The sequence below is a fragment of the Porphyromonas bobii genome (assembly GCF_943169685.1).
Lineage (GTDB): Bacteria > Bacteroidota > Bacteroidia > Bacteroidales > Porphyromonadaceae > Porphyromonas > Porphyromonas pasteri.
On the sequence record NZ_CALPBU010000009.1, the window covers coordinates 1 to 57,671 of the forward strand.

Genomic DNA, 57,671 nt, shown 5'->3' on the forward strand with positions numbered 1-57,671 from the left:
GCATACACAGAATATCTTGGAGGCTATGGCATACAATCTGAAGCGTATGCCTAGGCTTCTTGTGCTCCAGAGCACCAAATAGCCCAGAAAAGCCCCCTCTCGGGAGGATGATCCTCCCGGGAAGGGGGCAAGGGGGAGGTGCAGGTATCCCACTTCTCAGCCTAAAGATCCCAATTTTCGAGGCAAGAAGGTGCAAGCTGTGAAGAGATGGCCTTGCGCAATGGTCTCCATATATTTGCCCCGTAATAGTATTGTTAATTCCACGTTAGCGATGCGATACCGAAACACCTACTCAAGCCCACTTGGTAGCTCATGCTATGTACTGAGTCTACTGGTCTCCCTCTGGAAGGGGGGAGTGGGGTTACTCGGCCTTATCGGCCTCAGCCTTACCCTCGGGGCACAGAGCTCCATCAAGATCCGAGGGGTCGTCCACTCAGGCAAGGAGCCACTCCCTAGAGTCTCTATCACCCTCCTCTCCGTGACAGATAGTACCATCCTTAGCTACGCCCATACGGATGCTGGAGGGCAGTTTGAGCTCACTGCAAGCGGCCAGCTCACTCAGGCTATTGTGTCGGCTCGCTGCCTCGGCTACAAGACCTATACCCAGCGTCTCACACTCCCCACGGCGCACGAGCTAGATATTGATCTCAAGGAGGATACCTATCTCCTCAAGGAAGTCTCCGTGCAAGCTCCACGGGTCTGGGGAAACCAAGATACCATCAACTATAATGTCGCTCGTCTAGCGAAGGCCACTGACCGCAGTATCGGGGATGTCATCCGCCGTATCCCAGGTATGCGTATGGAGGGAGGCCTGCTCAAGTACCAAGGCAAGCCCCTAAAGCAAATCAATATCGAGGGGATCGATCTGACCCAGGGGGGCTATGAGCTGATCACGAGCAATATAGACGCGAGCGACATCTCCACCATACAGGTGCTGGATAACTACCAGGGCATCAAGGCGCTGGTAGGCAAACGCTCCTCGGATGATGTCATCCTCAACCTCAAGCTCTCGCCCAAGAAGCGTGGGATCTGGGGTGTTTCGCTTGACTTGGGTCTTGGCTATGGTGATGGGCTTGAGACCAATAGCCGGATCAGGAGTAACTACCTTGCCCGGAGAGCGCAGTTCCTCGGCGTGGCGTATGTCGATAACTCAGGCAGGCAGTACTACGAGAGCTCCTTTGGCGTGCAGAGGGGTGGCTCGAGGGAGGAGCACATCTTTGCCCGCATAGATAAGCCCGCTACCCCCAACCTCCCCCCATCATACTATACAGACAATGTGTCGCTGATGGCCAGTGGCAATAGTGCCTTTGTCCTCTCGGATAGTAGCCAGCTCAAGCTGCAGGGGAGCTATCGGTATGATAAGATTCGCTCCGAGGGCTCTTCGCAGGCTCGGTATGGACGCCCCTCCTCCCCGCTCCTCCTAGATGAGCGCATCGAGCATCTACTACGGCAGGGGAGCGCCTCGACCAGCCTTAGCTATGAGAAGAACTTGCAGGGCTACTACCTCAAGGATCAGCTTCGTGCGAGCGCCTCGCAGAGTAGGGCCTCGGGGACAATCGCCCTCAATGGACTAGCAACCCCTCAGCGTCAAGGGCTAGATGCCCTGCACCTGAACAATCAGATGCACTTCATCAATGGCCGTACACGTCTCCCGATAGAGTTTATCCTCACCCAGCGGCTTACGACCTCAGACGAAGACTTTGAGACAGCCAATAACCAGCAACTGCAGCAGGTGCTCCCCACACTACACAGTATGATCGGGCAGCGGGGATGGTTCACAAGTCTCTATACGGACAATCGCCTTAGGATCCTCAACCTCCCCCTTGTGCGCTACTGGACGTATAGCCCTCAGGTCTTTGCCTCGTACCAGTGGCAGAGCCTATCGAGTAGCCTACTGGAGCGCACGGGCAGTAGCTATGATCGTATCCTGCGTGTAGGTGTGGAGCAGACCCTAAGCTATCTACGTCAGAAGTATTCCATAGATCTAGCTCTCCCCGTCATCTACCAGCTCCGACGGACAAGCTCGGATCGTCTAGCAGGCCTCCTCATCGAGCCTCATCTCAAGGTCAAGCTAAGCTTAGGACAGCACTGGGGTCTCCAGTTGGCAGGTAGCTATGCACATACGGAGCCGAGGATCCGTGATTGGTATCCCGACCCCGTCCTAGAGAGCTATCGTAGTCTGACGGTCGGGACACCTAGGCTATTCAGGGAGCAAACAGCCACCATAGAGGGGCGGGTAGACTACCGAGACATCTTTTCGTTCCTGTCGTCCTCTCTGAGGGCGAGGCAGAGCATGCACTACAAGCCCTTTATCCAGATGCTACTCCTCGGTGAGGACGGAGGACGCTATGAGCTCCTAGCGCACAAGCACCATACACAGACCTTCTCGGGGGTGTGGTCGCTGAGCAAGGGATTTACCTGGACAGGCCTAGGGATCGACCTCGACCTAGGCTATACACACCATCTAGGGCAGGTAGCCTATCAGGGGACGATCACGCCCTATAAAGTACATACCCAGAGCGTGCGACTAGCCCTGAAGGCCAATCCCATCAAGGAAATCCTCCTGGACTACAATGTCTACTATGGGCGTAACTATACCTCCCGATTCGCCTCTCGCACCGAGATCGATAACCTCCTCTCCGAGACCGCACAGATAGGAGTAGCCTTTGGGAAAAACATATTCTGGGATATCATCCTAGAGCATAATCATGTCAGCTCCTCCAGCGAAAAGACCGATGTCCTACTCCTGGACAGCCAGCTCAAGTGGAGCGGCTCTCGAGTAGAGGTGGGCTGCGAACTGAATAATCTGCTGGGCATGCAGGCCTATCACAGCATCCAGCGCCTATCCTACGCTACCATCCAGCACAGCTATCGTCTACGTCCTCGTGCGGTGCTCGTGAAGGTCTCATTCAAGCTCTAACTACTAACTATAGATATAATATGAAAGCCATTAAACTCATACTCCTAGGAGTATCCCTATTCAGCATCCTCCCCCTCGGGGCACAGGTCTTCGACAAGCCTCGCTCGCTCGCTGAGGCTGATAGTCTGGATCGGGTGCAGTATCGTGTGCTCTACCAGCTAGACTTCATCTCTGATCCTACTGATCGGGAATATGTCACTCAGGATCAAGTGCGCTTAGACATAGGGACACAGATCAGTAAGGTGTATAGTCTGAAACACTACCAAGCAGACTCTGCCGCCACGCCCTTGATCGATACTGGTCAGTTTCCTCGGAAGATCGTGACAGATGTTGTCCCGCCGATGATCCTCTACCGGGGCTATCCGAAGACGCAGGATATTACCACTGACTACCGCCTGCCTGCTGGAGCCCCTGTGATGAGCTATGTAGAGCCTAAGCCTACCCTACAATGGCAGGTGAAGCCCGAGAAGCGGGAGATCCTCGGACATAGCTGTCAGAGGGCAGAGGTCTCCTTTGGGGGGAGGCAGTGGATCGCTTGGTTTACATCAGAGATCCCACTCTCTGAGGGGCCGTACAAGTTTGGGGGACTACCCGGGCTGATTCTAGAGGTCGCTGACAGCGAGGGGGACTATCGGTATACCTGCATAGGGATCGCCAACCTCTCCGCTGGGGAGAATATCGTCCGCTGGAAGTGGAACCAGCGCCCCACGACGAGGAAGGAGCTAGAGAAGATCATCGTCCAGCTCTATGCCAATCCCGAACAAGCTATCAAGGCCCTCGGAGGACGAATGGGCTTCAAGGGTGATCCTATGCTCAACCTCCCATACAACCCCATAGAGAAGTAAAGCCATGAGCACTCGGCAGGTCTTATACATCGCACTCCTCGGTCTCGGCCTCTAGGGCTGCAGGACGCCCCGAGGGATGCTTCAGGCGAAGGAAGGGCAAGCCCCGATCACTCCTCGCCCGCTGTCTGAGATCCAAGTGATAGATCATATCGCAGTCAGGGATCGAGATGGGATGGCTAGTTGGGAAGAGGATGGGCATACCTATGAAGCTGATATGGGGTGGGTAACACGACTCAGCATCACCGATCACCTTCCAACACTGTCGGGAGTAGAGACCCTCCGGTATCTGGATGGGGCATGGGCGAGTTACCTCAATGAGCGACTGAGCCGAGTAGGTATACGGATCGAGAAGGTTATCCTCAGCGTCTCGAATCACCTCATCGTCTTTCGTGGCTATGAGGCTCCGAGCCGTAGACGTATCGTGGACTGTCTGATAGCCCCTCATTCTCAAATCCGTCGTGTAGGAGTCGGTATGTAAGAGAGGCCGATACATTGAGGTTACTTCAGTATTTTTGGTACTCTGAGTTTGATGTATTCTAAACACCCCCTATTCCTTGATCAGATGCTTGAGCTTAGTATCGCTCTTGATTCACTCCATCTCGCATGCGACAAGGCTTAGGATCTCTTGCTTCATGCACTTATAGCCCGCTTCGATGGTCTCGCTGAGACTATCGGAGAAGTCTTCTTTTCAAGGGTCTCTGCAATGACGGGGGGGCTTGGGCTCGGTAGCTAAGCGACCTTGGTCATACAGAAACTTTATCATACACGGACGCTTAGCGTTTATCGCTTCTGATAATCTAAGGTTAGCTCAATAGCCTGTTGCTCTAGGATGATCATTTGCTGAGGGTATTGCTCTGATTTTTGAAGTATGATCTGTGCCGTCTTGATTGATTGATAGCTGTTGATAGCCTTCACTGTTTGGTTGTAGAGGATGCCGATCTTCTGAATCAGTGCTGTGATGTTGGAGAGTTTTCGGTAGTATTCGACGGTGGATTTATCTTCGGTGATGATCTTAAAGCTCTTGTCTAGGAGTCGATCGCGTACAAAGTCTGATTTCGTTTTGGCTCCTGATTTATGAAAGAGGGCGATAACTGTCTCTTGCTCTTTGGTGCTGGGCAGTCGGGTATCCCATCGGTCCCAGCGATCTATCCTTTTGCACATAACTCTTGGTGTAGTAATTACGACTTCGGAGTGATTCTCTCCCCTCTTGGGGCAAGGGTCTTTGTCGGCAAAACAATAGTTTGTCGGACAAAGACACACCTTGCCAGTATCAAGAATGGATGCTTCATAGCTTCGCTCTATCCCTCTGTCTCTCGATTAATTAATTTCTCGAGACCTCGAGATCTCGAGATGTAATCCTCGCGATAGCTTAAGTGATATCCCGTTTACTATCTCGCTCGTGATAGGAGCTGATTCATCACTCACACTCTCGATATGCATAGCGCTTGGGTTAAGGACATCCGCCTCCGAGTCAAGTGTATTGAGCTTTCTCTTTCTCTTCAACACTCATCATCCCCACAGGACACGTGCTCCATTCCCCGAGTTTATGCGGTAATGGGAGGAGGAGCTATCTCCTTTTCCTTTCATCGAAGGTGTGGTATTTACGTTCTGCTTATCCATAGTGACATTTTTTTTATGCGTCCAACGATCGGAGTATGCTGATTCCTTTTTCGAGCAAGGCAGAGGTAGCGGGGCGATGGCGGACACAAGGTTTGGGGGGGGGAATACAACCTGGAGCCCCTGGGGCGGAAGTGTGGAGATTTTCCCTGCCAACCGCAGGCACCGACCTTGGGGTAGCCCAAGCCCCGTCCTACCTTTGCGAGGGAAAAGAAACAGCATCCGTCGCTTACGCATCAAGTGGAGCGGCTGGATGAGAAGCAGAAGTGCAAAGCCTATAAGTAGAAAGTAAAAAGGTGGCTAGCTCCTAAGAGCCAGCCACCCGTCTAGAGTATGAGGAATCATCCTTGCTAAAGGATGCAGATCAGGATCGCCACGAAAATGGCTAGCCAGAAGAGGAAGCCGAGGATGGTGAAGGTAACTTGTAGGATGGTTCGTACTACGAAGCGTAGCAGGAGGAAGCCCGCTATGACACCTACAATCGTTACGACCTGTGGAGTGACGACTCTTGAGATGAGGTAGACGGCAGCTACAACAAGTGTCAGTAGAAGTGCCAGCTCAATGATACGTCGCCAGTCAACGAAACGGGAAGGAGATACCTGCCCCTTCGTCTGCTTGTCGGGAGAGGCCTTACCCCTGATGAAGAGGGGGCTGTGTGGATCGTAATTCATTGCTTGAGTATTCATATCTGGGGGCATTCTTGAGTTTCAAGAGCAGGGACAAGATGCTTCGCGACACAAAGGGCAAGGGTGCTTGCCCCTTGACGTGTGGAGCGGAGCGTATATCTTGGCTCTTGATACTCGAGTGTCCCCAGTGGAATCTTACTCTTGAACGTATATCTCAGCCTTGTCTACGATGGGCAAGTGATTCTCCTCAATGAGCAGGACGATGGTACCTGTCAGCTCGGTGTAGAGTAGCTCATACTCACGACTTCCGTCAAAATCATCGCGGAGATCATACTTTGAAAAGACCGCTTGAATGGACTTGTTGCCCAGGAGGATGGGGGCGAGCTTACGGGGGAGGGGCTCGGGAAGCTCTTCGGAGAACTCCTGCTCAAGGATGGAGACGAGGGTGTCATACTTGGAGAAGTGGAGTCCCTGATAGAGGATCTCGCTGGCCATTGCCTCCGCTTCGAGGTGCGAGAAGCCCTGGGCTACGCTATCGCAGTAGGTGGAGAGGGCTAGGTCTGCACGAGCACTGATGAAGGTGCTGTCGGCCATTAGCTCGGGGTGATGATCTCTGAGGTAGCCTTCCAGCTTGAGTCGGAAGTAGGAAAGCTCTTTCTTAGTCTGATTCATAATGGGGCTTTTGTTAAGGGGGAGAGGATAGGCTTAGAGGCCCATGGCTTCGTTGAACTTATCGAGCTTGCCCGCTAGCTGCTCCATATCGTGCTCGATCTTCTTGCTGGTGATACGGGCATAGATCTGCGTGGTCTTGATGTTGGTATGCCCCAGCATCTTTGAGACGCTCTCCATCGGTACACCTTTGCTGAGCGACATCGTCGCAAAGGTATGGCGGGCCAGATGGAAGGTGAGCCGCTTCTGCAACCCGCATACGTCAGCGATTTCCTTGAGGTAGGCATTCATCTTCTGGTTGGAGAGAATGGGGAAAAGCTTACCGTCTTTGGAAGTCGTACTAGGGCTATACTTCTCGATGATGGCCTTGGGTATGTCCAGGAGGAGGATGTTACTCTCTACTCTTGTCTTCTTTCTCCGCGTCATGATCCATGTCTTTCCATTCATAGTAACGAGGTGTTCTCTTCTGAGGTTTGCGACATCAATATAGGCAAGTCCAGTGAAGCAGGAGAAGAGAAAGAGGTCACGGACGAGCTCAAGGCGAGGGATGGTCAGCTCCTTGTTGGCTATCTTCAGGATCTCCTCATCGGTGAGGAAGCCTCTGTCTACAGGGGTGAGGTGGAAGTGGTGATCACGAAAAGGATCTTGGAGGAGATAGCCCCGCTTTAGGGCATAGATAGTGACGGTCTTCAAGGTCTTCATCTTCTTGACAGCGGTATTGTAGGCACATGAGGCCACTGTCGTGAGGTATAGCTCGAAGTCTTGGATGATGGCAGGCGTGAATTCCATCAGTCCGATGTCCTTACGCTTATACCTGTGTATTAGGAACTCGAAGAAGTGTTTACGTAAGACGCTGTACTTCTGCAAGCTCTCCTTGCTGATGGTGTGCCCCACGCGCTGACGGATGTCATCGATAAACTTGTCAAAGACAGGGAGAAAGGTGCTGAACTCCTGGATTTGTCCGAGGTAGGCGGAGCGGAGCTTGTCAAGCGAGATCGTTTGGTCGTCTTGGTACTTGTGGTAGAGGGAGTGGAGGTTGGCTGAGATGGCATCTAGACTAGCATTGACAGCGAGGGCTTCTGAGGAGCGCCCCTTCTGCCGGCTGGTCCTGTTGTTCCATTGTGCCTTGTCTACGAAGATCTTCGTGGAGCCAAGATTGCTCATTGCTCCTCCGAGGAAGATGCGTAGCATGACGGGCGACTTGCCTTCTTTGTTCTCATAGTTAGAGCGTAGGTAGAAGGACACCTTGACCGATTGTCTCATAATGCATCATTCGTTAGTGTAGCACGTGCTACAAAGTTACTTACTTACACATTGAATGAGAGTACGTTGCTGCCTTCAATTAGCCCTTCATTTAGCCGTCACTGCTACACTAATTGCTACGTCTAATTTTGTGTAGCAGTTTCTGTAGCAGAATTTGACCGATTGATGACGATTAGACCCTAGGGGTAAGCCGTCAGGTCTATGGCCTGTATACAAAAAAATCGTTGTAAGACCGTGTCCTACAACGATTTCCTCTTGTTTTGAAGGCTTCTCTAACGACCATTTTGCAGTCACTTTGAAGCCTCTTTGCGGAGAGAGAGGGATTCGAACCCCCGGTACCTTGCGGTACAACGGATTTCGAGACCGCCACATTCGACCACTCTGCCATCTCTCCTATGATCGATTATAAGAAGAGGAGACTCGCTCCATCCTCCTAAGATCGCTGCAAAGATACGCATTCTTCTCGGTTCGCAGAAACGAACTTGAGGAGCTATGCGGATGTGACCCAGGAGGGACTCAAACCCTCGACCTTCAGAACCGGAATCTGACGCTCTATTCAACTAAGCTACTGAGCCATTTGGATGCCAGTGCCACCATCAAGAGTGCGTGAAATCCCGCTTGCATAGTGGCATTGCCAGCGCAAAGATACGAATTCTTTAGACTCCTTTGTGAGCTGCGAGAGGGATGATTTCGTAGCGTAATAAAGCAACTTCCCCCGACGGATCTACGGATCTACCGGGGGAAGTTGCTTTCGTTGAGAGGCAAAATGCTAAAATGGGGGGGCGAGAAGCCTTGCCATGGGGCTTATAGGAAGGTCTTCACTTCGCTCAGGCGCTGGATGACATAGTTTAAGGGAAGGCTTTCGGGTACTGGAGCTGCGTGGCTATTGTACCAGCAGCGGTCGATACCACTGCGAAGGGCACCCGTCATATCGGCCTGAAGGCTGTCTCCGATGAAGAGTACTTCATTGGGGGCTACACCACTTCGGCGCATGGCTTCCTCAAAGAAGGCTTCGGAAGGCTTCTCTGCTCCGATATCATCCGAGACAAAGAGGTCGGAGAAGTAGTGTAGGATCCCTGCGACCTGCAGGCGTGAGCGCTGCATGTCGAGCATACCATTGGAGGCTACATAGAGCTTATAGCGCTCACTGAGATAGCTGAGTGCTTCAGCGGCTTCTGGCTCCAGGATAGCTTCTTCGTGGAGCTGCTGATGGAAGAACTTCCCGAAGGCATCGGCATCAGCGTCGATGGCGAGTGCGGCTAAGAGACGGTGGAAGATCGTGTCGTGGATCTCCTGTACGGTGATCTGCTGGCGCTGCTGCTGCGTCCAGAGTACATCGCCGATCCAATAATAGACTTCGTAGTAACTGGGCTCGTATGTAATGCCCATAGCTTCGAAGGTCTTCCGAAAAGCTATCTCAGCTGAGGGACGGAAGGTCAGAAGCGTATTGTCAATATCGATGAAGAGCGCCTTGTACGGGCGCTCCATAGCAGTCTTATGCATGTGAGTAAAGGTATATAATATAGGCTGGGGACTTCGTGGGGCTACTTACTTTCGCTTGTCGTCACGGCGTGAGAGTACGAGGAGCTTCACGTAGTAGATGACGCGTATGACGATAGCTGCCATCCCGAGGCTCTGGAAGAGTAGGGGATAGGTGCTACGACAGGCAAAGAAAGCAACGATAGAGCCGATGGCCAGTACGAAGAACCACAGCTGGAGGATGAAGTCAATGCGGTCACCCTTCTTAGGGCGGGAGGAGCTTGTATTCATATATTATATAAACCTGATGTAACTCGTGCGGTTCACTCCCATACATTATATATAGGAGGAGAATAAGAGTGCAGGCCCTCCCGCCTCCTTCATCGGGGCGGGAGGGCCTGCAGTCTCTAAGAGAGGATGGAGGGCTTCTTAGAAGCGCAGACCGACACCGAAATAGAAGGAAGCGTTCTTGAGGCTCGCTTCACTGGCCTTCTGCTTGTAGATGTTCGTCAGACCGATGTCCGAACCCAGTCGGAAGTACAGGCTGCTGAGGTGAACAGCGACCGAAGCATTGACGCCCGTTTCGAAGCGCTTGAGGCCACCATTCTGGAAGTCGAGGAGGACATCCTTAGCGGTAGAGCTGGAGGAGACACCGTAGGAGAACGATGGTCCCCCTTCGAGCGATACAGCTAAGCCACCGAGGCCCAGACGCAGACCGAGGTTGACGGGTACGCTCAGATAGTTCAGCGTCGTCGTCTGGTCGCCCAGCTTACTCCCGTTCTGCTGGAAGGCGATACCAGGAGCGATATAGAGCGGACCAAGGAGACCGACTTCGACAGCCCCAGCGACGCGGAAGCCTGGACGAGTCTTGTAGTCCTTGACAGAGTAGCCACTAGCGTCCTTTACGATATTCGTGGAGAAGTTCCCCGCGACTTCGAGACGGGGATGGACTCCCTGAGCTTGCACTGCGAAGGTGCTGGCGAGCAGCGCAACGGCTGCGATGATCATCTTCTTCATAATTCGTTCGTATGTATTAAATATACAGCGGTAGAAAGCCTATCTACCATGATGTATCTATAACGGAGGGAGGGACTATAGATGATATACACGCTTACCAGCGGTTCTTCTTCTTGCCTCCCTTTGAGCTCTTACCTCCCTTGTATTTGTCGAAGGCACCCTCGCTGCTCTTACTCCCCTTGCGGTAGGACTTGCGCTCGGGAGCAAAGTCTTGATTGCGACGACTGCGGCGTTCCTTCTTGCCATCACCACTCCCCATAGCATCAGCATAGTCGACTGCGATACGGCGGCCATCGACCTCGTAGCTACTCATTGAGCGGATGACCTCCTGAGCATCAGCTTCCTCGACTTCGAAGAAGGCAAAGCGTGGGAGTAGGTCGATCTTACCGATCTTCACGCGCCCAGGGACGCACTTATTGACCAGCTCAATGAGCTTGTTGGGGAACATACGGTCGAGCTTACCGAAGTTGATGAAGAGGCGCTTCATCCCCTCCTCAGCTACGGCATTGCGCTTGTCACGCTTCTTGCCTTCCTTGCCTTCGCCCGAGAGGCGGCCCTTGTCATCGGCCTCCTCGATCGCCTCTTCGCTCTCGTAGTAGTCGAGCAGGCGACGGTGCTCGAGGAGCATCAGTCGGCGTACAAGCTCCTCTCTGTCGATCCAGTCGAGCTTACGGACCAGCTCGGGGAGCACGGTGTCGAGCGTCGTATCCTCGGTGAGCTCGACACGCTCGATGCGGTCTGCCAGGTGGAAAAGCTGCTTTTCGCAGATAGCCTGACCCGTGGGGAGGTGCTTACGCTCGATGGTGGCATGTGAGATGCGCTCGATGTCACGCAGACGGCCACGCTCACGGCTGTGGCAGATAGCGATGGAGATACCCATCTTCCCTGCACGTGCTGTACGACCACTGCGGTGGGTGTAGCTCTCGATGTCATCGGGCAGGCCGTAGTGGATGACGTGCGTGAGGTCATTCACGTCCAGCCCGCGAGCCGCCACGTCAGTCGCGACGAGGAGCTGGAGATTGCGGATACGGAACTTCTGCATCACGTAGTCACGCTGAGCCTGCGAGAGCTCGCCGTGCAGGGCATCAGCATTGTAGCCATCACGGATAAGCTGATCGGCGATCTCCTGAGTCTCACGACGCGTGCGGCAGAAGATGATACCGTAGATATCGGGGTAGTAGTCGGCGATACGCTTCAGAGCAAGGTACTTGTGGCGTGCCGATACGACGTAGTAGTAGTGACGGATATTCTTATTCCCCTCGTTCTTTGTCCCGACGATGATCTCTTTGGGCTGGTGCATGTAGGAGGCAGCGATGGAGCTGATCTCACGGGGCATCGTAGCGGAGAAGAGTAGGAGGTGACGCTCCTTAGGTACTTCGGCGAGGATCGTCTGGAGGCTCTCGGAGAAGCCCATCGTCAGCATCTCGTCAGCTTCGTCCAGGACGACCGTCTCGATGCTGTCGAGGCTGGCTGCACCACGCTCCATGAGGTCGATGAGACGACCTGGGGTGGCAACGATGACCTCTACACCGCGGCGAAGTGTGCGTATCTGTGCTTCAATGGATGAGCCTCCATAGACGGGGAGGATACGTACTGAGGGGAGGTACTTGCTGTAGGCCGTGAGGTCATCAGCGATCTGCAGACAGAGCTCGCGGGTAGGGCAGAGGACGAGGGCGCGTGGTGTAGCGACGCCATCGTTGGGCTGAGCCTGAAGGCTTCGCTCTACGTTCTGCAGGAGGGGTAGGCCAAAGGCAGCCGTCTTCCCCGTCCCCGTCTGGGCCAGGGCGATGAGGTCAATGGGGGCACCTAAGAGGTAAGGGATCACTGCCTCTTGCACAGGCATAGGCTGTTCATAGCCAAGCTCACGAACGGCTTGGCAGATAGGGGCACTTACCCCTAATTCTTCGAATGTCATCTAATGTAACTGATAAGTAAGCATCCGTCCGCCCCGTGAGGGGTAGAGGGACAATGGACGTATGCTCTACGGTGAAGTCCATCAGCCTGACCTCGATGAGTGCATACATAAATCATAAAATAGAGTGTGGGTAACCCATCGGAATGCGTCCAGCTCTCCCGAGCTGTGCGTGGGCGCCCTGCGGTGGAGACTACTTCTTCTTCTCTATCTCGGGAGAGACGAGCTCGCGGCTCTTGTCCCCGAGGTAGCCACCATGGTGGCGCAGTGAGTAGTCGTGGTAGGTGAAGCCGATGCGTTGCATCACGCTCACTACCAGGAGGTCACCGAGCACCGTCATCACGGTTGTACTCGTCGTAGGCGTCAGCCCCAGAGGGCATACCTCTGCGGGATTGCCCGTGGAGAGGGTGACGTCGACGAGCTGAGAGAGCGGACTCTCGCTATTACCCGTGATGAGGATGAAGGGTAGGCGGGGATACATGCGCCGTGTGAGGGCGACAAGCTCCAGTACCTCGCGTGTCTTGCCTGAATTGCTGATCAAGAGCATCACATCACTCTCACAGACCATCCCCAAGTCGCCATGCTGTGCTTCGCTCGGATGGAGGAAGTAAGCGGGCGTCCCCGTAGAGCTGAAGGTCGTCGCGATGTTGTGAGCGATCTGTCCAGCCTTCCCCATACCCGAGGTGATGAGGCGACCACCACCCTGATGCACGTGCTCCAGGATCAGGCGGATAGCTGCTTCGTAGTCATTGTCTTGTGGGATGGTACGCAGTGCTTCGATCTCAGCGCTGAGGATCTCCGGGATAGTATATTGCTTAGACATGTCGCTCGTGGCAAAACTTTTTCTCTTCCACAAAGATACGTCTTTCCCCCGAGAGAGGAGCTGTCCTCCTACGGCTTTTAGATAGTGGGTATTCCACTTGATCTGTGTTACGCCGATGTGATTCGCTATACGAAGAGGTTATCTTACAGCGTTTTATAAGTGAATGTTGCACTGCAGTACTACTTAGTGGTGGTTTGTTTCTGCGAAGGAAAAGCTGGAGACAGCCGTGGAAAGCCCTCCTATGAGTACGAGTAAAAGTAGCGGACGAGTGGCTGATAAGCTTGGTCTACGTACGTGGTCCTTAGATCCACGTACGTGGATTTTAGGGTTTTTGTACCTGGTCTTTACGACTACGTGCATAGATAGAGAAATCCCACTACGGGAAGCTGCTTTTTCCTTCGCAAGAATGCCGCTTATTTTAAGGGTATTTAACGTGTGGTGTCTATAACTTAATAGTTACTGTCTATTGGAATGCGTTTTTGGATCATAGTATCTTTGTGCACGAATTGGATTTTTGTGCTTCTGAGCCTTTAGGCTCGGAAAGCTACTGTTACTCTACGCCCGTATGGGATTTACTAAATGTCGCTGGGCACGTAGTGAGCATCAAGCTTCACTCCCACAGCTCAGCACTATGCTATGTCTGAATTAAAATCAAATTTATCCTTGATTGTATGTTGAAAAAACTTCTCTTATTTGCTGGTCTCTTCGGCACCCTCCTCGCTTCTTGTCGTCAGGAAGATGGTGATCGACTGGCTCATAATTCTGCTACATCCGAAGGCCCGGGTGTAGAAGTCATGCTTGACTTTGGAGCCGAACAGTTCCGTGATACCTCCTCAGAGCAGGGGCAGAAGACCCAGTCAGGTCGTGCCTTTGACTACGTCGTCTACGATGAGACGAACGGGGGTACTACGACGACTTCCTCTCACCTTGACCTCTCCTCAGTCAAGGGGGATATTAAGGCTACCGTCATTCTTCGCTCGACGGATTCTTCTCAGCCTGTCACGGTCGGTGAGATCACGATGGAGCGTCGCACCTCTTATCCTGATGGCTCTGCTGTCCCCGCCGACCGTGTGTACCTCCACACAAAGCCTGGTGGCTCACCTGTGACTGCGACGGGAGGAACGGACTTCACTAAGGGGAGTTGGAGTGTAGCACTGGTCATAGGAGGTAAGCGCAATAATCGCACCCTGGCCTTCGACCCCAATAACCTGGAGTCGGTGAAGTACTCCAATGATGTACAGTCTGACCAGGGTATTGATCGCTTTAGTGCTCAGAATAAGTGGAACCTCAAGGGGATCACGAAGTCTACTAAGGGAGATAGCTATACAGACGAAGAGAAGGTGACGCTCGACGTCCCCTTCTTCTCACAGTGGATCACTCTGTCAGACGCAGACTTCGTTAATAAGGCCGGTGGCAACAATGCTATCATCTTTGGTAGCCGCTTCACCCTGCGCCCTCAGGGGACGCTCCTGCGACTTGAGATCCAGAATCGTGACTTTGCTCCTATCAAGCTGGCCGGGATACGTATTCTAACGAATATGCTTGCCTTCCGAGGTAGTTATGACCTCTCGGATGATAACATCCGTTCGTCAAAGGACCTCGCTTCCTCGTGGACTGGTCTCCGTCCTGATGGGAAGGCTATTATTGATTCAGCAGCCGCTAACTATGGCTGGCCGCTGGCTTTCCCCAACTACGCAGACTTCTGGTTCAAGGACAAGGAGGAGATCGCTACGGGGGCTAAGTCTGCTAAATACTACCTCATCTGGGCTATGCCACAGACAGTAGAGACTACTGGTGCCACTACCAATGTAGGGCGTACTAAGGAGCAGAGCCGTGGTGGTATCATGCACGTCCTCCTCTATGATGCTAACCGTACGGGAGCTGAATATAATCAAGAAACGAGTCTTGATCAGACAAGGGGAGAATCATGCCTACCCAAGGCTCTTATTCGTAAGCCACTCTTAACCCGCAATTTCCCTGCGGGAGCCTTCCGACTTTCTTCTTCTGAGCTCAGTGGTCAGACTCTACGCCTGGTGGGAGCTCAGACTAAGATTCACACCTTCCTTAGCTTTATGGAGAAGGAGGATACGGGTGATTATCATACATATGATGAGGTTGCTACGACAAGCCTCGGTGCGGATCAGGTATTGCCAGTCCTTCATAAGTGGGCTTCTATCTTCCCAGGGAAGCTCCCCGATAATCCCTATAAGGACTCAAGCTCTGGTAACTTTACTTATAGACACTACCTCTACTCGCGGGATAACAATAATACCGTCCCAAAGAGTTTCAACTCTAATAAGTATGGTCCTATTAAGCTCCCTCCAAGAGAATACGAAACCCAAGAGAGATTTCCATTGGTCTTGACAGGGGATATAGAGAAATATACTCCAGAGGCAGCTACGGGGCTCTCTACGGCCATATCAGGTAAGGCTCGAAATATCGCCCCAATTAGTATCCCTAAGGATATGCAGATCCCTTATATTGTTGGTGATGTAGAGAAGGCTCCTCTATACAAGACCGATGCTCCGAATGAAGGCTTGTACTTCTCGACTTATTACTTTACCAATAATCTAGTTCGAAATAATGCTGGCCCCCGAGATGCCTATATGCTCGTTGGGTGGGGGGAAGGACAGCAGTTCCTGACGGCAAATGCCTATAAGTTTGATATGGATAATCAGAAGCTGCATATCTATTCCCGCTACTTAGGTCCTGCTTATCACCGACCTTATTATGGTGGTTGGAGTACCCTCTACTCTTGGGACGTTTCATGGTATATCTGGAAGACCGATCGTCCTACTCGAAAGTTGCTATATATACCTGAGGTAGATGATACGCAGCGTGAGCTGACCCTTGGTGGATATAAGTACGATGGTGTCCGAGAAACGAATGTAAATTCGGACCATGGCTCAAGCAACTCTCTATTCTATTGGATTCATAGTGCGGGCTCTACACCAAGTTGGCTCTACTTCTATGGTGAGAGTATCTCTGGTAATCGTGGTCCGCAGGGCGTGGGAGCTGTCGCTAATGCGAAGGGTGAGGCTTACTCCACTGCAGACCAAAGCAAGCTGAAGGCTTATATCCGCCTCTTCTCTAAGAAGCCTATCGCTAATTAATCTCACATAGGATAAATATCATCTGCTGGCTCCCTCTCCTCTCATCGGAGGGGGAGTCAGCTTGCTTTAGGTCGGTAACGAGCTTGCGACGCATAGAGCAGGTAGTTTTCCGTATCTTTGCCCGAAACTATGGGACGAATACTCGCTATCGACTACGGACAGAAGCGCTGCGGTGTCGCAGTCACGGATCCCCTCCAGATTACCCCGGGGGGGCTCGGGACGCACCCGACACATCAGCTCCTTGCCTTCGTCACAGACTACGTACAGCGTGAGTCTGTGGAGCGTATCATCATCGGCTATCCCCGTCAGATGAATAATGAGGAGTCTGCCTCGATGAGGTATATCCGTCCCTTTGTAGAGAAGCTCCGTAAGGCCTTGCCCTCTGTCCCTATTGAGTATCAAGATGAGCGCTTCACCTCGACTCTGGCGCAGCGTGCTATACGTGAGGCTGGGATTGGCAAGAAGCGCCGTGAGCAGGATAAAGGGCTCGTCGACGAGGTCAGCGCTGTCATTATCCTGCAGAGCTACCTTGAGAGCCGTGATGGTCTTGGGGCAATTCATCTACCATTCAAATAATATCACCTAATCATCCCTACGATGAAGCTACCTATATATATATATGGACACCCCGTCCTGCGTGAGGTCGGGCAAGATATTACTGCCGACTACGAAGGCCTGAGTACCCTCATTGAAGATATGTGGGAGACCATGTATTTCTCTGATGGTATCGGCTTGGCTGCCCCTCAGATCGGGCGTGCCATCCGCCTCTTTGTCATCGATGCCGATCCTATGGCAGAGACGTTCCCCGAGTGCAAGGGGCTCAAGCAGACCTTCATCAATGCTCGCATCGTCGAGAGTAGTGAAGAGACCCTCGCAGAGAATGAGGGTTGCCTCAGTATCCCTGGTGTCAATGAGAAGGTCACGCGCCCAGCGACGATCACCATTGAGTATCTGGATGCAGACTTCCAGCCCCATCGTGAGACTTACACGGGCTTTGCCGCTCGTGTGATCCAGCACGAGTATGACCATATCGAGGGCGTCCTCTTCATCGATAAGATCGCGACGATCCGTAAGCAACTCATCAAGGGTAAGCTTGCTAATATGCAGAAGGGCAAGGTGTCGGCACACTATCGTGTCGTCACCGCTCCACAGAAGCGTAAGTAATCCTCAGGCTACTGGGCTCCTCGTGCCTCAGCCCTCACTCCTACACTACGAGATAGACGACGTATGAAGAAGTACACACTTGCGGCCCTTGCCCTCCTCCTATCTGCCTCTACGCTACGTGCGCAGATCGATGTCGAGCAGGCGCTTTCGATCGGACGCAATGCGATCTACTTCAATGACTATATCGTCTCGATGGGGTACTTCAATCAGATCATCGGCTTGCGCCCTTGGATGGCCGAGCCTTACTTCTATAGGGCTGTGGCGAAGATCAACCTTGATGACTACGCCGGTGCTGAGGCTGATGCCTCACTGGCTCTTGAGCGTAACCCGATCTTTCCTCGTGCCTACCTCCTGCGTGGCATCGCTCGCTTCTCGCAGAAGGAGTATACGCCCGCAGTCGAGGACTTCCGTCGCGGTCTTGAGCTTTCCCCACGAGATGTGGGCCTTCAGTACAATCTATCCATAGCCCTACTGCAGGATAAGCAGTATGCGGCGGCAGATAGTGCAGCCCAGCGCCTGCTGGAGATCGATCCGAAGAACAAGGATGCCTATCGCATCTTGGCACAGTCAGCTCTTGAGCGAAAAGATACAGTTAGTGCTACACGGCAGGTGGACTATCTGCTGGCGAAGGACTCAACCTACCTGCCAGCTCACCTCCTCCGTGCCCAGATAGCAGCCGAGCGCAAGGACTATAAGACGAGTATTCGTGCACTGGATCGGGTGTTGGCTCAAGATGCAGGTGATGCGAATCTCTATGTCAATAGAGCGATCATGCGCTATCACCTCAATGACCTGCGAGGGGCGATGAGCGACTACTCCGAGGGACTACGCCTCGAGCCGAATGACCGTGCAGCCCTCAACAATCGTGCGCTACTACGCACGCAGGTAGGGGAGTATAGCTTGGCTATTCAGGACTGGGATAAGCTCCTGCAGCTTGAGCCAGACCACTACATCGCGCGCTACAACCGTGCACTCCTACATCTTCGCTTGGGGAACCTTCGCTCTTCCTTAGAGGATCTCAATATCGTACTCAAGCGCTATCCCATCTTTGCCGAAGGCTTTATGGCTCGTGCTGAGGTGCGCCGTAAGATGGGTGATGTCAAGGGAGCTACACGCGATGAGCTTCATCTCTTTGACCTGCAGAATAGCAAGAGCTATCGCAATCGTGCCGCCTCTGCTTCTCGCCCCACTAAGGACGGTAAGGAGACGCGTAGCCGCGAAGATGAAGCGATCGAGAAGTACAATATGCTTGTTGAGACGGCTCCAGAGCCGGTTAAGGACAAGCCCAGATATACCAGCCAGATCCGTGGTCGTATCCAGGATCAGGAGACGCAGATGACGCCTCGTCGTGACCTGACGCTCTCTTACTTTGCTGAGATAGATAAGGATGGGAACCAGGGCCAGGTCTACTTCGCTTCACTATTAGATCGTCTCAATACGCAGCGCCTGCATCAGGATAAGCGTGCCCCTCGCCTTGTGCTCCGTGAGCAGGGGAGTAGCCTAAGTATGGCAGAGGTCGAAGAGGTACAGAAGCATCTCAGCCAGCTGAATGCTCAGACTGAGAAGACTGCGCAGCTCTCCTTCCTTAAGGGCATTGATCACCTCCTCCTGCAAGATCTTAGTGCAGCAATATCAACCCTTACCGAGGCTATAGAGCGTGACCCATCATTTACTTTAGCCTACTTTGCTCGCTCCATCGCGTCACTTCGTCGGAGTGAGGCTGAGCGTGGGCGCCCTGTTGAGCAGTCTACTCCTTCTACACCTCAAGTCCGAGCAGCTGCTACGGGGGGTAAGGGCACTACACCTACAGAGCTCCCCCTACCTACGTCTACCCCAACGAGAGTCGTCGAATACTCCCCCTTGGCTGATCTCAATCAGGTCATTGCTCAAGCTCCGACATTCGCCTTTGCCTATTATAATCGGGCGAACCTGTATGCTAAGACGGGGGATGTAGAGCGAGCAAAGCAAGATTATACCAGGGCGATTGAGCTCAACCCGCTCTTTGCCGAAAGCTATTTCAATCGAGGTCTTCTCTACTATTCCGAAGGGAAGGTGAAGGAGGGTACTCGCGACCTCAGTCGTGCCGGTGAATTGGGGCTCTACAAGGCCTACAGCCTCATCAAACGCATGAATAAATAGGCGTACCGTAGGGGAGTACATGGAAAGAGCTAACTTTGTGCATCAACGTATCAAAAGCATAAGCCAATGAAGATCGTCTACTGTATCTCTGCGATGTTTAAGTCCGGAGGGATCGAGCGAGTCATCGCCAATAAGGTGAACTACCTTGTGAACCATGGCTATGAAGCTTGTATCATCACTACGGATCAGGCTGGTCGTCCTGACTTCTTCCCTATCGATAAGCGTGTAGAGCGAGTTGATCTGGGGCTGAATTACGATCAGTTTGATGAACTCTCCCCGTGGAAGCGATATTGGAAGACGTATCAGTTACGCTCCCAGCACAAGATCCGCTTGGAGGCTGAGCTCAAGCGTCTGCATGCTGATATCACCGTATCTGTCTGGCGTCAGGAAGCCAGCTTTCTACCCGACTTAAAGGATGGAAGTCGAAAGATCCTCGAGTTACATTCTGCCAAGGCAACAGCAGAGCTTATGCATCCTGCGGAGAGCAAGTTGAGACGCTTCATTGGGCGTCTTCGGGTAGCCCAGCAGGAGCGGGTCGCTGCTCGCTATGATCGCTTCGTTATCCTTACTCATGAAGAAAAGCCTCTTTGGAAGGGCTTTTCTAACCTGAGTGTTATCCCCAATGCTCTGCCTTTCTCTCCCCAAAAGAGAGCCGATGTATCCACCAAGCATCTCATCGCTGTGGGACGTATGGAGTATCAAAAGAACTTTCCCGAGCTCCTTCAGATCTGGTCTCGTGTCGCACCTGACTTTCCCGAATGGCAGCTACACCTTTATGGTAGCGGCTGGATGCTTGATGGCTTGAAGCACCAGGCAAAAGAGTTGGGGATTGCCTCTCAAGTCTCCTTTGAGGGAGCTGTGAGTGATATGGAGACGGCTTATGCCTCCTCCTCGGTCTATCTAATGACCTCACATTATGAAGGACTCCCTATGGTGCTTCTCGAAGCTCAGTCGGTAGGCTTGCCCGCTGTCTCCTATATGTGTCCTAGTGGACCTCGAGATATAATCACGGATGGTAAGGATGGTTTCTTGGTTCCCCTCTATGATCAGGAGACTTTTGCAGAGCGTCTTCGAACGCTAATGCATGATGAAGAACTTCGTCGTCGTATGGGACAAGCCGCAGAGAAGGCTTCGCATCGCTATGACCTTGATGTCATTATGCCTCAGTGGCTCTCGCTATTTAATGAACTCGTAAAGTAACCCCTCTTATGAAAATTGCCTACGTTTTAAATAATACTTGGTACGCTGGAGGCCAGACTCGCGTGCTGATCAATAAGGTGAACTACTGGGTTAAGCAGGGTCACGAAGTATATATCTTAACGTCAGATCAGATTGGGAATTCTCCCTACTATGAAATGGATCCGAGGGTAAAGACGGTGGACTATGCCATTGGGTACATTGGAGCAGACCAGCTTAGCATGCTACAGAAGGCGATGAAGTTGCCTGGCTTCCTCATTCGTCATTATCTCCGGATGAAGCGAACTCTGATGGAGATTCGTCCTGATATAGTGGTCTCTATGTATGGTAAGGAGATCTTCTTCTTACCCTTCATCAAGGATGGAAGTGCTAAGGTCTTGGAGGCACATGGTGCCCGCTATACTTGGACCTTCTCCAGAAAGGGGCTCTTAGGTAAACTCCAAAACTGGGTTGATATTCAGCTGGTTCGTCGCTTTGATCAGTTTGTCGTCTTGACCCAGGAGGATATACCTAACTGGGATGTCCCCAATACGATCTGCATACCTAATGGGAATACATTCGCTCCAGTTGAGAGTGCCACTCTTGAAGTAAAGAAGGTGATTTCCTCTGGACGCCATGGTGTACAGAAGAATTTTGAAAACTTAGTTGAGGCTTGGGCAATCGTACATGCAGCTTGTCCCGACTGGCGCTTGAAGATCTGTGGCCAGGGACTGGAGAAGCTTGATCCTATCATTGATAAGCTCCAGCTGAGAGATAGTATCGACCGCTTAGAGTCTTCTGATATGCAGAAGGAGTATATGGACTCATCTATCTCGGTTGTGAGTTCTCGCCATGAGGGCTTTTCAATGGCTCTTGCAGAAGCGAATGCTTGTGGTGTGCCGAACGTCTCTTACGCTTGTCCTTGTGGGCCCCGTGATATCATTATCAATGGCGAAACTGGTATCCTTGTAGAGGAGCTTGAGGATTATCATAAGCTGGCGGAGGGGATCATCCGTCTGATTCAAGATGATGAGTTGCGCAAGAAGATGGGGAAAAGAGCGAAAGAACTCTCCGTACGCTTCTCGGAAGAGTCCGTCATGCAGCGCTGGACGAAGCTATTCACCGAGCTCATCGCTAAGAAGAAAAAAAATTAGCCTCCACGATGCCTAAGCTCATACTCGTACCGACTCCGATCGGAAACCTTGAGGATATCACCCTGCGGGCTCTCAATGTCCTAAAGAGAGTCTCGCTGATCTTGGCCGAAGACACTCGTATCTCAGGGCTACTCCTACAGCACTATGAGATCAAGTGCCCGATGCAGAGTTACCACAAGTATAATGAGCATCAGGCTCTCGAGCGCCTGTGTGAACGTATTGAGCAAGAGGGTGAGGTGGCTTTGATCACAGATGCTGGTACACCAGCTATCTCGGATCCTGGGTATCTCTTGGTGCACGCATGTATTGAGCGAGGAATCGAGGTGGAATGCCTTCCTGGCGCAACCGCCTTCGTCCCAGCCTTGGTTATCTCGGGGCTACCTTCTGATCGCTTCGTTTTTGAGGGGTTCCTCCCTGTGAAGAAGGGTAGGCAGACGAAACTGCAGGGCATAGCATCTTCAGACTATACAACTATACTGTACGAATCTCCACATAGAATCGTTAAGACATTAGAGCAACTCTCCGAACACATGGGAGCAGAGACAAAGGTCGCTGCAGTCCGAGAGATCTCTAAGCTCTATGAGGAAGTGGTTCGTGGAAGCCTCGCAGAGGTTATCCAACATTTCAAGGAGCAAGAGCCCCGAGGAGAGTTCGTTCTCATAGTGGGTAAAAGCACTGTAAGTGATAAGAAACAAGATACAATAGATCCCATCCACAGCTCGTCCGACGAAGAGGATCGACGCAAGATGAAGCGATCGAAGAAGTGGAATAAGTAAATCGAATAAACGTATGACAAAGAGACTTGTCTTGGGTGCAGCGATGCTGCTTACTCTCGCTTCCTGCGGGAAGAACTCTGGCGAATATCAGACGCTCAAGCAGCAGTATGATTCACTCGCCCTGATCAATCAGAACTATGAGGCTGAGCTCCATGAAACAGACTCCCTCGTGGCCAGTGTCCTGACGAACTTCCAGGAGATCTCCTCCGTCGAAGGGATGATCAATGTCAATCCTCGTAGTGGCGACCTCCAGCGCTCTGAGCGTGATCGTATCAAGGACAACATGCTCCTGATTAACGATAAGCTCCGTGCCAGCAGTGAAGCTCTTGACCAGCTGACTAAGAAGCTGGAGTCAAGTGGTAAGGAAAACAAGCGTCTGCACGGCACGATCGCTGCTCTGCGTAAGGAGCTCGAAAACCAGAAGCAGCGTGTCCTCGCTCTCTCCGAAGAGCTCGAGCGTAAGAACCTCGCTATCGGTGTGCTGGACTCTATGCTTACTCAGCGTAATGGGGACGTTGATCGTCTGAATGTCGCTGCGGCACAGCAGGCTGAAGCTTTGGCTGCTCAGGATAAGGAAATGAACACCGTCCGCTACTGCGTCGGTACCAGCTCTGACCTCAAGGAGATGAACCTCATCAAGAGCGGTCGTGTCGTCACGGAGAACGCTAACATGAGCTACTTCACGAAGACGGACCTCCGCGAACTCTCGCAGATCCCCCTCTTCAGCCGCAAGGCTCGCCTCTTGACGGTACATCCAGCTTCTTCTTATGAGCTCGTACCTGGCTCAGATAAGCAGCTTGTCCTCTACATCAAGAATGCTCAGGCCTTCTGGAGTAACTCAAAGATCCTCGTTGTCCAGGTTGACTAAGACAGTCCCTGAGGCATGAGAATCTAATCTCACTAACGAAGACGAGTCTATAGCCCGTGCCCACATCGTGGGGCGTCGCTATAGACTCGTCTTCTTCTTTATTCGTACTTCCTAAGTAGACTGCTGATGGGTTATACGACTACTCCAGCTCTTGTACTCCATCGTACTCGCTATAGTGACCGCTATAGCATCGTACACCTCTATAGTCGGGAGATAGGCTACGTCGGTACGCTTGTCCCTGAGACCTCCAGCCGAAAGAACGCTGTGCGGGAGCACCTGCGCCCTTTGTCAGAGGTGGAGATCACGCTGTCGCTTAGTCCTCAGCGTGATTTGGCACGTATTCAGGAGGTACATAGCTTGCACCCTCGCCACGCGGTCCATACAGACCCGGCTAAGGGGGCCCAGGCGATCTTCCTGAGTGAGTTCCTTTACCGCATCCTGTCGACGACGCAGACTCCCGATGGCGAGCTCTACGACTATATCTCCTCATCGCTTGTCCTGTGGGAAGGGCTTAGTCGCGGTGTTGCGAACTTTCACCTCTGCTTCCTACTGACACTCCTCCCTTACTTCGGTATCGCTCCAGATCTTCCTAATGAGGAGGCTCGAGGATGTGGATATTGCTTCAGCCTGCAAGAGCAGTGCTACCTGCCACAGCGAGAGGCTTATTGCCTGTCACCGGAGGAGACCCTGCATCTGCCACTTTTCCTTCGGATGAGCTATGACACAATGCACGGCTTTGCCTATAGCCGACAGCAGCGTGGGGTGATTCTTGACTACCTCCTTGCCTATTACCGCCTACACTTACACTCCTTCCCTCAGCTCAAGTGTCTCCCGATTCTTCGCCAACTTGGGCAGTCTGCAGAGAGAAACTAGGTAAATTGCCATGATCTGAGCACGATATGGCGACTAATCATGGGATATTTACTACATTTGTATCATAAGGTGTGCAATTAGTGGCGCACCGATCCATCCTTGTATGAAGAAACTGAATGAGCTGGATCTGAAGATCCTTAGACGACTGACTACGAATGCTCGCGTCCCCTTGCGTGACGTAGCTGAGGGAGAGAATAGCTCGCGCTCCTCCGTCAATCAGCGTCTTACACGTATGATTGAGAATGGGGTATTGACCTCGCTAAAGTATCATGTGAATCCCAAGAAGATAGGCTACAACACGTGCACCTACGTTGGGGTGCGCCTGGAGCGTGGTTCTCTCTACAAGGAGGTCGCTGAGCGAATGCGCGAGATCCCCGAGATCGTCGAGTGCCACTTCACTACGGGGCCCTATACGATGCTTATCAAGCTCTATGCGATTGATAATAACGACCTCATGCGCATCCTCAACGGGATTATTCAGAGCATCCCAGGGGTCGTCGCTACCGAGACCTTGATCTCGCTGGATGTAAGCTTCGAGCGTAGCATCCATATCCCAGATCATATCCCCCAATAGGCGGTCTCCGTGCAGCAGCAAGCTACGACTGTCCGTTCATTTAGTCTGACCGAGCTCTTGGGTTCGGTCAGACGCTGTTTAGAGCACTCCTTCCCCGATCGCTATTGGGTGCGGGCGGAGGTGAGCGACCTGCGTCGTGCCGGTGGCCAAGGTCATGGCTACTTGGAGCTCTTGGAGAAGGGTGAGGAAGGGGATGTCGTGGCGAAGGTGCGTGCTACGATCTGGTCATCGACCTATACGATGATTGAGCAACGCTTCGAGAGAAGTGGTGTGGGCAAGCTCACTTCGGGGATGAGTATCTTGGCTCTTGCCGGGATTGCCTTCCATCCGCAGTATGGGCTGAGCTTGAATATTATCGATATTGATCCCAATTACTCGCTCGGTGAGATCGCTCGCCTGCGCTTGGAGACCATACAGCGTCTCAAGCGCAATGGGCTCTTCACGATGAATAAGGAGCTTGAGCTCCCCTTCCCCCTGCAGCGTATCGCTATCATCTCGTCTCCCACGGCAGCAGGCTATGGGGACTTTATGCGTCAGCTCCATGAGAATCCCTATGGAGTAGTGCTCTATACGGCGCTCTTCACAGCGCAGATGCAGGGGAATGATACGACTGCATCCATACTCGCTGCACTGGGGCGTATCGCCGAGGTGGAGGAGCACTTTGATGCCGTGGTAATCATTCGTGGTGGGGGTGCCGTGAGTGAGCTAAGAGCTTTCGATGACTACACCTTGTGCGAAGCTGCCGCGCAGTTCCCCTTACCTATCATTGCGGGTATAGGCCACGAGCGTGATGTCTCGGTGCTTGATCTGATAGCCCATACTACGCTGAAGACCCCGACGGCAGTAGCTACCTTCTTAGTCGAGGGGCTGGCAAGAGAGCTGGCAGAGCTGCGGGAGCAGCTACGCCGACTCCCCTCTTTGCTACAAGCCCTATCTATGGGGCGAAGTAATTGGCTCCATACGCAGGTCTCGCGTCTACCGCTCTTAGTTCGTGGTCGCTTGGAGCAGGCTGAGCGCAAGCTACTTATGCAGCGCTCGCAGATCACCCTCTCAGCTCGTCATTATCTCCAGCAGTCTGAGCATCGTCTTGAGCTGGTACTCCGTCGTCTCCCTACAGCTGCATCCTATGCTTTGCGCCAGTATCGTCAGGTGCTTCGTGAGCGACTCTCTCCCCTGCCACTGTATGTATCGCACTTGAGAGAGCGTATGGAGGCCGATCTCCTGCGTCAGGAGCAAGCGATCCGCTTGGCGCATCCCGATCAGATCCTACGTCGAGGCTTTAGCTTGGTCTCTGTCGGCGGACGTATCGTCACACGCAGTAGCCAGATCCCTGCGGGAGCAGAGATCTCGGTGCGCTTTGCTGATGGCGAAGTGGAGGCTGTGACGAAGAAGGAAAAGCCTTAGGCCTTAGTTCCTCAGCTCGGGGAACTGAAAGATAGGTAGTCCAGCACGCACCCATAGGCGGGCGATCCCATCATAGAGTGGCGAGATGACCCACCGCCACACCAGCAGGCGAAGCTTATCAATGAGGATACTCCCCGCAAAGACCAGCAACATAAATCCCATCACTGATACGATGAAAAGTCCCGTCGGGTGCTGCTCACTCAGCTCCCGCACAAATCCCGTATATCGCCCGATGAGCCGTGCATTGCAGTGAATGAGGTAGACGGCGAGAGTCGATGAGCCTATCCAGTTTATTGCGGCACTCTGTACCTTGAACCGAGAGAAGGCGAGGAAGAGCAGTACGGCTGAGAGGATATTGATCGGGGAGACATAGCTCATGAACTTGTAGGCAAGCGGACTCGCTACGATTGACTGCCCCGTCCCGTAGGCAAAGAGGAAGAGTGCGAGAGATTGGGCAAAGGTGAGCCCAAAGTAGCCGAGGAGGAAGGTTCGTCCGCTCCAGCGCTCAAGGCGCTGAGGGTAGAGGCGTAGATAGCGCCCGATGAGGTAGATGCCCGAGAAGGCGAAGAGTGAATAGCCATCCTTGACTTCCAGCTGATCATTTATGAAGCCTAAGACGAACTCCACTAAGAAGAAGAGGAGAAGGTAGCGCCTTAGCTCCTGCTCACTCGTTCGCTGAGCGAGAGCATTGAGGAGTGGGGAGAAGATCATGAGGCTCAGATAGGTCGGGAGGAACCACTCAGACTTTCGATTTAGGGGCATGAGGCTCCCCACGAATTCCGATAGGTTGAATGGCTCAAGTCCGAGGAGTACGAGGGTGCTGTACACTCCGACGGTATAGAAGAAGGCTTGGAAGAGTAGGCTCACGATCCCCTTGACGCGTGCCTTGATCCCGAAGTATCCCGAGATGAGTATGAAGACATTGACTCCGACGATGGCAAGTGCTTCGCTCCATACTTGGCCCAGAGATGTGAGTGGCTGCGAATGGATCGCTTCATTGGTTGGGAAGCGGAAAGCGAGGAAGTTGGCATGCAGCACAAGGATGAGCAGCATAGCTAAGATGCGGAGTAGCTCGAAGTTGGAGGCTCGAGCCGTGCCAGAGGTTGGGGTACTCACGGGGATAAGAGCTATAGGGATGAAAGAAAGCTATCCCTCCGTCGTTGCGAAGGGATAGCTTGAGGGTGTGAGTAGGGGAGTGGTGCTCCCCACGTAGCATTAGTAGGTGAGCTCAACGAGCAATTCTTCACCAGATTCATCAAAGAGGAGCTTCCCTTCCTTCGCGAGCCAACCGATGGCTGCAAAGAGCTCCTTGTCAGAGCGGAGCTTGGTTGCTTTACGAAGAGCCTTAATGTCCATCTTGCCCAGGCTGTTAAGGGCATTCCATACGAGGCCAGCATTGGTGCCGATACGTTCGATCATGTGCGTTCGAATAGATTAATTGTTAGACCCATAGTGCCACCAGCTCTGCAATAGCACTGGCTTTGCGGTAAAATTACCAACTCTTTTCTGATAAAGCAAACGGCCTACACGAGAGTAGACCGCTGAAGTGGATAGCCCGAGTATATAGGCTCCTTGTACCGTAATGTATGGGGGGCTCATAATAGGTATATGAGTACGTGGGTAGAGCTATATAGGATGGCGAAGAAAGCTATATAGCTTTGGGCTGATTCCTATATAGCTTTCGGTGCGAAGCTATATAGCTTTGTGAAGTAACCTCCATTAGATTGTTGCTCCGTGTAGGGATAAAAGTTGCGGACGAGTGGTAGATAAGTTTGGACTACGTACGTGGCTCTAATATCTACGTACGTGGATATTTGGACTGACGTGCCTGGTCTTTAAGACTACGTGCATAGATAGAGAAAAACCACTACGTGAAGGCGCTTTTTTCTTCACGAGAACGATGCTTTTCCCTTCGCTGGATGAGAGGAATATGAGCGATAAGGTGAAGGGCTTGCGTGTCTCTTCGGAGAGGTGTATCGGGGAGCTGGGCGTGCGATGCCTTAGCACTCTAAATAGAGGACAGGACTCGCGGCAACAGTCCCATATAGGTCAGTGGGCTGACCTATATGGGGCTATTGCTTCTGCCTGTCGGAGACTACAGGAAGACCTCGCTGCGACGCTGCTTGGGGGTGATCGTAGGCTGATTGATATCGTCGTCGCTACGCTTCCCGATTGAGATAGCGAGGACGGGGCGATACTTGTCGTGATGGAGTATCTGGTCGTAGGCCTCGAGGTCGATGCCCTCCATGGGTGTGCTGTCCAGCTCCATGCTCGCAAGCCCCGTCAAGGCGATCCCGAGAGCGATATAGGCTTGACTACGCATCCAGCCCAGGACGGTGGCCTCGCCCTGAGAAGCGATCTTATTGCGATAGAACTCCTGCGCTCCTTCGCTGAGCGTGGCGATACGCTCTGCTTCGAAGGTCGCTACGTCACGATAGTTATCTACGTCACGATAGTTATAGATGACGAGGAGGTGACTGGCTTGCTCGATACGCTCTTTGTTGGAGTACGAGTGCTGGGCAAGCAGGCTCTTTGTCTTGCGATCGCCGATGAGCTCGAAGGCCCAGGGCTGGCTATTGATAGAGCTGGGGCAGAGGCGGAGCATCTCCTTGATGTCCTCCAGCTGCTTGTCGCTGAGGTGAAAGGTGCTGTCGTAGGTCTTGGTCGTGTAGCGTGAGCGAAGGATATCAAGTATTTCCATTCTATATATTTCCATTCTATATATGATTTCTATTGAGTGGTGGACTGTAGAGATAGCTCTCGAGCCCGTGATCTTGCTTTTATCTATCAACCTCAGGCTGTGAAAGAATGTTGAGTAGGCTTAGCTTACCATCCGGCTATCTTCATTGATGGTAGGAGGTGGTGGTCGGACTAGCTACGATAGGGGAGAGAGCCTTGGGCGTAATGCCCTACTCCTATCGTAGAAATGCCTTATCTTTGCGTAGATTAGTAAAGAAGTAAATATCAGAATCAGCATATAGCAGAATGAATATCTTAGAGCTGAGCGAACAGGAGATCTTCCGTCGCCGTAGTCTTGAGGAGCTTCGTGCCCTCGGTATCAATCCTTATCCAGCAGACGAATATGTCGTCACGGGGTATGCCCGTGAGATCCTCGATACCTTCCAGGATGATGCACCTCGTCGTGAGGTGCGTGTCGCTGGCCGTGTCATGGGCCGTCGTATCATGGGTAAGGCTTCCTTCCTCGAGCTCCAGGACTCTACTGGCCGTATCCAGATCTACATCACGCGTGATGAGATCTGCCCAGGCGAAGACAAGACTCTATATAATAATGTAGTGAAGAAGCTTATGGATATCGGCGACTTCATCGGTGTCGAGGGTGAAGTCTTTCGCACACAGATGGGGGAGATCTCGGTACATGCCTCCTCGCTGACCTTCCTCTCGAAGGCACTGCGTCCCCTGCCCGTGGTCAAGGAGAAGGATGGTCAGACCTTCGACAGCTTCACTGATCCTGAGCTCCGCTTCCGCCAGCGCTATGTCGACCTCGTCGTCAATAGCCATGTTAAGGATATCTTCCTCAAGCGTACGAAGATCTTCAATGCGATGCGCCAGTTCTTCAACGAACGTGGCTACATCGAGGTTGATACGCCCGTCTTGCAGCCCATCCCTGGTGGTGCTGCTGCGCGCCCCTTCATCACGCATCACAACGCGTTGGATATCCCGCTCTATCTGCGTATCGCCAACGAGCTTTATCTGAAGCGCCTCATCGTCGGGGGCTTCGAGGGTGTGTATGAGTTCAGCCGTAACTTCCGCAACGAAGGTATGGACCGCACGCATAACCCCGAGTTCACCGCTATGGAGATCTACGTCTCCTACAAGGACTACAACTGGATGATGGAGTTCACCGAGCGTATGCTGGAGTTTATCTGCCTCGAGGTCTTAGGTACGACGAAGGTCAAAGTAGGGGATCGCGAGATTGACTTCAAGGCTCCCTTCAAGCGTATCACTATGCTTGATGCGATCCAGGAGCATACGGGTATCGATATCAGTCAGATGGGCGAGGACGAGCTTCGTGCGACCTGCAAGAAGCTCGGTGTCGAGGTCGACGAATCTATGGGTGTCGGTAAGATGATCGATGAGATCTTCGGCGAGAAGTGCGAAGGCAGCTATATCCAGCCTACCTTCATCACCGACTATCCTAAGGAGATGTCACCCCTGACGAAGGAGCACCGCTCTAATCCCCGCCTCACCGAGCGCTTCGAGCTGATGGTCAATGGTAAGGAGCTGGCCAATGCTTACTCCGAGCTCAATGACCCCATCGATCAGCGTGAGCGCTTCGAGGAGCAGCTCCGTCTCTCAGAGAAGGGGGACGATGAAGCGATGTTCATCGATGCCGACTTCCTCCGTGCCCTTGAGTATGGTATGCCCCCGACGAGCGGTATGGGTATCGGTATGGATCGCCTTGTGATGCTCCTGACAGGTCAGGAAAGCATCCAGGAAGTACTCTTCTTCCCCCAGATGCGCCCCGAGAAGGTCGCTCCTCGCGACAAGAAGGAGGTCTTCATCGCTGCTGGTATCCCCGAAGCATGGGTACCCGTCCTGCACAAGGCTGGCTATCTGACTCTGGAGTCGGTACGCGCCGAAGAGAAGCCCGGTCGCCTGCTGCAGCAGCTCCAGGATATCAAGAAGAAGTATCAGCTGGATCTGGAGCCTCTGACGCTCGAGATCGTCACAGCTTGGACCACCATCGGGGGCGCTCAGTAAGCGCACCCCGCACTCTCTCACGAGCCGCTCCCCTTCATAGGGGAGTCGGCTAAGTAAGTACACGTATCATGCCCGAACAGACTTCCAGCTTCCCCGGTAGAGTAGGTATCCTCGGTGGCGGTAGCTGGGCTACAGCCTTGGCGAAGATCGTCCTCTCACGGCAACCCAAACTTAACTGGCTGCTGCGCACCTCGACACACGTCAAGGACTTCAAGCGCCTGCGCCACAATCCTGGTTACCTGACGTCGGTTACCTTCGATACGGATCGTATCACCTTCTTCACCGACTCGGATGTCAATGACTTCTTCCGAGCCTGTGATACCGTGATCCTGGCTACCCCCTCCCCCTACATACGCTATTACCTCAAGCGTGTGCGTAACTCGGTCATCCGCAATAAGCTCGTCATCAATGCGATCAAGGGGATGGTGCCCGAGGAGAACGTCCTCATCTCGGACTATCTACAGGAGTATAAGGAGCTGCGTCCCGGTCAGATCGGGGTCATCGCGGGCCCTTGTCATGCCGAGGAGATCGCCAAGGACCGCATGTCCTACCTGACGGTCGGCTGCTTCGATATGGCTAAGGCCAAGGTGCTGAGCGAAGAGATCTTCAGCAACGACTACGTCCACTGCGCTGTCAGCCGTGACGTCGTCGGTATCGAGTACGCAGCGGTGCTGAAGAATATCTATGCTATCGCCGCTGGTATCTGCCACGGGATGAATAAGGGAGATAACTTCCAGTCCGTGCTGATATCGAATGCTATCGCGGAGATGAGCAACTTCGTCAGTACGGTGCATCTCGTCAGTCGTGACGTGACAGAGTCCGTCTACCTCGGTGACCTCCTCGTCACGGCTTACTCCAGCTATAGCCGCAATCGTACCTTCGGTAATATGATCGGTAAGGGCTACAGCGTCCGTGCCGCTCAGATGGAGATGAATATGATCGCCGAAGGGTACTACGGCGCTAAGTGTATCCATGAGATCAACCAGCGCTACCAAGTGACGATGCCTATCTGTAGTGCCGTCTACAATATCCTCTATGAGGGTGCTCCCGTCGAGCAAAGCATCGAGCGTCTATCGACTCTCTTCAAGTAGTCCCCTTACCTTCCCCAATGGCTACACGCCCCCATCGTATCCTATTGAGCTTCGATATAGAGGAGTTCGATGTGCCACGTGAGCACGGAGTCGAACTTCCTATGGCGGAGCAGGTGCGTATCTCTGTCGCAGGATCACATGCCCTCCTCGATGTACTGAAGAAGCATGAGGTACGTGCGACCCTTTTCTGTACGGCGAACTTCGCTCAGCATGCTCCCGAGATCATCCAGCGTATCCTCTCTGAGGGGCATGAGCTTGCATCACATGGTTACTACCACTGGACCTTTGAGCCTGCCGACCTGAAGAAGTCTAAGGACACTCTCGAGGCTCTTGCTGGAGTCCCTGTGCGAGGCTATCGTCAGGCGCGTATGATGCCCGTCCCTGAGGCGGAGATCTATAAGGCAGGCTATAGCTACAATACCTCTCTCAACCCCACCTTCATCCCTGGGCGCTACATGCATCTGAGTGCACCACGCACGCACTTTATGAAGGAGGGAGTACTGCAGATCCCAGCTTCGGTGACGCCTCTTATTCGCTTCCCGCTCTTCTGGCTCTCGTGTCACAATCTTCCCTTCGGACTCTATCGTTGGCTCTGTCGTCGTACGCTCCGTCATGATGGCTATCTGGTGACCTACTTCCATCCGTGGGAGTTCTACGAGCTGAATGAGCACCCCGAGCTGAACCTCCCCTTCATCGTGCGCAATAACTCTGGCCGTGCGATGGTCGATCGACTGGATCGCTGGATCAGTTACTTCAAGGGAGAGGGAGCTGAGTTCATCACCTATTCCGAGTTCACGGATTCTATAATAACTATCTAATTTCTTTTCTCAATGAACATTAACAAGTCCGCTCTTACGCTGACGCTCATCGGAGCTGTCGCATTGCTTGTCTCCGTCTTCGTACTCGCTGGCGGTCTGAAGGGCTTCCGTAGCAATTCGCCCAAGACGATCTCCGTCACGGGGAAGGCTGAGCGTAACTTCACCTCTGACCTTATTGTCTGGTCTGCGACCTTCACCTCTGAGTCGACAGATCTGCAGGATGCTTACTCCGAGCTTAAGGGGAAGCAGCAGGCCGTAGCCTCTTACCTCAAGAGCAAGAGTATCCCCAGCGAAGCTATTGCTTACAGCAGCGTCAGTATCTCTCGTGAGAATGAAAGCTCCTATGACGAGAGCTCTGGGCGTACCTTCTATCGCTTCAAGGGCTACTCACTGACGCAGACGGTGACGATCACCTCGCGCAACATCGAGGCTATCGAAGCTGTCTCTCGCCAGATCTCTGAGTTGATCAATAATGGTATTGAGATCGAGTCGGGCAATCCTCGCTATTACTACACGAAGCTCAATGACCTCAAGATCGAGATGCTCAAGGAAGCCTCTGAAGATGCTCGCAATCGTGCCTCCGTCATCGCTGAGGGCAGTAAGAGCAGTCTCGGTGGCCTGACGAAGTCCAACATGGGTGTCTTCCAGATCGTCGGTCAGAATAGCGACGAAGATTACAGCTGGGGTGGCTCCTTCAATACTTCTTCTAAGGAGAAGACCGCCAGCATCACGGTCAACTCTACCTACAACATTAAGTAAAGTTTGTCTGCCCCCAAAGCATTCATCCCTCTGATCATCACATGATCTCTATCCCCATTCCCCGCTTAGTGATCGTCTCCCCGTGCTACAACGAGGAGGCGATCCTTGCTTATTCCGCTCGCGAACTCACGAAGCTCCTTGAGCGCCTCATCGCAGCAGGTAAGATCCTTCCCACAAGTCACGTCCTCTACGTCAATGATGGTAGTCGTGACCGCACCTGGGAGCTGATAGAAGAGCTTCACCGAGAGAATCACTTCATCGATGGACTTTGTCTGGCGGGTAATGTGGGACATCAGTCAGCGATCATGGCGGGGATGATGACGGCGCGAGACTTCGCTGATGCTGTCGTCACGATTGATGCCGATCTGCAGGATGACTTAGGCGCGCTCGAGGAAATGATCGATCGCTATCTGGAGGGCTATGATATCGTCTATGGGGTGAAGGTCTCACGCACGGCGGATCCACTCCTCAAGCGCACCTCGGCACTGGCATTCTATCGCCTGCAGAGTGCTATGGGGATTCGTGCGATCTACAATCATGCGGACTTCCGTCTGATGAGTCGCCGTGCGCTGGATGCTTTGGCTTGCTACCCTGAGCGCAATCTCTATCTGCGTGGGATCATCCCTCAGCTGGGCTATGCTTCTACGACCGTCGACGACGTCATCAGTGAGCGTGTCGCTGGGGAATCGAAGTACACGCTGCGCAAGATGCTCCTGCTGGCGGTAGATGGCATCACTTCCTTCACGACACGCCCTATCAGCTGGATCATCGGTATGGGACTGCTGTGCCTGCTTATCAGCATTTGCATGGCGGTGTATGTGCTGGTCTCTTATATCGAGCACTTGTCCGTGCCGGGTTGGGCTTCGCTGATGCTCTCCTTGTGGTTCATTGGGAGCATCGTCCTGCTGTCGCTCGGCGTCATCGGGCAGTATATCGGGAAGATATATATCGAGATCAAGCAGCGCCCACGCTATCATATCGCTCAGCACCTCAAGCACCATGACTAAGGACCAACCTTTACTTCGCCTGTGTGCTAAGCTGCAGGCCTTCTTCCACAAGCCTTTCTTTTCGAATCCCCGCACGCTCTTTGGCCTGTGGACGCTCTTGGCTGTAGTTGCAGGGCTGACGAAGATCGCACCGCACCGCCATAATAATTTCCTCATCTTCCGTGGAGTCTTCTGGCACACCATCCAGAAGCTGTCGCTGTATGACTTCTACCCGACGGAGTACAACGACCACAATCACTACGGTCCGATTTTCAGTCTCGTCATCGCTCCCTTTGCGGTGGTGCCCGATGCTATTGGCCTTCTCGGTTGGCTCGTGGTGCTCGCGCTCGGTATGTACTATGCTGTGCGTCGCCTGCCCTTGGAAGAGGGGCGACAGATCTTCCTCTACTGGTTCTGCGCGCATGAGCTACTTACGGCGCTGCAGATGCAGCAGTTCAACATCGCCATCGCTGCCATCATCATCGGCTCCTTTGCAGCTATCGAGAAGGGGAGAGAAGTCACGGCCGCCTTCCTCATTGTTTTGGGGACGTTCGTCAAGCTCTATGGCGTCGTCGGCTTGGCATTCTTCTTCTTCGTCAAGCGCAAGCCCCGCTTCATCCTGGCTCTCATCGGCTGGTCGATCGTGTGCTTTGTCGCGCCGATGCTGATCAGTAGCCCCGAGTATGTCGTAGGGCAATACGTCGAGTGGTACGAACGACTTGCGGCGAAGAACGGTGAGAACACCTTCTCCCTAATGCAGAACATCTCGCTTCTGGGGATGATTCGCAAGATCTCGGGCTCTGCTTCCTACTCCGACCTCTTGGTCATCCTCCCTGGGCTGGCGCTCTTTGGCTTGCCTTACCTTCGCTTCGGGCAGTACCGCCACTTGGCATTCCGCTACGCGATACTTAGCTCGGTGCTTCTCTTCGTAGTGCTTTTCAGTACGGGCAGCGAGTCAAGCACCTACATTATACCTTTCGCTGGGATCGCGCTGTGGTACGCGACGAGTCCGTGGAAGCGCTCGGGCTGGGACGTAGCCCTGCTGGTCTTCGCCTTCGTGCTAAGTAGTCTCTCGCCTTCGGACCTCTTCCCCCGCAGTCTACGTGAGGCGTATGTCTTGCCTTATGCCTTGAAGGCACTTCCTCCCACGCTCGTTTGGCTGCGTCTGAGTTACGAACTTCTGACGCGCGACTACGCCCCTTCGAAGGCGGTTCTATAGTGCCTTCGTCAGCGGCTCCAATAGGCTTCGGAGAAAAGTAATATAACTTTCACTCGAAAGTAATATAACATTTGCCTGAAAGTAATATAACATTGGGACGGAAGTAATATAACTTCCATTTGAAAGGTATATACCCTCTGCTCAGAAGGTATATACCTTTTCTTTTGGAGGACTATTCCTCGCCGTCGTGAGGAATATACCTTGCTGTCGTGAGGAATATACCTTTCTATCGGAAGGTATATACCTTTTGCTCGAAGGGTATATACCTTTTTGCCGAAGGGTATATACTATTTGCTCGAAGGGTATATACCCTTTGCTCCTCACCTCTATAACGCGCCGTGCCCCGCATACCTAATCCCGACGGGAAAGGCATGCGGGGCACGCTGAAAGTAGTGGAGTAGGGGGCTTAGAGATCGAGTGCCTTGCGGAGCTCTTCGCTGGTGATGCCGAGAAGCTCTGCATCACGGCGGAAGCGAGGGATGGACTCTTCGTGGAAGGCTCTACGCTTCTCAGCACGGATGGTTTCTACCGCCCCTTCGCTGATATAGTAGCCAAGGCCGCGCATGGGATATACCAGGCCACGGAGAGCCAACTTATCATAGGCGTGAACGACGGTGTTGGGGGCGACCTGCATCAGTTCGGCCATATCGCGCACTGAGGGGATACGCTCGCCTTCGGTGAATTGCCCCGTCAGTACACCTTCGTTGATGTAGTCGATGATATGGGCAAAGCCCACATTGGAGAATGCCATAGAGATTACTTGATTTGGATGGTCTTGAGGCGATGGTAGATAGCCCAGGTGAGGAAGAGGTCGATGAGCCCGAAGAAGATCAGGACGATCCAAGCATAATCACGGTCGGTGAGGGGATGCTCTATCGTGTAACGGTATATCTCCTCTTCGAAGTTGAGGACGATGGTGAGGAAGATGAGGAAGCCACTGAACTCTACGAACGCCGCAGCACACAGCCCGAAGATCGCCTTGCGGAAGTGGATCATGCAGAGCGTCACGAGTAGTGGCAACTGTAGTCCCATAGAGAGAATAGCTGCTGAGTCTTTTAGAGATAGGTGCCCATGAAAGAACTGTATCGGGAGTGCCCATTCCAAAACATTGCTGAATCCCCCAGGGACGAAGATCCCAAAGATACCAGAGATAATCAGCGTAGAGAGTAGCGAGATGAGGTAATAGCCCAAGCTGAGTAGGGCAATACTTATCATCTTCTCTCCAGCCGAAGCGGGGATCTGGGTATAAGCACCTGGCGAAGGCTTATGTACGCACTTATTGATCCAGATCAAGATATAGATGATCGTCCCGATCAGGTAGGGGCCGATGACTCCGCCTCTACCATAGAATTCAGCCAGTTCAATGAAGGCCTCTTGGATATTAAATCCCCTCGTGAGGAAAAGGGTCAGGAACGGGAAGCCGAAGAATGCCACCGCCATGATAGCATGGAAGATGAGCAGTGGGCGCAGGGAGCTGAAGAAGCCTTCTACAGTGAGAAGGTAGATGCGCCCAAATGAGGAGCGATGTAGCGTGGAGGTATTCATCGTAGCGCTTATTTAGAGGTTTCAGATGGAGTGTGAAGGTGACGCATGAGTTCTTCGCCTCGGCTGACGACAGCATTGAAGAAGAGCTCCATGCTGAAGGTATCCGCCACGGCCTCGCCTTGAAGTGGCAGGATGCCGACGGTGCCACCCAGCGAAGGCTCAGTATAGAGTGCGCGGGCTTCTTCGTCGGGACTGACGAGACCGAAGTAAAGACGCTCGGAGAGATCAGCGATGGACTCATTGCAGTAGATGCTACCACGCTCGAGGATGACGATGCGGTCGATGAGCTGCTCAAGATCTCGTACTTGGTGCGTGCTGATGATGACCGTCTGCTCTTCGCTGAGGTGACGAGCTACGGCGCGGCGGAATTCTCCCTTCGAAGGGATGTCCAGTCCGTTCGTCGGCTCATCGAGGAGAAGCAGGGGTACACGGAGTGAGAGGGCGAAGGCAATCAGTGCCTTCTTCTTCTGCCCCTGTGAGATCTTGCCCAGGTTCATCTTCCAGTCGAGCGAGAAGGTCTCAATGAGTTCGCGGGCAATAGCTTCATCGTAGTTGGGGTAGAAGGGAGCGCAGAGGTCGAAGTAGCGTCGGATGGTGACCTGAGGTACGTGGATCTCTTCGGGGAGGAGGTAGACCTGCTGGAGGAAGGCTACCTTACGTTCGCGTGGCGTGAAGCCAAGGACGTTGATCTCACCTTGCTTCGAGAAGAGCTGGCCGCAGAGATTCTTCAGGAGTGTAGTCTTGCCCTCGCCGTTTTTACCGAGGAGCCCTACGACGCTACCCTGAGGTAGGCTCAGGTCGAGGCCACTGAAGACTGGGCGCCCTGACTTGTAGCCGAAGGAAAGTTGCTTAGTTGTGATCATAGGACAGTAATATTTATATGTGGTGTACTGCTTGTCTGTAACACTGCAAAGGTAGCAAACTTTTCATAAGGTGTATCACCTATCTGATATTTCTTCTCACTTCTCTCTTTACGTATATATACCACGTGCCTCCTAGTGAAGGAGAATCGGGTAGGGGAGCTCGGTGTAATCTTCTTATATAGGGTGGGTTTTTCAACCAGTACTGGTCACTGAGCTGACCAGTACTGGTCGGAGCTCAGACCAGTACTGGTACATATTACGAACCAGTACTGCTCCGATGAGTGACCAGTACTGGTTCGTTTCCTCTCTCTTATCGCTCTCATCTAATTGACTGGTATATAGTCTAATTTGTGGTGTGCTATTTCCCCTATTGGGATGCAGCTATCCCAAGTGTCTTCCAGCGGCGAACTGATCAAGAGCGCAGGGTGCTTCTGATCCCAGTAATAGGTGCGTCGAAGGTCTACTTTTTGAGCTGTCTTTTGCTTTCCCCGAGCGATTGCATCGTATTTGTTGTAGAATGGTGCTTCTAACAGTCAAGTTTCGTAGCGCCATCTTGTGGTTGTATGTGGCAGGATAACAGCGGGTTATGAGTGTTGTTATATACTTAAATATTTTAGGAAGTAAGTATTTGTCTTCTTACAACTTCCGAAAGAATTTAATTATTACTTTTGCTCGCACTTACAACGGAACATGATTACTGCTCGCGCCTTCGTGCAACAGACTAATCGCTCCTCGGAGCTTTGTGCTGCTCTCAACCTGAATGGTTGGGGGCTTTCCTTCGTTGCTATACCTTATCTACTTCAAGACGGGGCTATTGATACGGCTTATGTATTGATCCCCGTACCGTCTTTCCCTCAATCAGTCGTTTGCTCACTGCTGCCGCTTGTCCCACAAGGTGCTGCACAGGGGAGCTTCGCAGCCTTTTCTCTCTAATCCTAAAAAGAGAAAGTACAGAGGCCAAGACCACTCTCCGCTTATTTTTTAGTTTTAAATATGAAGAAAGTACTATCTATCCTCATGATCCTCTTCCTTACGGTCGCTACCGCGATGGCGCAGGGAAAGAGCATCAGTGGTGTCGTCCTCGATGCCACGAATCATGAGCCTGTGATCGGGGCTTCCGTCCTGGTCAAGGGCGTACAAGGTCAAGGTGCTTCCACGGACATCAACGGGAAGTTTACCTTGAAGAACGTGAAGTCAGGTGCCGTCCTCGTCGTGTCGTCCATCGGCTACAAGAAGACGGAGGTGCCTGTCGGCAACCAGACGGAGCTGAAGATCGAGCTCTCCGGTGAAGACAACCAGCTCCAAGGTGTCGTCGTCACCGCTCTCGGTATCAAGCGCTCGCAGAAGGCTCTGAGCTATAATGTCCAGGAGATCAAGAACGATGCTCTGACGACGGTGAAGGACGCCAACTTCATGAACAGCCTCAACGGTAAGGTCGCTGGTGTGAACATCCAGCGTAGTGCCTCGGGTGTCGGTGGTAGCACGCGTGTCGTCATGCGTGGTAACAAGTCGATCTCAGGGGATAATAACGTGCTCTACGTGATCGACGGGGTTCCTGTCGGTAACAGCGCTGACCGTGGTGGTGACGGCTCTGGCTTCGGTGCAGGTCGTGCTTCGGGTGAAGGTATCTCAAATATCAACCCTGACGATATCGAGTCGATCAGCGTCCTGACGGGTCCTTCGGCTGCTGCTCTCTATGGTGCAAGTGCTGCTAATGGGGTTATCCTCATTAATACGAAGAAGGGTGCTGCAGGTCAGCTGCGTGTGAACTTCTCTTCTTCGGTAGAGACGGCTTCGCCCTTCATCCTGCCTAAGTTCCAGAATACCTATGGCAATCAGGCTGGTCAGTACACCTCATGGGGTGATAAGCTCGCTACTCCTTCCACCTATAAGGTACGCGACTTCTACAACCGTGGCGTGACGTTCAATAACTCGTTCAACTTCTCTGTTGGTACGGATAAGAATCAGACCTACTTCTCTGCCTCTGCTATCAATGCTAAGGGGATCGTACCTAACAATAAGTACCATCGCTACAATGCTTCGATTCGTAATACGTCGAAGTTCCTCAATGATAAGCTGACGCTGGATGTCTCGGCTAACTACATCCGTGACTACGCGAACAACATGATCTCCTACGGGGCATACTTCAATCCTATCGTAGGTGCTTATCTCTATCCTCGTGGTGAGAACTTCGACCAAGAGAAGTACTTCGAGCGCTACGACGCAGAGCTGGGGTACAATGTACAGCAGTGGAAGCCTGGTAGCATGGGTATGGACGTGCAGAACCCTTACTGGGTAGCATACCGCAATCTGCACCCCGAGGTTAATGACCGCTACATGCTCTTCGGCTCTCTGAAGTATGAGCTGAATAAGAAGATTAACTTCACGGGTCGTGCTCGTCTGGATAACACCTTCACTGAGCGTGAGACGAAGCTCTATGCTTCTACCTCCAGCGTCTTCTCTAAGCCCCTCGGTTACTTCTCTTCTGATGTCAGCTACTTCAAGCAGAAGTATGTGGACTTCATGGCGAACTACAATTCCCCTATTGCTCAGGACATCAATCTGACGGCTACCCTAGGTACGTCGTATGAAGAGTATGACAATAAGGGTCAGGGCTTTGGTGGACACCTCTTCCTTATCCCTAATAAGTTCATCTTCCCCAATACCAATCAGCTCCAGAGCGGTGGCTCGCAGTCCTCTACGCGTAAGAGTAATTTCGCAGTCTTCGCTTCTGCTGAACTTGCTTGGCGCAACGCGCTCTACCTCACGCTTACGGGTCGTACGGACAAGCCTTCGCAGCTCGTCGGTAGCGTAGATCCCTGGATCTTCTATCCCTCGATCGGTCTCTCTGCTGTCGTCACCGACCTTATCTCTGAGGACCTGCGCGCTAAGCTCCGTCCTACGCTCTCTTATCTGAAGGTACGTACCTCTTATACGGAGGTGGGTTCTCCTATCCCCTTCACTGGTCTGACCCCAGGTACTATCACGCACTCGATGAGCAGCGGTAAGGTCGAGCCCTTCGACTACTATCCTCTGCCTGACCTGAAGGCTGAGCGTACGCGCTCTATCGAGCTCGGGGTCGACTCCCGTTGGTTCGGTGGTGCTCTGACCTTTGGTGCTACGGTCTATCAGTCAAATACGCTCAATCAGCTCCTTGAGACCGACCTCGATCCAGGTACGGGCTATAAGAAGCTCTATGTACAGGCTGGTAATGTCCGTAACCGTGGTATCGAAATGACGCTTGGCTTCAATAAGAAGTTTGGTGGCTTTGAATACAACTCAAGTGTTACGGCTACGGCTAACCGCAATAAGATCCTCAAGCTGGCTTCTGGTGTCACAAATCCTATCACGCACGAGGTCTTTGACCTGAAGGATATCGTCAAGGGTCGCTTCCGTCTGCGTGAAGGTGGTGAGCTCGGTGACGTTTACGCTAGCGAGCGCATCAAGCGTGATGCTAATGGCTATGTAGACTATACTCCAGGTCAGTCTCTGGTCACGGAGCCAACGACTCCTTATAAGCTCGGTTCGGTCAATGCTAAGTGGAATCTCGGCTGGAAGCACGGCTTCTCTTATAAGGGCTTCGACCTGAATATGCTCTTCACGGCTCGTCTTGGTGGTATCGTCATCTCGAAGACGCAGGCTGCTCTCGACAAGTTTGGGGTTTCTCAGGCTTCTGCTGATGCACGTGATGCTGGTGGTATCAACATCGGCGAAGGTCTTACCATCGCTCCACAGCAGTTCTACGATGCTGTCTACAACCTCGACTCCTACTACGTCTACTCGGCTACGAACGTTCGTCTGCAGGAGCTGAGCCTCTCTTACAGCCTGCCTAAGAACTTCCTTGGCAAGACCTTTAAGAATGTAGCTCTCTCTGTCTACGCTACGAACCTTTGGATGATCTATAATAAGGCTCCTTACGATCCTGAACTCACGGGGGCTACGGGTACGTTTGGTCAGGGCTATGACTACTTCATGCTCCCCAGCCAGCGCACTATCGGTGCCAGCATCAAGGTCGGCATCTAAGTCGAGTACTTATCTTATCAGATAAAGAAGAAATGAAATGAAGAACTTCAAGAAATTAGTCCTTCCCGCTTTGGCGATGGCCTCAGCGCTGGTCTTCGCCTCCTGCAATCAGGAAGATATCAATACCAGCCGTGTCGGTGTTACCGATGAGGAGCTCAACCAGGGTGGTCTTGCTTATGGCTTGGCTATGATGAGCCTTCAGCGCTCGGTCATGCCTATCGGCGTCGCTGGCGAAACGGGGCCTGGTAATAGCATGCAGGTCCTCGAGCTTATCTCTACGGGGAACTATGTAGGCTACTACGGGAATAATAATAACTGGAACTTTAACACGGAAGGTACCTGGACGTTCACCAATGGACGTATGAGCATCCTCTACGGTCTCCTCTACGGGGATGTAGCGAAATCTTGGCTCCCCATCCACATCCAGGCAAGCCGTGCTAAGGATAACCTGCAGGCTCAGCAGGTCCTGGCGATGGCCAATATCGTGAAGGTTGTGGGTTGGCTACGTGCTACCGATGCCTTTGGCCCTATCGTATATACGAAGGCTGGTAGCGGTGACATCACGCCTACTCCTGACTCTCAGCAGGAGGTCTATAAGGGTATGCTTGCGGATCTGGAGAAGAGTGCAGCAGTCCTACGCGAAGCTCGTGAGTCCGTTCTCTCCCGTAATGATCTCGTCTATAACGGTGATGCCAGCAAGTGGGTTAAGCTTGCGAACTCCCTGATGCTGCGTATGGCTGTCCGTGTCCACTTCAAGGATGCCGCACTGGCTAAGGAATACATCGCAAAGGCTTTGGATGCTTCCAATGGTGGCGTTATTGAGACTACGGCTGACGAGGCTAAGATCGGTAACTCCGATAAGCAGCCTCTGGCACACCCAGCACTCATCTCTGTAGATCAGTACAATGAGACGCGTATGGGTGCTACTATCTGGTCTTACCTCCAGGGCTACAATGACCCACGTCTTGAGAAGTACTTCACGAAGGGTACTTACCGCAATATACCAGGCTACTACTTCCTCCCTCCGACCAACAACGAGTCGAAGAAGGAAGGTGCTAATACTGCTCAGTACGCTTCGAAGCCTAACTTCTCTACGGAAACGCCTCTCTACTGGTTCCGTGCTTCGGAGACGTTCTTCCTCAAGGCTGAGGCCGCTCTTTACGGTCTGATCTCTACGGGGACGGCACAGTCTTACTATGAGCAGGGTGTCCGTCAGTCCTTCGCCGAAGCTGGCGCTGGAGATGCTACGGCTTATCTGGCTCAGACGGGGGTATTGCCCGCTGCAACTACCGTAGCTTACAACCCTTACCTTTCGAGCAGATATAGCGATAACATCTCCTCTGGTAATGTCTCTCCCAACTGGAATGATGTAGATGCTACTCGTAACCTGCAGGAAGTACAGCTTCAGAAGATCATCACGCAGAAGTACCTTGCGCTCTTCCCCAATGCTTATGAAGCATGGACGGAATATCGTCGTACGGGCTATCCCTTCATCATGAAGCCAGCTGATACCGGAGCTCCTTCGCGTATCGGTGGAGATGCCAGCATGCGTGCTCCTGAGCGCTTCTCCTTCCCTGCATCAGCTTACGATAGCAACCCCAACCTCAAAGTCATCCCCTCTCTCCTTGGTGGTGTGGACCTCGGTAAGACTCCGCTGTGGTGGGTGCGTGACAATCGTCCTAATCAGTAACTCTAAAACGAATCATCTATGAAGATGCTTAAATATGCGCTTGTCGCAGCTATGGCCCTCGCCTCTGTCGCTTGTAGCAAGTGGACTGATGATGAGCGCTTGACCTTCGACAATCAGAAGGACCTCAAGCGAGCCATTCCCTTCATTGAGTTGACGAGTGCCGATCAGCTCACCGCAGAGCAACAGAAGTATTACAGCGAGCTCCGTGCATGGAAGCAGACGCCTCACGTACGTGGCTTCGGCTGGTTCGGTGGCTGGACGGCTAAGGGTACGGATCCACAGAAGTACCTCCGTATGCTTCCCGATAGCGTCGATATCGTATCTCTCTGGGGTACGCATGGCGAGCTGACCGAGGATCAGAAGACTGACCTCAAGCTCTTCCAAGACGTCAAGGGTGGTAAGGTCCTCCTTTGCTGGATTGTTTCTAATGTCGGTGACCAGCTTACTCCTAAGGGTAAGACCGCTACGGACTATTGGATCACGGAGAAGGGTGGTGGTGACTTCCTCGAAGGTGTCAAGGCTTATGCTAATGCTATCTGTGATACCATCGAGAAGTACAACCTCGACGGCTTCGATATCGACTACGAACCCTATTATGGTGGTTCTGGTAATCTGGCTACTGCTCTTCAGTCTTATGAAGATGGTGGTGAGACCTATCACTATGACTGGAAGAAGTATCCCGCTGCTGACTATGTAGGTGCAGAGGCAGATATCATTGATGCCTCTTCGGAGCGCAATATCGGTATGTACACCTTCGTCAAGACGCTCTATGATCGTCTTCACCCCAAGGGCCGAATCATCCTCTTCGACGGTGAGCCTTATAAGCTCTCCACCGAAGCCTCTAAGATGATTGACTTCTATGTCTATCAGGCTTATGATGAGTCTACGACTTATGCAGCTCTGAATAAGGTTCGTCAGGGCTCGAAGCTCGACAACTGGGAGGGTAAGACCTTCCTCACGCTGGAGTTCCAGAAGTACTCTAAGACGGGTGGTTTCCCTCGTTATACGAGCTCTAACCCTGAGATTCAGAAGCTGGATGCCGGTCGTCAGATCATGGACTATGCTACGATGCTCATGCCTAATGGCAAGCGTATCGCTGGTATCGGTACTTATCACATGGAGCTTGATACGGAGGGTGGCAGTTATCGCTTCCTTCGCCAGGCTCTCAATGCCGGTAATCGCGTCAGCGACACCCAGAAGGCAGACTTCCAATAATGGCTAATAGAGAAAACAAGAGTTTGATGAAAAGAATAGTATATGCGCTCCTCGCAGCAAGCCTTCTTGGTAGCTGTCAGAATGAGCTTTACAACGATCCCGCAAAGGATCATCAGAGCGAGCAGGGGATCTATATCCACGGTCAGGAGCAGACGCAGATCTTCCTCCTTAGTGGTGCATCGCAGGATGCAAATGGCCCTCGTGTAAGCCTTGTCAAGCCTGCTACGTCTACCGTCACGGTGAACTTCTCCGTCGGCTCACAGGCACAGCTCGACGCTTATAACGCTAAGAACGGGACGAGCTACAAGCTTCTTCCTTCGACGATGTATGAGCTTCCTGCTTCGGTGACTATTCCCGCAGGTCAGACCTCGGCTTCGATCCCCGTCAAGCTGAAGGCAGTTACCTTCTCAAGTGGTGAAGTCTTCGCTCTGCCCATCCAGCTGCAGGGGAGCAATCCTCACGCTATCGGCGGTCAAAGTGAAGCGATCATCGTCGTCGACCAAGCTACCGAGACGAAGGCTCTCAGCATCAATACGGGCAATGAGATCGCTGCTTACTTCGCAGAAGATATCCTTGTTCCCCAGTGGACGATGGAAGTCATGGTCAAGCGCAGCAATATCAATGGTGCACTTGCTGGTACGAAGTTCGTCGGTGCTTCGGATGACAAGAGCGAAATCTACCCTGTCGTCGGCAAGGATGGTTCGTTCTTCCGCACGGGTGGTACTGACCTCTCGCTCTCGAAGGATATCATGCCTCTCGAAGACAACAAGTGGTACATGTTCTCCTTCGTCTATGACGGGGCGAACGTCTCAGTCTACTGCAACGGCCGTCAGGTGCTTTCGCAGCCTGTACGCGATGGAGACTACAAACTTGGTGGCTTCTGGCTCAGCACCACGCGTGGTCTGATGCGCGAACTGCGATTCTACAAGGTCGCACGTACCCCAGCTCAGATCGCAGCAAACGTCTGGAAGACGGTTGATCCTAAGGATACGAACCTCGTAGCATACTATCCTATGAATGGTAAGAAGTATGATCCTGCTACAGGTAAGGTCACGGAGGATGAGACTCAGATCTGGGACTGGTCTGCTGGTGCACACCACTTCCCCAGCCTCCAGGGTGCTACCTTCGTCGACAATGCAGGTAAGCCCTTCCGCTTCCCTGTTATGGAGTAAGCCTCTTCGGTAATACTTCCCTCATGATCCGCCCCTCGAAGGTCCGTCCTTCGAGGGGCGGATTCTTTTTGGAGGGAGGAGAAAGGGGGAAGAAGAGTAGGGGAAAGCAAAGCCTCTCCAAGCTACTTCCCCGAGCGCAATAAGGTGTATGCTTCCCAAGGGTATATACCCTCCTTCCAAATGTCATATTACTTCTCACTGAATGTTATATTACTTTCAGTCAAATGTTATATTACTTCTCACTGAATGTTATATTACTTTCGGTCGAATGTTATATTACTTTCTGACGGAAGTTATATTACTTCTCTCCGAATGTTACTCTACTTCTTCCAGAAAGTAGAGGTATTTCTCCCGAAAAGTAGAGGTATTTTCATTGAAAAGTAGAGGTATTTCTGAGGGAAAGTAGAGGTGTTTTTTTCAGCGAGTCATTGAAGAGGATAGAGACGGGGCAATGGAAGGGCGAATGAACAGCTTTTGCTTCGCTCCGAAGGTGCTTCGAGGGGTGGGCGTGAGTAGTGCTTCATTCACTTGCTTGGTGAATGCCTTTGCACACGTGCTATACGGTGGAATTGCGCTATTTTTGTCGGGGCGATATCCGCCCAACCTCAAGCTTACACGACAAGTAATGGCAAGAATAATGACCAAAACCGGAGACAAGGGAACCACCGGAATATTCGGTGGCGAGCGAGTCCCCAAAGATGATCCACGTATCGAAGCTAACGGTGCGATGGACGAACTCAATGCCCACCTTGGATTGATAAGAGCCCACATCCCTACGGAAGATCCCCGTCACCGCTTCTTCGGCGAAGTGCAGATGCGCATCATGCAAGCCATGAGCCTTATCGCTACACGTAGCGAGCGCCGCGAAGAGAATCCCAACCACTTCGACCTGCAGTGGGTCGAGGAGTTGGAAGCTGAGACGGCGCGTCTGATGGCTGAGATCCCAGAGAATGGCTTCTTCATCCTCCCGGGCGGCACGATCCTCTCGGCCGAAATGCAGCTGGCACGCACCGTCGCACGACGTGCCGAGCGCCGCTTATGGACCTTGGAGCGACTGGATCCACTTCCCGAGGGGCTGATCCCTTGGGTCAATCGAATGAGCGACTGGCTCTTCGTCTCGGCCAAATGGGAGATGCATCAGCAGGGCTGGCCAGAAGATCGCTGGCAGGCCTTCAGCTACAAGCGCAAGAAAAAGCAGCCAACCCCCGCTGAATAATGGATAAGATCGAGAGCAAACGACTGGCACCGCTGATGCTCGTCGGTACAGGAAGTGACGTGGGGAAGAGTATTCTCACGGCCGGATTTTGTCGCATCTTCAAGCAAGATGGCTACAGACCTGCACCGTTTAAAGCGCAGAATATGGCTCTAAACTCCTTCGTTACACCCGAGGGATTAGAGTTGGGCCGTGCGCAAGCTGTGCAAGCTGAGGCCGCAGGTATCCCTTGTCATACGGATATGAATCCTGTGCTTCTCAAGCCCAGCTCAGATAAGACGTCCCAGGTCATCCTGCATGGGCGCCCCATCGGCAATAAAGATGCGTACCAATACTTCCGTACCGTGGGGCGAGGTGAGCTTCGTGGCGAAGTGCATGCTGCCTTTGATCGCTTGGCTTCTCGCTACAACCCCATCGTACTCGAAGGTGCAGGGAGTATCTCCGAGCTGAACCTCCAGGACTCGGACATTGTGAATATGCCGATGGCTGCGTATGCTGGCGCTCGGGTAATCCTTGTCGCCGACATCGATCGTGGAGGAGTCTTCGCCTCAGTCTATGGCTCGATCATGCTGCAGAAGCCTGAGTGGCGGGAGCTGATCGTAGGAGTCATCATCAATAAGTTCCGCGGTGACCTGCGTCTTTTCGACGAAGGGCGCCAGCTTCTGGAGTCACTTTGCGGCGTGCCTGTACTTGGAGTCGTACCGTACATGAATGACGTGCACATCGAAGAAGAGGATTCCGTCGCCCTCTCCAAGCGAGCTTTCTCCGCTCAGCAGGGGAAGGTCAATGTGGCAGTCGTATTGCTTCGCTACATATCCAATTACACCGACTTCGCGCGCCTCGAGCAAGATGAGCGCGTTCATCTCTTCTATACGAACAATGTAGAGGAGCTGCAGCAGGCAGATATCATCATTGTGCCTGGGAGCAAGAGCACCCTCTCGGACCTGTATGAGCTGCGCCGCAACGGAGTAGCTCAAGCTATCATCCGCGCTCACCGTGCAGGGAAGACGATCCTCGGTATTTGTGGCGGGTATCAGATCTTAGGCCAAGAGGTTTACGACCCAGATGGGGTAGAGGGTGACTTAACTCGTCTGCCAGGCTTAGGCTTGCTCCCGATCGCAACGGAGATGGCTGCCGAGAAGGTAACTACACAAGCGACCTTCACTCTCATCGGTAGCGACGTCCCCTGCAGTGGCTATGAGATCCATATGGGGAGAAGCCGTGTCGTAGATGGCTTCGATGCCTCGCCCTTAGTCAAGATGTCTGATGGCCGTCTTGAGGGCTACTGCGTCGGAGATCATTGTATGGGCACCTACCTGCATGGCATTCTTGACAATGAGATCTTTATCGAGCGACTGCTTCAGCCCTTCGCTGAGCGCCTTCATGAGCAAGCTGCGGGGCAAGACTATGCCACCTTCAAGGAAACTCAGTACGACAAGCTCGCCGAACACCTCCGCCAGCACGTCGATCTGGAGCGAATCTATCAGCTACTTGAGCGATGAGAGACGGACACGGCGATGACCTCCACCGCTATGAGCGGATACGTGCGAACTTCAGCTCAAATGTAACGAGCCTCACGGACCCGACTTCGCTGCGGGAATACCTCAGAGGAGAGATCGATCGTATTGGTTCGTACCCTGAGCCTACGGCAGCTTTACTTGGGAAATCGCTTGCGAAGCATCACGGATTAGCTGATGGCGAGGTGCTCGTGACAAGTGGTGCGACCGAAGGGATCTACCTCATCGCACAGGCTTATCGAGAGCTTGTACATTATTATAGCCCTGATCCGACCTTCAGTGAATATAGAGATGCGGGAAGACTCTTTGCACGTGAGCAGCGTGAGCTGGAGACTTTCGAGCCCGGTCAAGATGCTCCTGCGGGAGTCTATTGGCTTTGCTCGCCGAATAACCCTACGGGGCAGGTCTATTCGCAGGACTTCTTAGAGTCACTTTGGAGTCGCTACCCGCAGATCTACTTCGTCATCGATAGCTCCTACAGCTACTTCACGGAGGCTGCTCTTCCTGATCCCCAAGAAACCATACGGCGCTTCCCCAACGTGATCTTTGTCGCTTCGCTCACGAAGCGCTATGCTATGCCGGGATTGCGCTTGGGATACGTGATGGCACACAGTGAGGTCATCGACCGACTAAGCGAATACGCTGCGCCGTGGTCAGTTGGATCGCTCGCCATCTCAGCAGGAGAATGGATCGTCCGTAATGACTTCCCGCACCTACTGGACCGACGTCAGCTCTTTGTAGAGAGTGAGCGTCTATGGAATGCCATCAAGTCGCTCCCATACTTCGATCCTCAGCCGACGGATACGCACTTCTTCCTTGTGCGTTGTACTCATCCAGCGATAGGAAGTGGAGCCGAGCTGAAAGAGATCTTAGCGCAGCGCTACGGGCTTTTGGTTCGTGATGCGACGAACTTTGGCTACTCTTCCCCCACGATACGTATTGCAGCGCAGCGCCCCGAGGAGAATGATCTGCTCATCGCTGCACTTACCGAGCTCTCCTCTTCACTTAAGCTTACTTTATGATCCGAGTAGAGGTCATCATCCCCTTAGCCTTAGATGGGCTCTTTAGCTACGCTGTTCCCGAGGCGCTTATTAGTGAAGCGCCTGGATTCAGCGTGGGTTGTCGAGTCGTTGTGCCCTTTGGTGGCAAGCGATACTATACGGGGGTGGTCTTCTCTATGGATAAGGAGGCGGAGATATCGGCATATAAGGAGGTCGAGCAAATCCTCGATTCTGCTCCGATCATCCCCGAAGCTACTCTGAAGCAATGGGAATGGATGGCATACTATTATGCCTGTCCGCTGGGCTCCATCCTTCGAGATGCGCTTCCCTCAGGACTACTTCCCGAGAGCAAGACGATGCTTTCGCTTGTGGAAGGCTTTGAGGCAGAAGACGCACTTCCTCATGCGGAGCTACTCATCTTAGATACACTTGCCGAGAAGGGGGCGATGACGACGGAGCAACTGGAGCGACTTGTCGAGCGAAGACTTACTCGCCCGCTCCTCCATCTCATAGAGTTGGGAGCGGTACATACTGAGGAAGCGCTCCAGCCACGCTATCGTCCGAAGCTCGCCCGCTATCTTCGTCTTGCCCCCGAATATCAAGAAGATGAGGGAGCTCTATCAACTCTCTTCGATGGACTCTCTCGTGCGCCACGGCAAGCTGAGCTATTGATGGCCTTCCTTGAGGCGCTTCGAGAGACGGGACAAGATCATTCAGGCGCCTTACACCGCTCCGTCTTGCTCGAAGCCGTGCCAAAGAGCGAAGCACAACTACGTGCTCTCATTGAGAAAGGTATCTTGGAGCAGGTCTTAGAGCCTGTAAGTCGACTGCGAGCAGTGGAGCCTTCAAGCAGAGAATCCTCTATTGCTGATATAGAGCCATTGACCCATCCCGTGACACTCTATTATGGGCATACGGCAGAGGATAAAGAGCGCTATATCTTGGGGCAGATCGCTGCGACTCTGGCTCGTGGTGGCCAGGTGCTCTATCTAACGTCTTCGGTGCATTCGGTCCCTTCGGCAGCTGGCTTTATGCAGCGACTTGCCGAGATCGCAGGAGCCAATTACTATCCCTATCATAGTCTCATCGGTGAGGCGGTGCGAGTGGAGACGTACCTTCGTCTCTCTAAGCTCGATGGCCCTGCACTTGTCGTGGGGACACGTTCGGCTATATATGTGCCGCTTCCTCGCTTATCTCTGGTTATCATTGACGAGGAGCAGGAGTATCTTTATAAGCAACAGCTCGTAGCTCCACGCTATCATGCTCGCGATGTTGCTCTTTGGCGAGCACACCAATCAGGGGCTCAAGTGCTCCTTACTTCCCTAACACCTTCGGCAGAAGTACTCTTCCATGCCCTGCGTGGAAAGTATCAGCTACTACGTCCCGAGTCTTTCCCAGCGGAGACTAGTTCGCAATCCCAGCAGGTATTACCCACCATAGAGCTCATTGATCTTAAGCGCCTACGGCAGCTACGTGAGGTCGAGTGGGGACATACGCTGACGCCCTACCTCCTTGAAGAGATTCGCTCCACGATAGCTCGAGGTAAGAAGGTTCTACTCCTACAGAATCGTCGTGGCTACGCTCCTTATGTGACGTGCGATGCCTGCCAAACCCGCCTGCTGTGCCCGAACTGTGATGTGAGTCTTACTTATCACCGCACTCGCGCAGCGCTACTCTGCCATTACTGTGGTTACACAGCTACGCTACCCGAGGCTTGTCCGAGCTGTGGAGCCATTGAAGTCGCGACAAAGTCTGGTCTTCGTCCTGCGCTTCGTCAAGTAGGATATGGCATCGAGCGTGTGGAAGAGGAACTCAAGGAGAAGCTTCCCGCCTATGAAGTGCTACGTATCGACAGCGATACCTTTTCATCGCAGAAGAAGCGTATGGAGCTACTCGAGCAGATCGAGTCGGGAAGTGCTGAGATTCTCTTGGGTACCCAGCTTATACGCAACCAACCGATATGGGAGGGTATTGGCTTAATTGCCGTTGTACAGCTTGATGCTGTCTTAGGTGTACCAGACTTTCGCTCGGAGGAGCGTGCCTATCAGCTGCTCCATCAGCTTAGACTTCGCTCCCGTGCTCCTCGGGAAGACTGCCCTCGCTACTTGATCCAAACGAGTAGTACGGAGCAAGCCTTCATCAAGGCGCTGCAAGTAGGTGACTACGATGCCTTCATCAATGAGGTACTTGCGGAGCGTGAAGCAACGAACTTCCCACCATTCACTCGCCTAACGCACCTTTGGCTACGAGGGAAGGATGAGCGCTTACTGGCCTCTGCAGCCTTAGTCCTCTCGCAGTATCTCAAGGGACTGCTCCCTAATGAGCGCGTAACGGATCCACAGATTCCTGATTTAGCTCGCTTGGAAGGCTACTACCAGAGGCAGATCGTCATACGTCGTCCTTTCCAGCAGTCCTACCGAGAGGAGCGCGCAGCCTTTGCTTCAGCACTACAGCAGCTACGGCTCTCCATGCCCGAGAGCAAGCGTCTGCAGATCTTCTTCGATGTAGATCCCCTCTAACTTCCTCGCGAAGCGCTCCTATACGACAAGGGCGAAGGCTTACCATAAGCCTTCGCCCTTGTTGCTTTGATGTGGGGTAGTTATCCAATGATTGTGCGTTCACCGAGGAGGTCGGAGAGGCGACGCTTCTGGACATTGAGGCGCGTGATCTCGGTCATACACTCAAGGATCTTTGTGCTGTCACCTGCTCGCTGGGCTTGCTTGATCTCCTGATGTAGCCCGTCAATGAATCGCACTAAGAGCGCCATCTTATAGCTGTTGCAAGCGCGTAGGGCAAGTGAACCCAAGTAGCGAGCTTCTTTGCGGGCTTCTTCTTCGCGCTCTTCCTCTTCGCTGAGGATGCGGGAGGAGAAGGAGCTACCAGCCCCACCGATGTGGAGATCTTGGTCGGGGCGGTATTCTAAGAGATCGCTCTCGGCAAGGAGAGCTGTCGTAATCTCTCGGAGTGGCGCCTCGGGATGGTTGGCAAAGTAGGTCGCAGGGGAGATCTGCTTCTCGAGACACTCACTGCGAAGCTCAGCCATGAAGCGGGCAAAGAGTGGGGAATACTCTTGGTCTGCGCCGACCATGATGAGCTCGCGCTCGATGAAGTAGCTGAGGATAAAAGTAGAGTCCTGCTCGGGATAAATCTCGTCTTCGAACTCTGGAGTACCCAAGCCCTGGGGGATGATGATCTCACGATCGCTGTAGAGTAGGAGCAGCTGCATGAGTTCACGCTCGAAGGGCTTGATACTTTCTTCGACGACCAGCGGGCTGAGATATTCATCGGATGACGGAGCAGGCTCGGTGGGTGTCGGCTCCGTGAAGGGCGGAGGGACAGGTGCAGATGGAGTCGGGGGAGCGACTGGCGCTGTACGCTGCGGGGAGGTGAAGCCCTGAGCGGTCACACCTTGACGTCGGAGCTTATTGACCTCGGACTGCAGGAGCTCTTCGCTCATTCTCAGAGCTGTCGAAGAGCTTTGTATCAGCACAGCACGCTGGATGGTGTCGGGGATGAGTGCGATGCTGCGCATGATGTCGGATATCAGCTCAGCTCGGCGCAGGGGATCCCGCTCCATCTCCTCGTGATAAAGGTCGATCTTGAAGTGAATGAAGTCCGTCTCGTGCTCATCCAAATAGGCTTGTAGCTCGGTATTGCTGTGGCTACGTGCGAAGGAGTCGGGGTCTTCGCCATCGGGCAGGAGCACGACCTTGATGCGGAAGCCTTCCTCCAGCAGGAGATCAATACCACGCAGGGCGGCCTTGATCCCCGCGGCATCGCCGTCGTAGAGCACGGTGATGGTCGTGGTGAAGCGACGGATAAGGCGTATCTGATCGATCGTGAGGGCTGTACCTGAAGAGGAGACGACATTCTCAATCCCCGCCTGATACATAGATAGGACATCGGTATAGCCTTCGACGAGGTAGCACTTGCCGAGCTTGGAGATCGCGCTCTTTGCCCAATAGAGGCCGTAGAGCTCACGGCTCTTCGAGTAGATGAGGCTCTCGGGGGAGTTGACGTATTTGGCGGTCTTAGCCGTCTTACTCATCACGCGCCCACCGAAGGCTACATAGCGCCCACTGAGGTTGCGCACAGGGAAGATGACGCGCCCACGGAAGCGGTCGATAGCCTTGCCGGGGTGGTCTTCATATTCGATGGATAGTCCGACTTCGGCGAGGCGCTTCAGCGGGTAGCCCGACTTGATGGCTTGCTCCGTGAAGGCAGTCTTCGACTCGGGGGCGTAGCCGAGGCCAAAGCGCTCGATGGTCTCAGGGCGGATGCCACGCTCGCGGAAATAGGCAAGTCCCACCGTACGCCCTTCCTCGGTCTCGGTAAGCTGCGTCTGGAAGTACTTCGCTGCGTAGTCATTGATGATGAAGAGGCTCTCACGCTCGCTATTGCGCTGCTTCTCCTCTTCGCTCTCCTCGCGCTCGACGACCTCGATATTGTACTTCTTCGCCAGGTACTTGAGCGCATCCGAATAGGAGAGCTGCTCGTGCTTCATGATGAAGTTCAGCGGCGTACCGCCTTCGCCACAGGAGAAGCACTTGCAGATATTCTTAGCAGGATTGACGTAGAAGGAGGGATTCCTATCGCTATGGAAGGGGCACAGCCCGACGTAGCTCACACCTTGGCGGCGTAGGCTGATGAAGTCGCTGACGACATCGAAGATCTGTGCGGAGTCGAGGATGCGCTGTCGGGTCTGCTGATCGATCACGGTCGGGAGGAGGCTATGGGGAGGGATTAGAGTGGAAGGCGCTTGAGGTCTTCGGGCGTATCGATGCCGATGGACTCTTGGTCAGAGAGCATAACACGGATGCGCAGCCCAGCCTCGAGCCAACGGAGCTGCTCGAGACGCTCGTTCTCCTCCAGTGGGGAGGCGGGGAGGCTCTGTATCTTCGGGAGGACGTGGGTGCGGAAGGCGTAGAGCCCGATGTGCTTGAGGAAGGTATGTTCCTTCGCCCAAGGCCCTTCGACTGAGCGGAGATAGGGGATGACGGAGCGACTGAAGTAGAGTGCATAGCCCGTGGAGGTGCTACGCACGAGCTTGACGGCGTTCGGGTTAGCCAGCTCTTCGTTGGTCGCCGTGGAGGGGAAGGGCTGGGCTAAGGTCGCCAGATCTACCGAGGGGTCGTCGAAGGCCGAGATAAGGAGTCGGATCTGCTCGTCGGCGATGAAGGGCTCATCTCCCTGTAGATTGATCAAGACATCTGCGGGCTCTCCGAGGAGCTGGTAGGCTTCGAGGCAGCGCTCGGTGCCCGACTGGTGGTCGGGCGAAGTCATCACGGCGCGGTAGCTCCGCTCGGTGACCGTGGAGAAGATCCGCTCATCGTCGGTGGCGACGACGACATCGGGGCACACAGCGAGGGCGCGCTCTACGACACGGATGATCATAGGCTTACCCCCGATATCTACGAGGGGTTTGCCTGGGAATCGGGTCGAGGCGTAGCGGGCGGGTATGATGGTCAGGATGCGCATAGCTTGAAGTTGCTTGATTGTCTTGTAGTCGGTGAAGCCTCTGCGGACTCACTGTGCAAAGATACTATCATTCGTGGAGCATCTCGCAGTGCGGGCTGATGTCGTGCCGAGGCGAGTGCGAAGCGAGTGGATGCCCGTCGCTTTATCGCGTGAGAGAAGGTGAATAGGAGCGCCCATAGCTTGGGGAAACCCCTGCGTATATGCGCAAAGAAATTTTCGCATATACGAAAATTTATCGCTGTGTGCACAGAGATTTATCGCCGCATATTCAGCGCCTTCTCAGTGGGTATTCCCGAGGCTTTTTAGCCTTCCTCTTCCCGGTCAGAAAGACCATCCCCCTGAAGCACTCTGAGGAGCCTCCAGGGGGATGAGCTATTAGGGAGAGCCTTGCGCTTACTTGTACTCGGCCCAGCTCTTGATCTGCAGATCCTCGATGGGGAGCGTGCAGAAGGCGGTGATGAAGGCCGAAGCCAGACGAGCGTTGGTCAGCAGCGGGATGTTGAGGTCAATGGCCGCGCGACGCAGACGGTATCCGTTGGTGAGCTCGCCAGCGGTGAGGTTCTTATTGATGTTCACCACCATGTCGATCTTGCGCTCATGCAGGAGGTCGAGGGCTTGGGGCTGCTTCCCTTCGTCGGTAGGCCAGAAGACCAGCGTAGAGGGGATGCCGTTCTCAGCCAGCATGTCGTGCGTACCCTGCGTAGCGTAGAGCGCATAGCCCTTGTTGTGCAGGAGCTGGGCTGCATCGAGCATGTCGACCTTCTGCTTGTAGCCACCCGTGGAGAGGAGGACGGAGCGCTGGGGGATGCGGTAGCCGACGGAGAGCATTGACTTCAGTACCGCTTCGTTCGTATCGTCACCGAGGCAACCGACTTCACCCGTACTCATCATGTCGACGCCGAGCACAGGGTCGGCCTTCTGCAGGCGAGCGAAGGAGAACTGCGATGCCTTGATCCCTACATAGTCGAGGTCGAAGGCGCTCTTATTGGGCTTCTCAACTCGTTGCCCGAGCATGATGCGCGTGGCGAGCTCGATGAAGTTAATCTTCAGCACCTTGCTCACGAAGGGGAAGCTGCGTGAGGCGCGGAGGTTACATTCGATGACCTTGATCTCGTTGCCCTTGGCGAGGAACTGGATATTGAACGGCCCCGAGATGTGCAGCGCTTCGGCGATCTGGCGGCTGATGCGCTTGATGCGGCGTACCGTCTCGACGTAGAGCTTCTGACCTGGGAACTGAATCGTAGCGTCACCCGAGTGCACTCCTGCGAACTCGATATGCTCGCTGATGGCGTAGGCGACGATCTCACCGCGCTGGGCTACGGCGTCGATCTCGACTTCCTTAGCGTGCTCGATGAACTGGCTCACCACGACGGGGTGCTCCTTGGATACATCGGCAGCCAGCTCGAGGAAGCGGTAGAGCTCTTCTTGGTTGGAGCAGACATTCATCGCTGCTCCCGAGAGGACGTAGCTGGGACGCACTAAGACGGGGAAGCCAACCTCGGCGATGAACTGGTCGATATCCGAGAGGCTCGTCAGCTCCTGCCAGCGGGGCTGGTCGATGCCGAGCTCGTCGAGCATGGCGGAGAACTTGTGACGGTCCTCTGCATTATCGATGTCCTCAGCCTGCGTCCCGAGGATGGGGATGCGCTGTGAGTGGAGCTTGAGAGCGAGGTTGTTGGGGATCTGTCCACCCGTAGAGAGGATGACACCGCGTGGTGTCTCCAGATCAAGGATGTCAAGTACGCGCTCGAAGGTTAGCTCATCGAAGTACAGACGGTCGGTGATATCGTAGTCCGTGCTGACAGTCTCGGGGTTGTAGTTGATCATCACCGAGCGGTAGCCTTGCTCGCGGATCGTCTGCAGGGCGTTGACACCACACCAGTCGAATTCTACCGAGCTCCCGATGCGGTAAGCACCCGAGCCGAGGACGACGACGGAGCGTCCGTC

46 protein-coding genes and 2 tRNA genes (1 of these 48 running past the window's edge) are annotated in these 57,671 nt (G+C 53.2%); 27 read left to right on the forward strand and 21 right to left on the reverse strand.

Annotated features, from left to right (window positions below):
* Window positions 1-355 precede the first annotated feature (355 nt).
* Both KO088_RS08210 and KO088_RS08215 read left to right on the forward strand, forming a co-directional pair.
* A complete protein-coding gene (locus tag KO088_RS08210; protein ID WP_215494330.1) occupies window positions 356-2,920 on the forward strand; it encodes a carboxypeptidase-like regulatory domain-containing protein in 2,565 nt (854 codons plus the stop codon).
* Between the two features lie 20 nt (window positions 2,921-2,940).
* The gene (locus tag KO088_RS08215; protein ID WP_215494331.1) at window positions 2,941-3,765 is read left to right on the forward strand and encodes a GLPGLI family protein; all 825 of its coding nucleotides are present in this window, start codon (window positions 2,941-2,943) and stop codon (window positions 3,763-3,765) included.
* Window positions 3,766-3,787: 22 nt separating this feature from the next.
* On the opposite strand, the gene KO088_RS08220 is transcribed toward KO088_RS08215, so the two are convergent.
* From KO088_RS08220 to KO088_RS08275, 12 genes are all read right to left on the reverse strand, one after another.
* The gene (locus KO088_RS08220; RefSeq protein WP_215494332.1) at window positions 3,788-3,964 is read right to left on the reverse strand and encodes a hypothetical protein; all 177 of its coding nucleotides are present in this window, start codon (window positions 3,962-3,964) and stop codon (window positions 3,788-3,790) included.
* A 581-nt stretch (window positions 3,965-4,545) separates the two neighbouring features.
* Window positions 4,546-4,926, reverse strand: a complete 381-nt coding sequence (locus KO088_RS08225) for a plasmid mobilization protein (protein ID WP_060935570.1) — start codon at window positions 4,924-4,926, stop codon at window positions 4,546-4,548.
* A gap of 806 nt (window positions 4,927-5,732) precedes the next feature.
* On the reverse strand, window positions 5,733-6,068 hold the full coding sequence (locus tag KO088_RS08230) for a hypothetical protein (protein WP_215494333.1): 336 nt from the start codon (window positions 6,066-6,068) through the stop codon (window positions 5,733-5,735).
* 135 nt (window positions 6,069-6,203) lie between these two features.
* Window positions 6,204-6,680, reverse strand: coding sequence for a DUF1896 domain-containing protein (locus KO088_RS08235; protein ID WP_215494334.1), 477 nt, complete (start codon window positions 6,678-6,680; stop codon window positions 6,204-6,206).
* 33 nt (window positions 6,681-6,713) lie between these two features.
* Window positions 6,714-7,940, reverse strand: a complete 1,227-nt coding sequence (locus KO088_RS08240; protein WP_215494335.1) for a site-specific integrase — start codon at window positions 7,938-7,940, stop codon at window positions 6,714-6,716.
* 309 nt (window positions 7,941-8,249) lie between these two features.
* A tRNA-Ser gene (locus KO088_RS08245) sits at window positions 8,250-8,334 on the reverse strand.
* A 107-nt stretch (window positions 8,335-8,441) separates the two neighbouring features.
* A tRNA-Arg gene (locus tag KO088_RS08250) sits at window positions 8,442-8,515 on the reverse strand.
* Window positions 8,516-8,744: 229 nt separating this feature from the next.
* A complete protein-coding gene (locus KO088_RS08255) occupies window positions 8,745-9,443 on the reverse strand; it encodes a YjjG family noncanonical pyrimidine nucleotidase (protein ID WP_215494336.1) in 699 nt (232 codons plus the stop codon).
* A 45-nt stretch (window positions 9,444-9,488) separates the two neighbouring features.
* Window positions 9,489-9,710, reverse strand: coding sequence for a hypothetical protein (locus KO088_RS08260; protein ID WP_060936048.1), 222 nt, complete (start codon window positions 9,708-9,710; stop codon window positions 9,489-9,491).
* A 138-nt stretch (window positions 9,711-9,848) separates the two neighbouring features.
* Window positions 9,849-10,436 carry an outer membrane beta-barrel protein gene (locus KO088_RS08265; protein WP_215494337.1) on the reverse strand — a complete coding sequence of 196 codons (588 nt, stop codon included), beginning with the start codon at window positions 10,434-10,436 and terminating at the stop codon, window positions 9,849-9,851.
* A gap of 94 nt (window positions 10,437-10,530) precedes the next feature.
* Window positions 10,531-12,351: a DEAD/DEAH box helicase gene (locus KO088_RS08270; RefSeq protein ID WP_215494338.1), complete on the reverse strand. Its 1,821-nt coding sequence runs from the start codon at window positions 12,349-12,351 to the stop codon at window positions 10,531-10,533.
* Window positions 12,352-12,541: 190 nt separating this feature from the next.
* Complete coding sequence (locus tag KO088_RS08275) at window positions 12,542-13,171, reverse strand: SIS domain-containing protein (RefSeq protein WP_215494339.1); 630 nt, start codon at window positions 13,169-13,171, stop codon at window positions 12,542-12,544.
* Window positions 13,172-13,842: 671 nt separating this feature from the next.
* Here KO088_RS08275 and KO088_RS08280 point away from each other — a divergent pair.
* The 11 genes from KO088_RS08280 to xseA all read left to right on the forward strand — a co-directional run bounded on the left by KO088_RS08280 (window position 13,843) and on the right by xseA (window position 26,412).
* Window positions 13,843-16,284 carry a hypothetical protein gene (locus KO088_RS08280; RefSeq protein WP_215494340.1) on the forward strand — a complete coding sequence of 814 codons (2,442 nt, stop codon included), beginning with the start codon at window positions 13,843-13,845 and terminating at the stop codon, window positions 16,282-16,284.
* Window positions 16,285-16,413: 129 nt separating this feature from the next.
* The gene (gene ruvX / locus KO088_RS08285; protein ID WP_215494341.1) at window positions 16,414-16,860 is read left to right on the forward strand and encodes a Holliday junction resolvase RuvX; all 447 of its coding nucleotides are present in this window, start codon (window positions 16,414-16,416) and stop codon (window positions 16,858-16,860) included.
* A 21-nt stretch (window positions 16,861-16,881) separates the two neighbouring features.
* On the forward strand, window positions 16,882-17,448 hold the full coding sequence (gene def / locus KO088_RS08290; protein WP_215494342.1) for a peptide deformylase: 567 nt from the start codon (window positions 16,882-16,884) through the stop codon (window positions 17,446-17,448).
* 63 nt (window positions 17,449-17,511) lie between these two features.
* On the forward strand, window positions 17,512-19,587 hold the full coding sequence (locus tag KO088_RS08295; RefSeq protein ID WP_215494343.1) for a tetratricopeptide repeat protein: 2,076 nt from the start codon (window positions 17,512-17,514) through the stop codon (window positions 19,585-19,587).
* A gap of 66 nt (window positions 19,588-19,653) precedes the next feature.
* Complete coding sequence (locus KO088_RS08300) at window positions 19,654-20,787, forward strand: glycosyltransferase family 4 protein (protein WP_215494344.1); 1,134 nt, start codon at window positions 19,654-19,656, stop codon at window positions 20,785-20,787.
* An 8-nt stretch (window positions 20,788-20,795) separates the two neighbouring features.
* The gene (locus KO088_RS08305; protein ID WP_215494345.1) at window positions 20,796-21,917 is read left to right on the forward strand and encodes a glycosyltransferase family 4 protein; all 1,122 of its coding nucleotides are present in this window, start codon (window positions 20,796-20,798) and stop codon (window positions 21,915-21,917) included.
* A gap of 8 nt (window positions 21,918-21,925) precedes the next feature.
* A complete protein-coding gene (gene rsmI / locus KO088_RS08310; RefSeq protein ID WP_215494346.1) occupies window positions 21,926-22,693 on the forward strand; it encodes a 16S rRNA (cytidine(1402)-2'-O)-methyltransferase in 768 nt (255 codons plus the stop codon).
* Window positions 22,694-22,706: 13 nt separating this feature from the next.
* The gene (locus KO088_RS08315) at window positions 22,707-23,561 is read left to right on the forward strand and encodes a Cbp1 family collagen-binding glycoprotein adhesin (RefSeq protein ID WP_215494347.1); all 855 of its coding nucleotides are present in this window, start codon (window positions 22,707-22,709) and stop codon (window positions 23,559-23,561) included.
* 126 nt (window positions 23,562-23,687) lie between these two features.
* Window positions 23,688-24,434 carry a DNA repair protein RecO gene (gene recO / locus KO088_RS08320; protein WP_215494348.1) on the forward strand — a complete coding sequence of 249 codons (747 nt, stop codon included), beginning with the start codon at window positions 23,688-23,690 and terminating at the stop codon, window positions 24,432-24,434.
* 103 nt (window positions 24,435-24,537) lie between these two features.
* The gene (locus tag KO088_RS08325) at window positions 24,538-25,008 is read left to right on the forward strand and encodes an Lrp/AsnC family transcriptional regulator (protein ID WP_009433161.1); all 471 of its coding nucleotides are present in this window, start codon (window positions 24,538-24,540) and stop codon (window positions 25,006-25,008) included.
* Between the two features lie 9 nt (window positions 25,009-25,017).
* Window positions 25,018-26,412, forward strand: a complete 1,395-nt coding sequence (gene xseA, locus KO088_RS08330; protein WP_215494349.1) for an exodeoxyribonuclease VII large subunit — start codon at window positions 25,018-25,020, stop codon at window positions 26,410-26,412.
* A gap of 3 nt (window positions 26,413-26,415) precedes the next feature.
* Here xseA and KO088_RS08335 read toward each other — a convergent pair whose 3' ends face one another.
* From KO088_RS08335 to KO088_RS08345, 3 genes are all read right to left on the reverse strand, one after another.
* Window positions 26,416-27,528, reverse strand: coding sequence for an acyltransferase family protein (locus KO088_RS08335; RefSeq protein ID WP_215494350.1), 1,113 nt, complete (start codon window positions 27,526-27,528; stop codon window positions 26,416-26,418).
* Between the two features lie 99 nt (window positions 27,529-27,627).
* Window positions 27,628-27,831, reverse strand: a complete 204-nt coding sequence (locus tag KO088_RS08340; RefSeq protein WP_009432916.1) for a winged helix-turn-helix domain-containing protein — start codon at window positions 27,829-27,831, stop codon at window positions 27,628-27,630.
* Window positions 27,832-28,507: 676 nt separating this feature from the next.
* Complete coding sequence (locus tag KO088_RS08345; protein WP_215494351.1) at window positions 28,508-29,113, reverse strand: nitroreductase family protein; 606 nt, start codon at window positions 29,111-29,113, stop codon at window positions 28,508-28,510.
* A gap of 284 nt (window positions 29,114-29,397) precedes the next feature.
* On the opposite strand from KO088_RS08345, the gene lysS reads away from it, so the two are divergent.
* The 6 genes from lysS to KO088_RS08375 all read left to right on the forward strand — a co-directional run bounded on the left by lysS (window position 29,398) and on the right by KO088_RS08375 (window position 36,007).
* Window positions 29,398-31,134, forward strand: coding sequence for a lysine--tRNA ligase (gene lysS, locus KO088_RS08350; RefSeq protein ID WP_215494352.1), 1,737 nt, complete (start codon window positions 29,398-29,400; stop codon window positions 31,132-31,134).
* A gap of 68 nt (window positions 31,135-31,202) precedes the next feature.
* Window positions 31,203-32,225, forward strand: coding sequence for an NAD(P)H-dependent glycerol-3-phosphate dehydrogenase (locus KO088_RS08355; RefSeq protein WP_009433078.1), 1,023 nt, complete (start codon window positions 31,203-31,205; stop codon window positions 32,223-32,225).
* A gap of 17 nt (window positions 32,226-32,242) precedes the next feature.
* Entirely contained in the window at window positions 32,243-33,043 is an 801-nt protein-coding gene (locus KO088_RS08360) for a polysaccharide deacetylase family protein (protein WP_215494353.1), read from the forward strand.
* Window positions 33,044-33,055: 12 nt separating this feature from the next.
* Complete coding sequence (locus KO088_RS08365) at window positions 33,056-33,802, forward strand: SIMPL domain-containing protein (protein WP_215494354.1); 747 nt, start codon at window positions 33,056-33,058, stop codon at window positions 33,800-33,802.
* A gap of 56 nt (window positions 33,803-33,858) precedes the next feature.
* Entirely contained in the window at window positions 33,859-34,809 is a 951-nt protein-coding gene (locus KO088_RS08370) for a glycosyltransferase family 2 protein (protein ID WP_215494372.1), read from the forward strand.
* Window positions 34,802-36,007: a glycosyltransferase family 87 protein gene (locus KO088_RS08375; protein WP_215494355.1), complete on the forward strand. Its 1,206-nt coding sequence runs from the start codon at window positions 34,802-34,804 to the stop codon at window positions 36,005-36,007. Before KO088_RS08370 ends, KO088_RS08375 begins: the two co-directional genes overlap by 8 nt.
* A gap of 406 nt (window positions 36,008-36,413) precedes the next feature.
* On the opposite strand, the gene KO088_RS08380 is transcribed toward KO088_RS08375, so the two are convergent.
* From KO088_RS08380 to KO088_RS08390, 3 genes are read right to left on the reverse strand one after another with little or no spacing between them, the layout of a single operon-like run.
* Window positions 36,414-36,758: a GntR family transcriptional regulator gene (locus KO088_RS08380; protein WP_215494356.1), complete on the reverse strand. Its 345-nt coding sequence runs from the start codon at window positions 36,756-36,758 to the stop codon at window positions 36,414-36,416.
* 5 nt (window positions 36,759-36,763) lie between these two features.
* Window positions 36,764-37,552, reverse strand: a complete 789-nt coding sequence (locus tag KO088_RS08385) for a hypothetical protein (RefSeq protein ID WP_215494357.1) — start codon at window positions 37,550-37,552, stop codon at window positions 36,764-36,766.
* 8 nt (window positions 37,553-37,560) lie between these two features.
* Entirely contained in the window at window positions 37,561-38,415 is an 855-nt protein-coding gene (locus KO088_RS08390) for an ABC transporter ATP-binding protein (protein ID WP_215494358.1), read from the reverse strand.
* Window positions 38,416-39,408: 993 nt separating this feature from the next.
* Here KO088_RS08390 and KO088_RS08395 point away from each other — a divergent pair.
* The 8 genes from KO088_RS08395 (at window position 39,409) to priA (ending at window position 52,765) form a co-directional block, all read left to right on the forward strand.
* A complete protein-coding gene (locus KO088_RS08395; protein WP_251419906.1) occupies window positions 39,409-42,438 on the forward strand; it encodes a SusC/RagA family TonB-linked outer membrane protein in 3,030 nt (1,009 codons plus the stop codon).
* A 37-nt stretch (window positions 42,439-42,475) separates the two neighbouring features.
* Window positions 42,476-44,128, forward strand: coding sequence for a RagB/SusD family nutrient uptake outer membrane protein (locus KO088_RS08400; protein WP_215494359.1), 1,653 nt, complete (start codon window positions 42,476-42,478; stop codon window positions 44,126-44,128).
* A gap of 18 nt (window positions 44,129-44,146) precedes the next feature.
* Window positions 44,147-45,343 (forward strand): glycoside hydrolase family 18, encoded by a 1,197-nt coding sequence (locus KO088_RS08405; protein WP_215494360.1) that lies wholly within the window; start codon window positions 44,147-44,149, stop codon window positions 45,341-45,343.
* A gap of 26 nt (window positions 45,344-45,369) precedes the next feature.
* Complete coding sequence (locus KO088_RS08410) at window positions 45,370-46,515, forward strand: BT_3987 domain-containing protein (RefSeq protein ID WP_215494361.1); 1,146 nt, start codon at window positions 45,370-45,372, stop codon at window positions 46,513-46,515.
* 625 nt (window positions 46,516-47,140) lie between these two features.
* Entirely contained in the window at window positions 47,141-47,731 is a 591-nt protein-coding gene (locus tag KO088_RS08415) for a cob(I)yrinic acid a,c-diamide adenosyltransferase (protein ID WP_215494362.1), read from the forward strand.
* The gene (locus KO088_RS08420; protein WP_215494363.1) at window positions 47,731-49,230 is read left to right on the forward strand and encodes a cobyric acid synthase; all 1,500 of its coding nucleotides are present in this window, start codon (window positions 47,731-47,733) and stop codon (window positions 49,228-49,230) included. Before KO088_RS08415 ends, KO088_RS08420 begins: the two co-directional genes overlap by 1 nt.
* Window positions 49,227-50,267, forward strand: a complete 1,041-nt coding sequence (locus tag KO088_RS08425; RefSeq protein WP_215494364.1) for an aminotransferase class I/II-fold pyridoxal phosphate-dependent enzyme — start codon at window positions 49,227-49,229, stop codon at window positions 50,265-50,267. Before KO088_RS08420 ends, KO088_RS08425 begins: the two co-directional genes overlap by 4 nt.
* Window positions 50,264-52,765 carry a replication restart helicase PriA gene (priA, locus tag KO088_RS08430; RefSeq protein ID WP_215494365.1) on the forward strand — a complete coding sequence of 834 codons (2,502 nt, stop codon included), beginning with the start codon at window positions 50,264-50,266 and terminating at the stop codon, window positions 52,763-52,765. The genes KO088_RS08425 and priA overlap by 4 nt, the downstream gene beginning before the upstream one ends.
* A gap of 80 nt (window positions 52,766-52,845) precedes the next feature.
* Here the strand turns inward: priA and dnaG are convergent, their stop codons facing one another.
* From dnaG to carB, 3 genes are all read right to left on the reverse strand, one after another.
* The gene (gene dnaG, locus KO088_RS08435; RefSeq protein WP_215494366.1) at window positions 52,846-54,963 is read right to left on the reverse strand and encodes a DNA primase; all 2,118 of its coding nucleotides are present in this window, start codon (window positions 54,961-54,963) and stop codon (window positions 52,846-52,848) included.
* 26 nt (window positions 54,964-54,989) lie between these two features.
* Window positions 54,990-55,724: a 3-deoxy-manno-octulosonate cytidylyltransferase gene (gene kdsB, locus KO088_RS08440; protein WP_215494367.1), complete on the reverse strand. Its 735-nt coding sequence runs from the start codon at window positions 55,722-55,724 to the stop codon at window positions 54,990-54,992.
* A gap of 393 nt (window positions 55,725-56,117) precedes the next feature.
* A protein-coding gene (gene carB / locus KO088_RS08445; RefSeq protein ID WP_215494368.1) for a carbamoyl-phosphate synthase (glutamine-hydrolyzing) large subunit crosses the window boundary here: on the reverse strand, window positions 56,118-57,671 show its 3' end. The gene runs 1,686 nt beyond the window's last position; 1,554 of the gene's 3,240 nt are visible here — the last part of the coding sequence; its start codon lies beyond the right edge, outside the window; its stop codon occupies window positions 56,118-56,120.

Bases quoted from the DNA above. Each gene is read 5' to 3' on its own strand.
- KO088_RS08375 (WP_215494355.1), top strand. From the start codon at position 34,802: ATGACTAAGGACCAACCTTTACTTCGCCTGTGTGCTAAGCTGCAGGCC.
- KO088_RS08390 (WP_215494358.1), bottom strand. From the start codon at position 38,415: ATGATCACAACTAAGCAACTTTCCTTCGGCTACAAGTCAGGGCGCCCA.
- KO088_RS08360 (WP_215494353.1), top strand. From the start codon at position 32,243: ATGGCTACACGCCCCCATCGTATCCTATTGAGCTTCGATATAGAGGAG.
- KO088_RS08345 (WP_215494351.1), bottom strand. From the start codon at position 29,113: ATGGAAATACTTGATATCCTTCGCTCACGCTACACGACCAAGACCTAC.
- ruvX (WP_215494341.1), top strand. From the start codon at position 16,414: ATGGGACGAATACTCGCTATCGACTACGGACAGAAGCGCTGCGGTGTC.
- KO088_RS08225 (WP_060935570.1), bottom strand. From the start codon at position 4,926: ATGTGCAAAAGGATAGATCGCTGGGACCGATGGGATACCCGACTGCCC.
- kdsB (WP_215494367.1), bottom strand. From the start codon at position 55,724: ATGCGCATCCTGACCATCATACCCGCCCGCTACGCCTCGACCCGATTC.
- priA (WP_215494365.1), top strand. From the start codon at position 50,264: ATGATCCGAGTAGAGGTCATCATCCCCTTAGCCTTAGATGGGCTCTTT.
- KO088_RS08340 (WP_009432916.1), bottom strand. From the start codon at position 27,831: ATGATCGAACGTATCGGCACCAATGCTGGCCTCGTATGGAATGCCCTT.
- KO088_RS08240 (WP_215494335.1), bottom strand. From the start codon at position 7,940: ATGAGACAATCGGTCAAGGTGTCCTTCTACCTACGCTCTAACTATGAG.
- KO088_RS08215 (WP_215494331.1), top strand. From the start codon at position 2,941: ATGAAAGCCATTAAACTCATACTCCTAGGAGTATCCCTATTCAGCATC.
- KO088_RS08425 (WP_215494364.1), top strand. From the start codon at position 49,227: ATGAGAGACGGACACGGCGATGACCTCCACCGCTATGAGCGGATACGT.
- KO088_RS08270 (WP_215494338.1), bottom strand. From the start codon at position 12,351: ATGACATTCGAAGAATTAGGGGTAAGTGCCCCTATCTGCCAAGCCGTT.
- KO088_RS08305 (WP_215494345.1), top strand. From the start codon at position 20,796: ATGAAAATTGCCTACGTTTTAAATAATACTTGGTACGCTGGAGGCCAG.
- KO088_RS08405 (WP_215494360.1), top strand. From the start codon at position 44,147: ATGAAGATGCTTAAATATGCGCTTGTCGCAGCTATGGCCCTCGCCTCT.
- KO088_RS08255 (WP_215494336.1), bottom strand. From the start codon at position 9,443: ATGCATAAGACTGCTATGGAGCGCCCGTACAAGGCGCTCTTCATCGAT.
- KO088_RS08355 (WP_009433078.1), top strand. From the start codon at position 31,203: ATGCCCGAACAGACTTCCAGCTTCCCCGGTAGAGTAGGTATCCTCGGT.
- KO088_RS08410 (WP_215494361.1), top strand. From the start codon at position 45,370: ATGAAAAGAATAGTATATGCGCTCCTCGCAGCAAGCCTTCTTGGTAGC.
- KO088_RS08365 (WP_215494354.1), top strand. From the start codon at position 33,056: ATGAACATTAACAAGTCCGCTCTTACGCTGACGCTCATCGGAGCTGTC.
- KO088_RS08400 (WP_215494359.1), top strand. From the start codon at position 42,476: ATGAAGAACTTCAAGAAATTAGTCCTTCCCGCTTTGGCGATGGCCTCA.
- KO088_RS08420 (WP_215494363.1), top strand. From the start codon at position 47,731: ATGGATAAGATCGAGAGCAAACGACTGGCACCGCTGATGCTCGTCGGT.
- def (WP_215494342.1), top strand. From the start codon at position 16,882: ATGAAGCTACCTATATATATATATGGACACCCCGTCCTGCGTGAGGTC.
- KO088_RS08415 (WP_215494362.1), top strand. From the start codon at position 47,141: ATGGCAAGAATAATGACCAAAACCGGAGACAAGGGAACCACCGGAATA.
- KO088_RS08395 (WP_251419906.1), top strand. From the start codon at position 39,409: ATGAAGAAAGTACTATCTATCCTCATGATCCTCTTCCTTACGGTCGCT.
- KO088_RS08380 (WP_215494356.1), bottom strand. From the start codon at position 36,758: ATGGCATTCTCCAATGTGGGCTTTGCCCATATCATCGACTACATCAAC.
- KO088_RS08300 (WP_215494344.1), top strand. From the start codon at position 19,654: ATGAAGATCGTCTACTGTATCTCTGCGATGTTTAAGTCCGGAGGGATC.
- KO088_RS08230 (WP_215494333.1), bottom strand. From the start codon at position 6,068: ATGAATACTCAAGCAATGAATTACGATCCACACAGCCCCCTCTTCATC.
- lysS (WP_215494352.1), top strand. From the start codon at position 29,398: ATGAATATCTTAGAGCTGAGCGAACAGGAGATCTTCCGTCGCCGTAGT.
- KO088_RS08260 (WP_060936048.1), bottom strand. From the start codon at position 9,710: ATGAATACAAGCTCCTCCCGCCCTAAGAAGGGTGACCGCATTGACTTC.
- KO088_RS08265 (WP_215494337.1), bottom strand. From the start codon at position 10,436: ATGAAGAAGATGATCATCGCAGCCGTTGCGCTGCTCGCCAGCACCTTC.
- KO088_RS08280 (WP_215494340.1), top strand. From the start codon at position 13,843: ATGTTGAAAAAACTTCTCTTATTTGCTGGTCTCTTCGGCACCCTCCTC.
- KO088_RS08295 (WP_215494343.1), top strand. From the start codon at position 17,512: ATGAAGAAGTACACACTTGCGGCCCTTGCCCTCCTCCTATCTGCCTCT.
- rsmI (WP_215494346.1), top strand. From the start codon at position 21,926: ATGCCTAAGCTCATACTCGTACCGACTCCGATCGGAAACCTTGAGGAT.
- KO088_RS08325 (WP_009433161.1), top strand. From the start codon at position 24,538: ATGAAGAAACTGAATGAGCTGGATCTGAAGATCCTTAGACGACTGACT.
- recO (WP_215494348.1), top strand. From the start codon at position 23,688: ATGGGTTATACGACTACTCCAGCTCTTGTACTCCATCGTACTCGCTAT.
- KO088_RS08385 (WP_215494357.1), bottom strand. From the start codon at position 37,552: ATGAATACCTCCACGCTACATCGCTCCTCATTTGGGCGCATCTACCTT.
- KO088_RS08220 (WP_215494332.1), bottom strand. From the start codon at position 3,964: ATGCCCATCCTCTTCCCAACTAGCCATCCCATCTCGATCCCTGACTGC.
- KO088_RS08315 (WP_215494347.1), top strand. From the start codon at position 22,707: ATGACAAAGAGACTTGTCTTGGGTGCAGCGATGCTGCTTACTCTCGCT.
- KO088_RS08235 (WP_215494334.1), bottom strand. From the start codon at position 6,680: ATGAATCAGACTAAGAAAGAGCTTTCCTACTTCCGACTCAAGCTGGAA.
- KO088_RS08275 (WP_215494339.1), bottom strand. From the start codon at position 13,171: ATGTCTAAGCAATATACTATCCCGGAGATCCTCAGCGCTGAGATCGAA.